This window comes from Acinetobacter sp. ANC 4973, assembly GCF_002135275.1.
Taxonomy (GTDB): Bacteria; Pseudomonadota; Gammaproteobacteria; order Pseudomonadales; family Moraxellaceae; genus Acinetobacter; species Acinetobacter kyonggiensis.
Map to the genome: position 1 here is coordinate 115,343 of NZ_NEGM01000001.1, position 57,671 is coordinate 173,013.

A 57,671-nucleotide genomic window follows, 5' to 3' on the forward strand; every position below is an offset into this window, starting at 1 on the left:
AATTAAAGCCTCATAAAAAAACTTGACTATTTTAGTCAGGATTCTTAAAATCGACACATCTAGTCTTAATATGTGTATCGAATCATGCGTCTTACTACTCGCGGTCGCTACGCAGTGACTGCTCTACTTGATTTAGCTTTGCAGCCAACCGAACAAACGATCACGCTTGCTGAAATAGCAGCCCGTCAAACTATTTCTGTGGCTTATCTTGAGCAGTTATTTGCGAAATTAAAGCGTCACGGCTTAGTTTCTAGTGTTCGTGGTGCCAACGGTGGTTACCATCTCGCTCGTAGCGCTGAAGAAATCACTGTGTTAGAAATTATTGAAGCTGTAAACGAAACCGTTGACGCAACACGTTGTGACCATAAAGGTAACTGCCAAAATGGTGCAATGTGCTTAACTCATGATTTATGGCAAGAACTCTCCCACCACATCGCCGATTATTTAGCAAAAATCACGCTGGCAGACCTTGTAGCAAGAGACAACGTGCAAACCGTTGCAATTCGCCAAAATACACCATCATTTGATTCAGCCCTTTTATCGGTTACAGGTATTTGACATGAAACGTCCGATTTATCTTGATTATGCAGCAACAACTCCTGTAGACCCTCAAGTCGCAGAACGTATGATGGAATGCCTAACTTTCGACGGTATTTTCGGTAATGCAGCATCTCGTTCCCATGCTTACGGTTGGCAGGCAGAAGAAAAAGTAGAATATGCACGTGAACAAGTCGCTAATTTAATTAAAGCTGACCCACGTGAAATCGTGTGGACTTCAGGTGCAACTGAATCCGACAACCTTGCATTAAAAGGTGTTGCTCAATTTTATGCCTCTAAAGGCAAACACATTATTACCAGTAAAATTGAACATAAAGCAATTTTAGACACGTGTCGTGAACTCGAAGCAGAAGGCTTTGAAATCACCTATCTTGAGCCAGAGCCAAAGACAGGTTTGATCACAGCTGAAATGGTGAAAGCAGCCATTCGTCCAGATACCGTGCTTGTTTCACTGATGATGGTCAACAACGAAATTGGTACTGTGACTGATGTAGCCGCAATTGGCGAAATCACACGTGCAAATAAAACTTATTTCCATGTCGATGCTGCTCAAGCTGCGGGTAAAGTTGAAATTGATCTTTCAAGCATGAAAGTTGATTTGATGAGTTTTTCAGCACATAAAATTTATGGCCCTAAAGGCATGGGCGCACTTTTTGTACGTCGTAGCCCACGTGTCCGTCTGAAAGCGCAAATGCACGGTGGTGGTCATGAGCGTGGTATGCGTTCAGGTACATTGGCAACGCATCAAATTGTCGGCATGGGTGAAGCATTTGAACTTGCAGGCAAAAACCTAGCGTCTGAACAAAAACGTATTCGTGTATTACGTGACAAACTTTGGAACGGCTTACAAGGTTTAGAACAAGTGTTCTTAAACGGTCATCCTGAATACAATGTTGCAAACTACTTAAACGTAAGTTTTAACTTTGTAGAAGGCGAATCATTGATGATGGCATTGAAAGATGCTGCTGTTTCATCTGGTTCTGCATGCACATCTGCAACACTTGAACCATCTTATGTACTTCGTGCATTAGGTTTGTCTGATGAACTTGCGCACAGTTCGATTCGTTTCAGCTTCGGTACATACACCACCGAAGAAGACATCGACCATGTCCTTGAAATCACCAAAGCAGCTGTAGACAAATTACGTGATCTTTCTCCTCTTTGGGATATGTACAAAGAAGGTATCGATCTCTCTACAGTAGAATGGGCTGAACACTAATTTATTCATGGCATCGCATGGAAATTCCATGCAGATGCCCTCATATTAAATCTTATTAGGCTGACCCCGAGTTTTGGAGACGCATCATGGCTTATAGTGAAAAAGTAATTGATCATTACGAAAACCCTCGTAATGTTGGCGTTTTAGACAAAAATGCTGAAAATGTTGGTACAGGTATGGTCGGTGCACCCGCTTGTGGTGATGTTATGCGCCTTCAAATCCAAGTGGATGATAATGGTGTCATTGAACAAGCACGTTTCAAAACCTATGGTTGTGGATCGGCTATTGCATCAAGTTCGCTTGTTACTGAATGGCTTAAAGGTAAAACTTTAGACCAAGCGCAAGCAATCAAAAACATTGATATTGCCACTGAACTTGCGCTTCCTCCAGTAAAAGTACACTGCTCTGTACTTGCTGAAGATGCAATTAAAGCTGCTGTTGAAGACTACCGCAGCAAAAAAGCTAAAGCTTAATTATTTTAAGTTTTGAATAAGGAATAATGGAGTTTTCATGATTCATTTAACTGAAAATGCTGCAACTCATATCAGCAATTACTTAGAAAATCGCGGTAAGGGTGAAGGCATTCGCGTTGGCGTGAAAACTTCAGGCTGTTCTGGTTTGGCCTATGTACTCGAATTCGTAGATGAAGTTGATACACATGATCAAGTTTTTGAACAGTTTGGTGTTAAGGTTTTCGTTGACCCTAAAAGCAGTGTCTATTTAGAAGGCTTAGAAATGGACTATGTAAAAAATGGTCTAAACGAAGGCTTCGAATTCAACAATCCCAATAAAAAAGGTGAATGTGGTTGTGGTGAATCTTTCACTGTTTAATCAACCTCTTATATTCTCTTTTTAAGCATTAAAACAGTGTACAATACACTGTTTTAATTGCATTTAATTTTCAATTATTTTATAGAACTTTCGCGGATCAAATCTCCCATGAATCATTTTGAGTTGTTCAATCTTCCAGTAGAACTCGATATTGATTTAGCAGTTTTAAAAAATGAATTTTTAAAATTGCAGCAACAATATCACCCCGATAAAGCCGAAGATAAAGATCAAGCGCTCATTAAATCTAGCGAGATCAATCAAGCTTTTAAAGCTCTATCTCAAGTTGATAGTCGTGCGGGATATCTGCTTTCGTTAAAAAAACAAGATCACCTCCTTGATCAATCCATCAGCGATTTTGAATTCTTACAATCTGCACTAGAAATTCGTGAACAACTTGATGAAGCTCGCTCTGCTGACGATTTAATTTCACTTAAAGAAGAAGTCCAACAATGGATTGACAGCTTAGTGCGTGAATTTAAAATTGACTATACTGAAGAAGATTGGGCTGAAGCGCGCGATACAGTGCGAAAATTACGCTTTTTTCAAAAAGTCATGGCTGATATTGACAAAGCTGAAGATCGTTTTTTAGATGATGACTCTTTCGATCTTGATGATGATTTTTAATTTATTTTTACTTTTAGACGTTCAAAGGATGTAACACAATGGCTCTCTTGCAAATTGCAGAACCTGGTCAATCAAGTGCGCCCCATGAACACCGTATTGCTATTGGTATCGACTTAGGTACTACGCACTCTTTAGTGGCTACGGTTCTATCAGGCAAAGCCAAAGTTCTTAACGATGAACAAGGTCGCGTGTTACTCCCATCGATTGTGCACTATGCGGATCAAGCAACTCAATATGGTGATGAAGCAAAAGCGTTCATGATCAGTGACCCACAAAACACCATCGTTTCTGTTAAGCGCTTTATGGGTCGCTCAAAAGCGGATATTAAATTCCAACACCCATATACACTGGTGGGTGAAGACCACCAGATGCCAGCTTTTGAAACCAATCACGGACGTAAAACACCTGTTGAAATTTCAGCTGAAATATTAAAACACTTAAAAGAACGTGCAGAATCAAGTCTACAAAATCCAATTAATGGTGCAGTGATTACTGTTCCTGCTTATTTTGATGAAGCCCAACGCCAAGCAACACGTGATGCGGCTCAATTGGCAGGTTTAAACGTTTTACGCTTACTCAATGAGCCTACTGCTGCTGCGGTCGCTTATGGTTTAGACCAAGAAAGTAACTTAGCTTCTGATCGTAACTATGTTATCTATGATTTAGGTGGTGGTACTTTTGACGTTTCCATCTTGCGTTTTACCCAAGGTGTGTTCGAAGTCCTCGCAACGGGTGGTCATACTGCACTGGGTGGCGATGATTTAGACCGTTTAATTGTTAAATGGGCTAAAAAACAACTCAATATTGAAACGCTAGATAATTCACAACATGTGCATCTTATCGTTGCTGCACGCAAGGCCAAAGAAGCATTAACTGATGCCGAGTCGGTAGAGCTTCATGCCTTAGATCAAGTTTTAACTTTAGATCGTGCAACATTTGAAGACATTATTAAAGTTGCTTTAGACAAAACCATTAGTGTCTGTAAACGTGTAATGCGTGATGCCAAACTTGAGCTAAATGACATTCAAAATGTGGTTTTAGTGGGCGGTTCTACTCGCTCTTATGCGGTACAAAAAGCAGTTCGTGACGTATTTAATCAAGAACCACTGTGCACAATCAATCCTGATGAAGTGGTCGCTATTGGCGCAGCCATTACCGCAGACCAACTGATTGGCAACAGCAAAGATGGTTCATTACTGCTTGACGTTACCCCGCTCTCTTTAGGTTTAGAGACCATGGGCGGCTTGGTTGAGCGCCTAATTTCACGCAACACCGCAATTCCAGTCGCACGTCGTCAAGAGTTTACGACCTATCAAGATGGTCAAACTGCGATGTTGATTCATGTGGTACAAGGTGAACGTGATCTGGTTGAGCACTGTCGTAGCTTAGGTCGCTTTGTCTTACATGGCATTCCACCGATGACTGCGGGTCAAGCACGCATTGAAGTTACCTTCCAAGTCGATGCCGATGGTTTACTGACCGTTTCTGCTAAAGAAACAACGTCGGGTGTGCATGCACAAATTGACATTAAACCGTCGTATGGTTTATCCGATTCTGATACTGAGCGCTTATTGATTGACGGTTTTAAATTTGCTGAAGAGGATAAAAATCTTCGTCACTTACAAGAAACCAAAGTTGAAGCACAGCGTGAATTGGAAGCACTTACACAAGCATTAAAAGTTGATGCAAACTTACTGAGTGCTGAACAATTGGTGGCTTTAGAGCAAACGAAAGTTGAACTCGAACAGCAATTATCAACAACCAACATCGAAGCTATTGAAGAAGCTGTGCAACAACTTAAAATACATAGTGATGCTTTTGCTGCTGCACGCATGAATCAACATATTGATTCTGCACTTAAAGGCACTCAACTCGATGACTGGTCAAACTCACACAAATAAATAGGTAAAAATCATGCCACGTATTAAAGTTCTTCCACATGCGCAAATTTGCCCTAATGGTGCTGAGTTTGAAGTTGAACAAAATGCTAATCTTTGCGAAAGCTTATTGAAAAATGGCATTAAAATTGAACACGCTTGCGATATGTCTGCTGCATGCACAACATGTCATGTTGTCGTTCGTAAAGGCTTTGACAGCTTAGATGAAATGAATGATGTTGAAGCAGACTTACTTGATCGTGCTTGGGGCTTAGAACCTGATTCTCGCCTATCTTGCCAAGTAAAACTGGTCGACGAAGACTTAGAAATTGAAATACCTAAATATACAATCAACCATGCTTCTGAAAATCATTAATTGATTGTATAGGCAATAAAAAACCACGCTATAGCGTGGTTTTTTATTGCCTATACAAGCTAAAACGAATGATTCTAGTGATATTGTTGATCTTTTTCTTCTATCACTTCGTCCTCTAAATTCAATTTTACAATCCCTTGAGCGTTGGTCATTTTTTGCTGTTTTTGTATGCGCTTAATCATTTTTTCTAAAACATTAAGCAGTTCTGGATATTCATAATTTTGAACTTCATCCAGATTCAACAATAAATGAAAACCCTTATACTCATAATCAAACCATCGCTGATAATCCGATTTACGTGAAGTATATTTTTCCATCACCTGCCAAGTATTTACTGGCCCTTGAATACCTTTGAGGGTAATTGGTGCTTTAGGCGCACACAGATAATCATTTTTAATTAAATTATAGGTTTCATCAGAAATTAAAATTTCATCCACCGCAGCAGCACTTTGTAAACGCGCAGCCAAATTTGCATCACGTCCAACAATGGTATATGCCATACGATGAGCTGCACCATAATTCCCGACGTGGCAATAACCTGTACTAATCCCCATACGAATATGTAAAGCGGGATAACCCATTTTAATCCATCGTTCTCTTAATAATTTCATTTGCTGACGCATATCAATTGCCATGTCTAAACAAGTTTTTGCATCTTGTTCAACACCTTGGGAAATAGGATCACCAAAGAAAATTAAAATGGCATCGCCCATAAACTTATCGACAGTTGCTTCATATTGCTTTGCAATTTCAGTCATATGGCTAAGATAGTCATTGAGTAAAAATGCCAAGTCATCTGGAATAAGCGTTTCAGAAAGCTCGGTAAACCCTTGAATATCTGAAAAGAAAATTGTCATTTTTTTTCGTTTATATTCAATTTTAGCTTCAGACTCACCCTTCATAATCGATTGCCACAATTGTACTGGTGCATAACGGCTAAGTTGGTTTGCAAATTCCATATAACGATTCATTTGCTCATAATAATAAGCTTTACGATCGGTAATATGCTGGATTTGACTACGTTGGTAAAAACTCCCCACGCCAAAATAAGTAATTAAGCAAATAAAACCAAGGACAGTTAACTCCCCAGTGGTTTGCTCAAAATACTCACCAAAACCAAAAATAAAAATATTGCACAGATAAAAAATGGCAATGCCAATTAAACTTGCCAGTGACACCATAAGGAATGAAATTTTATTACTGATTGCAGTATATAAAATTGCAAAAAATGAAAGAAAAGTCAGAACCAGATTTAAATGAATAGCCGACAAAAGAACTGAAATAATAACAATATCTATAATAAACAAGACACTGCGTTTTATTTTGGAATTATAACGGTATAGCAGCCAATTTGATAACTTGGGTGTAATCAGTAAAGTAAACAGTAAGAATAAAGGAACATAAATCTGATATTTGGTATCGGATGAAGTGTAGTGATAGACAATCATGAGCAAAGACAACATCACATACCCCATCAAGCGATGGAAATATTCAAATTGTCTAGGCTCTTTTCTAATCCAGTCGTCTAACGGCACTCAAGCACTCCTAGTCCGAGTATTCACACCATATATTCCTTTATGGTTTTAAATGGTTATGAATTAGTCCATACGCCAATCAAATGGCATATCACCTTGACCACGAAGTGCGAGCATTAAAGTTTGACGCATATGCGCAAGGACTTCATTGGTATAAGGAACTGCAGGTGTCCCCCAAACTGGTTTTGGCCAAGCGACATCATTTTGGTAACGCACGACATGATGAAAATGCAACTGTGGCACCATATTGCCTAAAGCTGCAACATTCATTTTATCTGCACGGAATACACGTGCCAGTTGGCTTGATAACCAACTAGATTCACGTAGGAATTGTTCTTGATCGGCCTGACTTAATTCATATAACTCAGTAATACCCGGTACACGCGGAATTAATATGAGCCACGGAAATTGCATATCATTCATTAAACGACATGTTGACAGTGGAAAGTCGCCTACAAAAAAAGTATCTTGAGCAAGTTGTGGATGCAAACTAAACATATCTTTATAAATTATGCAAAATTAGAATGATGGCTAATACTATCACATCCAATGAGACGTGAATATTCTATGCAATGTGTTTCATTACAAATAAACCACTATTTATATTGAGCACCTTAGCCCCTACGAATGTAGTAAATTTCTTTAAAAAATCAAGCATTTCTTGCGAGCTTTTTTGAAATTATGATCAATTTCAAATGTGAGTGCATAATATTTACGCACTCACATTCTCTTTAGTGAATTTCTTTTAATAAACTGACCAATAAATCAGAAATAAATTGAATTCTTTTTTGATAATCTTCCAACATCACCATCACTTTTAAACGTTGCCCACCATCCATACGGAAAAAAGTCGGATGTTTTTGCATCATTTGAATAATACTGATGGCTTGTACTGGAGTATCGGGGGAAAATTCAATATAACCGCCATGCGAACTGATATCGACTTTGGTCATTCCCAACTGCTCTGCTTTCAAACGAATCTGATGCACAGCAAATAATTGCTTCACTGGTTGTGGTGGCACACCAAAACGATCAATCAATTCCATGCGGATGTTATCAAGCTTGTCTTGGCTATCCGTATTACTAATACGTTTATAAAATAATAAGCGTTGGTGCACATCACCCAGATAATCATCTGGAATCAATGCTGGCATATGCAGATTAATTTCAGCCGTTAAAGAAAGTGGCGCATCAAAGTTTGGCGTTTTACCTTTTTGAATGGCTTTAGTCGCCTTCTCTAGCATTTCCATATACAAACTATAACCAATGGCCTGCATTGAACCACTTTGTTGTTCGCCCAACAGTTCACCTGCACCACGAATTTCCAAATCTTCCGTAGCAAGCATAAAGCCTGCACCTAAATTTGATGCACGCTGAATAGCGTCCAGACGTTTTTCTGCATCCCCTTTTAAGCCTTTAATCGAAGGCACAAGCAAGTAAGCATAGGCTTGATGATGTGAACGACCAACACGACCACGCAATTGATGCAATTGTGCTAGACCCAATTTATCCGCACGTTCAATTAAAATGGTATTGGCATTTGGAACATCAATCCCTGTTTCAATAATCGTTGAGCACACCAAAACATTATATTCTTTGTGATAAAACTGCTGCATGACCTGCTCTAACTCACGTTCACGCATTTGTCCATGTGCCACGGCTACACGTGCTTCCGGCACCAATTGACGAATGCTTTCTGCGGCACGCTCAATAGTATCGACTTCATTATGTAAAAAATAAACCTGACCGCCACGAAGTAATTCACGCAGAACGGCTTCCTTAATCGATTCACTGCTATGTTCTTGCACAAAGGTTTTTACTGCCAAACGACGTGCGGGTGGCGTGGCAATAATAGACAAATCACGCATCCCACTAAATGCCATATTTAAGGTACGCGGAATTGGCGTTGCAGTCAGTGTAAGCATATCGACATCTGCACGCATGGCTTTAATACGTTCTTTGTCACGCACACCAAAGCGATGTTCCTCATCGACAATCATTAAACCTAAGTTTTTAAATTGAATACTTTCCTGCAAAATTTTGTGTGTTCCAATCACAATATCAACTTTACCATCGGCTAAGTCTTCAATCGTTTTTACATGCGATTTGTTGGAACCAAAACGAGATAGCACTTCAATCCGAATTGGCCAATCCGCAAAACGGTCTTTAAACGATTCATAATGCTGCTGCGCAAGTAAAGTGGTCGGTACTAAAACTGCCACTTGTTTATTGTTTTGCACCGCTAAAAATGCAGCCCGCATGGCAACTTCAGTCTTACCAAAACCCACATCACCACAGACAAGGCGATCCATGGGTTTTGCCAGTTGCATATCGTGTAATGTTGCATCAATAGCATTGGCTTGATCTAAGGTTTCTTCATAAGCAAAACCACTGGCAAATTGCATATATGGACTTTGTTCAAGTTCAAAAGCAAAACCGGGTTTGGCTTGACGACGCGCTTGAATATGTAATAGTTCAGCCGCGACATCATGAATTTGTTCCAAGGCTTTACGCTTTGCTTTATTCCAAGTATCCGTACCTAATTTATGTAAAGGCGCTAAATCAGGATCACCGCCACTATAACGACTAATCAGATGTAAATTGGTAACAGGAACATATACTTTGGCTGCATCAGCGTAATCAAGCTGTAAAAACTCATGGTCTTGATCATCAATGCTTAAGGTGACCAAACCTGCATAACGCCCCACGCCATAATCAATATGCACCACAGGTGCACCAATACTCAGCTCCGTTAAACTACGGATTAAAAATTCTTCGGAGACTTCCTGCTGACGTTTACGACGGCGTTGTACCACACGATGTTCATACAGCTGATTTTCAGAAATTACCGTGAGGTAATTAGGAATTACTAAACCACGATCCAGTGGTGCACTGGTAATTGCAATGGCATGTAATGATTTTCTAAAGTCAGCAAAATTTTCCACATTGGGGATATCCCCAAGCGTTGGTCGTAACGCATCTTTTAAAGTTTCACGGCGGCCAGCACTTTCAGCAACCAAAAGAACGGGATGATTGGCAGCATCAATATACTTTTTAACCGCTGAAAAAGGTTTTTCTTGTTTTGGATCAACAGGCAAACGTGGAGGCAATTCAGTGTTCAGATTCAGAACACCTGTTTTTTCTACAAATTCTTCTGATGATGCAATCACTCTGGCAAAGTGGTTGAGTTGTTCTAAGACCTGATTGGGTTGTAAGAAAATTTCCTCTGGCGATAAAATAGGATGATCAACATTATGACGACGATCTTCATAACGTCGCATGACATCCTGCCAGAAGCTGCTTAATCCTTCATCCAAATACTTATCTGTAATGACAATGCCATTCTTTGGTAAGTACGCCATAAGCGTACTTTGTGCTGCCATGGCTTGTTTACTAAAGAATAAAGGAAAATAAAACTCAAGCCCGGGAGATGCAATACCCTCTAAAACATCTTGATAAACTGGATTTTTCTTTGGATTTGCAGTCGGAAAACTTTCTGCATAACGATCACGGAAAATCGCACGCCCTTCTTTAAGTGGGAATTCTTTGGCGGGTAATACTGAAAACTGGGTTAAGTTTTGCGTTGTTCTTTGTGTTTCAGGATCAAAGAACTTTAAACTCTCAATTTCATCATCAAATAAATCTATCCGAATAGGTGCACTTTGCCCAGATGCATAGATATCCATAATGCTGCCACGTACGGCAAATTCACCATGATCATAAACGGTATCAACCAAATGATAGCCCGCTTGCACCAAGCGAAGTTTTTGTTGTTCTAATTCAAATTTTTGACCGACTTTAATATCAAAATGTTCACCCAACACCCACGACGTTGGTGCGACCCGTTGCACTAAGGTCGATGCAGACAAAAGCAACACACCCGATTGTGGCATATTCGATAAAATCGACAACCGTTCTGACACAATATCTTGATGTGGAGATAAACGGTCATACGGTAAAATTTCCCAGTCTGGGAAAATAGTCGGTTTTATGCCATAAAACTCTAATTCACTTTCCAACTGCCCTAAGTGCTGATTATTTTTAGCAACAACAATAAATAATTGCTTACTTTGCGTCGCAATTTCTTTGAACAACAAAGATGCAGATGAGCCTTGTAAATTACCGACCCAGCGTTTCTCGCCTGCTTTTAATTGTTGCAGATTTAGTTGGGAAATTTCTTGTTGGAACATGTATATAGCTTTTGGTCTAAATCACATAAGTAATATATTAGCATGTGTAATTTTTCGGTTGAGTTATTTTTATATTCGACGCAATTTTTTACCCAAATCCTTTTAGATGTTTAAGATCTCATTGACTCAAATTCTATTTTTTATTATTTGTCGCGCAAAAAAATTCGATAATAGTCATTTAACTTTTTAATCATCTGCTTCAGCTGCAATAAATTTTCTTCAGTATTGCCTAAACGTGCTACAAAGCGTTGATTGGCAATTTCAAGATCAATTTTTTCATTGATAATCATCGCAGTGAAATACAGTTTTTTTAAATCGTCAAAATGACTTAATTTCCGATTTGAAAAATAAGCCAAGCGTTCTGAAAGTTCATTGACCACAATACCATCGACGATATAGCCCTGCACTTGATCAAACTGGATATGATGTTCTTTTAAAAACAGTTGTTCAGCAGATTCTTTTGAACTTTTAAACAGTCCAGCGAGTTTATTCAACATAAGCATTACAAATATTAAAAATCCAACCTATTTTAACCTGAGCTAAGGTCTATGCACGACTATTTTCCATCAAAAAGGGAGTAACTTAAGTCACTCCCCCTTTATCACCACTCAATCACGACTTCAGGATTAATTTTGCACCCAAAACTTAGCTTACCTGTGCTAAAGACTCTTGTACTGCTGTAACTTCTGAAACCAAATTACTAAATGAAAATATTTCATCTAACTGCTCTTGAGTCAGTAACGCTTGCTCTAAAACCACTTGTTGAATAGTTTTATTTTCAGCAATACATTGCTTACCAATTTCATCACATTTAGCATGACCTAAAATAGGATCCAATAAAGTGACAATACCCACACTCCGCATGACCGCGTCATAACAGACTTGTTCGTTGGCCTGAATGCCTTGAATACATTTATCATCTAAGCTTTTAACCGATTGTGTGAGTAATTCAATTGATTCATTAATTGCAATAGCAATGACGGGTTCCATGACATTTAACTGTAATTGTCCTGCTTCCGCAGCCAGTGTTACCGTTAAATCATTGCCAATCACTCGATATGCAATTTGGTTAACCACTTCAGGAATCACTGGATTAATTTTTGCAGGCATAATGGATGAGCCTGCTTGTAATTCAGGTAAACGTATTTCAGCTAAACCCGTACGTGGCCCAGAACTTAATAGCCGTAAATCATTACAGATTTTTGAAAGTTTAACTGCAAGGCGCTTCAGCGTACTGGATAAAATAATAAACACACCACAGTCACTGGTCGCTTCAACATAGTCTTCTGCGCCAATTAAATTCAAACCCGTAATTTTATTTAAAGCTTGAACGGCTTCATACGCATAACCCTTAGGTGTATTTATGCCTGTGCCAATGGCTGTCGCACCTAAATTCACTTCCAATAAAAACTCACGTGTATGCTGAATCAAACGTATATCTTCTTTTAATAAGGTCGCAAAAGCACGAAACTCTTGCCCCAGCGTCATTGGAACGGCATCTTGTAATTGAGTTCGCCCCATTTTTAAAACAAATTGAAATTCTGCAACCTTTATATGTAATGTATCAATCAATTTTTGGATCTGACTTAACAGATCATCCAAACTATAATAGGTCGCTAAACGCAAAGCCGTCGGATAGACATCATTGGTCGATTGCGATTTATTCACATGATCATTGGGATGAATATGTTCATATTGACCTTTCTGAAAACCTAAATGTTCTAAAGCAATATTCGCCAACACTTCATTGCTGTTCATATTAATTGATGTTCCTGCACCCCCTTGATAAACATCTAGGGGAAAAGCAGTACTCCATTTCTCTGGAAACTCAATTAATTCATTACACGCAAACTGTATGGCTTGGCTCACTTGTTCAGAAATTTTGGTAAATTTCAAATTGGTTTGTGCTGAAGCCTTTTTGACTTGCGCCAGAGCACGAATAAAATGAGGATGAGTTCCTACTTTTTGATTAGAGATTTGAAAATTCTCTAAAGCACGTAAAGTATGAATACCGTAATAGCATGCTGCTGGAACTTCTTTCGCTCCTAATAAATCACGCTCTATTCTTGTATGATCGAGTTGAACCGTAGACACTTTAAATATACTCACATTTTATGCACTAGAATTGTGCAATATAAGAAACTCTAAACCTTTGCTTTATTTTGAATACAGTAAAAAGATATCTATTAAGCAATACTCAATAATCAAGTACATTCATTTTGTAGCGACTGTAACAACTTGTAATATTGTTGGTTATATTCAATTTTTCTCATTAAAAATGAAACTCAGAAATCTTTTTAGACTGATTCTAAATTTACAGTAATTAAATATGCTCAAAAGAGGAATGGCATTTAGCATCATGTTTATAATCTTTTCATTTTATAATCTTTTCTCCAATTGTATCTGGAAATACATTTCGCTACATAAAATCACTATAATTACTCTAGAAATGTAACAGTAAGTAATTTTGATTTTATGATTGAATCAGCTCCTCGCTATTGCAGCTCAAAAAATCATCTCGGATTGATGATTTCAGGACAAAGGATGGGCATATGAGTCAAGTGAACCCCACATTAATCACCTTTATTTTTTACATTGTCGCAATGGTCGGTATTGGCTTATATGCCTACAAGGCTACAACGGATTTCTCAGATTACATTCTCGGTGGACGTAGTCTTGGAAGCGTAGTGACAGCACTTTCTGCAGGTGCTTCTGACATGAGCGGCTGGTTGCTTATGGGCTTACCAGGAGCAATTTATTTATCTGGTTTATCTGAGGCATGGATTGCCATTGGTCTAATTATTGGCGCATGGTTAAACTGGCTTTTGGTAGCTGGACGTTTACGTGTTCATACCGAAATTCAAAATAATGCACTAACACTACCAGATTATTTCACTGGTCGTTTTGGTGATAAGAAACGTGTGCTACGTATTATTTCTGCATTTGTTATTTTAATCTTCTTTGCCATTTATTGTGCTTCAGGCATGGTTGCTGGTGCACGTTTATTCGAAAGCCTTTTCGGATGGGATTACACAACTGCACTTTGGATTGGTGCAATCGCTACAATCTCTTATGTTTGTATCGGTGGCTTCCTTGCAATCAGTTGGACAGATACATTCCAAGCAGGCTTAATGATCTTTGCTTTGTTGCTGACACCAGTCATTACTTATTTAGCAATTGATGATCATAACCAACAATTTGGCTTATTGCTTGAGGCTGCTCGCCCACAAGCGATGAACATGCTTGAGGGTTTAAGTACTGTTGCAATTTTATCTTCAATGGCATGGGGTTTAGGCTATTTTGGTCAACCACATATCCTTGTGCGCTTTATGGCAGCAGACTCCGTTAAAACGATTCCTGCCGCACGTCGCATTGGTATGACATGGATGATCTTATGTCTTGGTGGCGCGGTTGCTGCAGGCTTCATTGGGATTGCATACTTCCAGCAACACCCTGAATTTGCATCAGCTATTTCTCAAAACCCTGAAACCATCTTCATAGAATTGACTAAACTTTTATTCAACCCATGGGTGGCAGGTATTATTCTTGCGGCAATTCTTGCAGCAGTGATGAGTACGTTAAGCTGTCAACTTCTCGTCTGTTCTAGTACTTTAACTGAAGACTTGTACAAAGGATTTATCCGTAAAAACGCGTCTCAAAAAGAATTAGTTTGGATCGGTCGTTTAATGGTTGCATGTATTGCCATCTTGGCAATTATGATTGCAAGCAATCCGAACAGTAAGGTTTTAGGCTTAGTCTCCTATGCATGGGCAGGTTTCGGTGCTGCATTTGGCCCACTCATCATCCTATCTTTGTTCTGGAAGCGTATGACTTTAAACGGCGCAATTGTCGGAATTCTTGTCGGCGCTGTAACCGTTATTTTGTGGAAAAACACTATGGCGAGTACTGGACTATATGAAATTATTCCAGGCTTTATCTTGTCATTCATCAGTATCGTTGTTGTGAGCCTCCTTGGCAAAGCACCTGAAAAAGATGTAGTTGAGCGTTTTGAACAAGCAGATGCTATTTACAAACGAGAAATGGCTTCCTTGAAGAGCAAATAATTTGGGCTTCACTGTCGTATAAATAAAGGGGCTTATCGCCCCTTTATTTTTTATCTTTGTTTTTTGATTTTAAGATTTAATTTAGAACTTTCTTTTATAACTTCCATGACTGGATAACTTCGGGTCTCTTTTACCCCAGGAAGTCGCCACAATACCTGTCCCGAAATTCTGCGGAATTCTTCCATATTGGCACAGCGAATTTTCACCACAAAATCAAAGCCGCCACTAATCATATGACATTCCACAATTTCTGGATATTGCATCACGGCATCAGAAAATTCCTCCAAAACATTCGGTGTGGTTTTATCCAATAAAATTTCCACAAAAACCACAAAACTGGCATTCAGCATTTCAGGATTTAGCTTTGCTTCATAACCCAAAACAAAGCCATCTTTCGTCAATTTTTGCACCCGTGCCAAAGCAGCAGTCGCTGACAAATTAACCGTTTCAGCCAGTTTTATATTTGAAATTCGACCATCATTTTGCAGAATATCTAAAATTTTGATATCCGTTCTGTCCAAAGTAAAAATCGGGCTTGTCATCTGAATTATTCTCTAAAATGAATAAAGATTATAGTGAGTTATTCGGTCTTATTTCTGTAATCATAAATTATGTAAGGTATTTTACTCAACAAAAATTTGCTCGGTACAGGACGTTGGCATGAATACAATAGAAACTTCTCCCCTTCATGATGAGGCAAAACCTCACTACGAATATATTACGCTTTTCAAAGAAAAAAGTGCTTATGAATCAGAGATAAACACTGCTTGGCGTCGCGCCGAATCCGAATGTGTTGAGAATCTACTTGAGCATAGCAAAATTCCAGATGAATTAAATACGCGTATTCAAGATTTAGCTTTTAACCTGGCACATACTTTACGTGAACGTAAAAGTTCTTCAGGTAAAGCAGGTATTGTACAAGGCTTATTGCAAGAGTTCTCTTTATCTTCGCAAGAAGGTATTGCACTGATGTGTTTGGCTGAAGCCTTGCTACGGATTCCAGATAGTGCAACACGTGATTTGCTCATTCGTGACAAAATTAATCAAGGCAACTGGAAAGAACACCTTGGTCAAAGTAACCTAATGTTTGTCAATGCCGCAGCTTGGGGCTTGATGTTAACAGGTATGCTGATGGAAACACCAAAGCAAACCAGCTTATCAAGCTTATTGACTGGCTTATTAGCACGTAGTGGTCGCGGTGTAATCCGTAAAGCTGTTGACGTGGCTATGCGTATGATGGGTGAACAGTTTGTTACTGGCGAAACCATCAAAGAAGCTCTAGGCAATGCAGAACGTCTAGAAGACAAAGGTTTCCGCTATTCATACGACATGCTGGGTGAAGCCGCACTGACTGAACATGATGCTGAACGTTATTATCAAGATTATAGCGATGCCATTCATGCCATTGGTAAAGCGTCAAAAGACAAAGACGTTTACAACGGCCCCGGTATCTCCATCAAACTTTCTGCTTTACACCCACGTTACCAACGTTCACAAGTAGAACGTGTTCACAACGAACTTTATGGCAAAGTACTTGAGTTAGCGCGCTTGGCTAAAGGCTACAACATTGGGCTAAACATTGATGCTGAAGAATCTGAGCGTTTAGAAATTTCTTTAGAACTTCTAGAGCGCCTATGTTTTGAACCGACACTTGCTGATTGGAAAGGCATTGGTTTTGTCATTCAGGCCTACCAAAAACGCTGTTTCTACGTGGTCGACTATGTAGTTGATTTAGCAAAACGTAGCCAAAAACGCCTGATGATTCGTCTAGTAAAAGGCGCATACTGGGACAGCGAAATCAAGAAAGCACAAATTGAAGGTATGAGTGACTACCCTGTATTTACACGTAAAGTGCATACAGACTTGTCATATATTGCATGTGCGAAAAAGCTGTTGGCTGCACCAGATCAAATTTACCCACAATTTGCGACACATAATGCTCAGACTGTTGCCACAATTTATCAATTGGCAAACCCTGAGAAATATTATGTAGGTCAATACGAATTCCAATGCTTACACGGTATGGGTGAGCCACTTTATGAACAAGTGGTCGGTCCCAAGTCTGAAAAAAAATTGGATATTCCTTGCCGTATTTACGCACCAGTAGGTACTCATGAAACTTTATTGGCTTACTTAGTCCGTCGTTTATTAGAAAATGGTGCCAATACATCATTCGTAAACCGTATTGCTGATAAAACCCTACAGATTCAAGATTTAATCGAAAATCCACGCGAAACGATTCTAACATCTGCGAAGCAAGAACAATCTGTTGGCTTAAAACACCCTGCGATTCCGTTACCACAGAATTTATATGGTGCATTACGTCCAAACTCATTAGGCGTAGATTTAGCAAATGATAGTGATCTAATTAATTTAGACACAACAGTACAAAATTTATTGCAACAGCAATGGACTGCTCAGCCAATGGGTCCAAACTTAGCTGACATTACTGCTGCTACGGAACTGACGGTAAACAATCCTGCTCAACACAACAATGTTGTAGGTACAGTAAAAGAAGCTTCAGCTGAACAGGTCAACCAAGCCTTGACCAATGCTACAAATGCACAAGCAGCTTGGATAAATACACCAAAAAATGAACGTGCTGCATGCCTAAATCGTGCTGCCGACCTTATGGAAAGCCGTATCCAAGAGCTTATGGTCTTGCTATGCCGTGAAAGTGGTAAAACCTATGCCAACGCGATTGCTGAAGTGCGTGAAGCAGTTGATTTCTTACGTTATTACGCTGCTCAGGGCATTAACTTACCAACAACTGCACAAATTGAGTCATTAGGTACAGTATTGTGTATTAGCCCATGGAACTTCCCACTGGCTATTTTTAGCGGTCAAATTTCAGCAGCATTGGTTGCGGGTAACACCGTTATTGCAAAACCTGCTGAGCAAACTCCGCTTATTGCTGCCCTTGCAATTCAAATGCTTTGGGAAGCGGGTGTTCCAGAAGCTGTGGTACAGTTAATTCCGGGTCGTGGTGAAACTGTGGGTGCACAATTAAGTGCCGACTCTCGTATCCAAGGCATTATGTTTACAGGTTCGACTGAAGTCGCAAAAATTCTTCAGAAAACAGTCGCTAAACGCCTAAGCACATCTGGTCAACCTATTCCGTTAATTGCGGAAACGGGTGGTCAAAATGCGATGATTGTCGACTCATCTGCATTAACCGAACAAGTGGTTTTAGATGTTGTCAGCTCGGCTTATGACAGTGCTGGTCAACGTTGTTCGGCCTTACGTATTCTTTGCGTACAAGAAGACAATGCCGAAAGCGTTATTCATATGCTAAAAGGTGCAATGCAACAGTTAAATGTAGGCAATCCTGCATTATTAAAAACTGACATTGGCCCTGTAATTGATCTAGAAGCAAAAACCAATATCCAAAACCACATTGAAAAAATGCGTGCCAAAGGATATGCCGTTCATCAATTCATGCATAACGACAATGCAGATATGAACCTGACTCAAGGTACATTCATTCCACCTACGTTGATTGAATTACCAAACTTAAATGATCTTGAACGTGAAGTCTTTGGTCCTGTATTACACGTAATCCGCTATCCTCAAGGTAATGTAAAAGCTGTAGTAGATCAAATCAACGCAAAAGGTTACGGCTTAACCATGGGTCTTCACACACGTATTGATGAAACAATTCAAACTGTGATTAGCCATTCTGAAGTGGGTAACTTGTATATCAACCGCAACATCGTTGGTGCTGTTGTAGGCGTTCAACCCTTTGGTGGTGAAGGTTTATCAGGTACTGGCCCTAAAGCGGGTGGTCCATTATACCTCTATCGCTTAATGCAAGAATGTAGTGCCAAACAATTAAGCACACCATTTGCGACAGGCAAAGTGTTACAGCAAGCGCCACAAAATGTGGTGTATGAGCAATTCAGTGCTTGGGTAAAACAACAGTTCACACAAGTTAAATTGCCTCAATTGCCTGCACTTGCTTCTGGTCAGGTCTATGAATTAAATGGCCCTACAGGAGAAAGCAACCAATATACGATTGTTGCACGTCACTGCGTATTGTCGCTTGCTGAACAAGAACAGGATCAATTGACTCAACTCAATGCAATTTTTGCCGTGGGTAGCAAAGCTGCGGTTTTAGCAGACAATATATTTGCTCTGAAATACATGTCTTCTATGCCAAAGGTAGTAGCACAACAATTCAAAATTATTCAAAGCATTGCAACAGGTAATTTTGATGCGGTACTCCATCACGGTACGACAGCACAATTGCTTGAGTTACAAAACACGATTGCACAGCGTCAAGGCGCAATTGTGGGAATCACACACTTGCAACCTGCTGAACAAGAGATTCCTGTTGAACGTCTAGTCATTGAGCGTGCCATTAGTATTAATACTGCGGCAGCAGGAGGAAATGCCAGCCTAATGACACTAACGTAAAGCTAAAAATAAACATTTAGCTCCCCTATAACAAAATAGCTTTTTCCTTTTCAGCCAAGTCAACGACTCCCTAATCCTGTTGACTTGGCTATTTTTTTATAAATTGACCCATCATTACTCAGCTGATTTTGATACACCTATTGCAAGAACACTTTTAACAGCAATAAATAAGATCAACAACAGATCCACACAAAAGACCTGTTCACCCTATATTTCTACTGCTTAATTGGGAATAAGTTTAGTCATCTTATTCAAACTTTGTTACCATCCCTGTTTTCAATGTGTTTGTGATTTTTACTGCATATGACTTCAGCTTATCAGTTACAACTTGATGCCAAGATTGCACGTATTTCTGCTCAATTTGCCGAATTTAATCCCCCTTCTTTAGAAGTGTTTCAGTCGCCTGAACAAAACTTCCGTATGCGTGCAGAATTTCGTATTTGGCATACTGAAGATGATATGTTTTATGCCATGTTTGAACGCAATGAAGACGACAATCAAAAAACCGTTATTCGTATAGATGAATTCCCAATTGCAGATCAAAGCATTAATGATTTAATGCCAAAATTATTGGCAGCGTTAAAAGCAAATCCTATTTTGGAAGCACGTTTATTTGAAGCACATTTTCTGGCCACGTTAAGTGGTGAAGTGCTTGTTTCACTCATTTACCACCGTAAACTTGAACAAGAGTGGGAAGTTGCTGCCAAAGCTTTAGCCGAACAACTCAACATTAAATTGATTGGTCGTAGTCGCGGTGTAAAATTTGTTTTGTCTGATGAGTATGTGGTTGAAGAACTCCAAGTTTTTGACCGTACTTATCAATACAAACAAATCGAAAGTAGCTTCACACAGCCCAATGCACAAGTGTGCCAAAAGATGCTGGAATGGGCATGTAATGCTGCTGAACAGTCAGAGAAGGACTTACTTGAGCTGTACTGTGGTAATGGTAATTTTACCCTACCGCTTGCAACCAAGTTCAAGCGTGTACTGGCGACAGAACTGGCTAAATCATCGGTTTATGCTGCACAGTGGAATATTGAACAAAATCAAATTGACAATATTCAAGTTGCACGTCTATCTGCGGAAGAGTTCACTCAAGCCTATAATGGTGAACGTGAATTCCGTCGTTTACAAGAAGCAAATATTGACATCTCAAGCTATGATTTCGACACTGTTTTTGTTGATCCGCCACGCGCAGGCATTGATGATGAAACCTTAAAGTTGATCCAACGCTTTGAACGCATCATTTATATTTCATGTAATCCTGATACGTTACAAGACAACTTAAAGACTTTAGCAACCACGCATAAGATTACTAAATTTGCGATGTTTGACCAATTCCCATATACCCATCATGTAGAATCAGGCGTACTGCTCGAAAAAATTTAAACAATTTATTTCGTTGTAAAAAACCTAATTTCTTACAGCCTAATGGAGCTCAATTGAGCTCCATTTTTTATTGAAATAAAAATCAATAACTTATAATAAAATACCATTTGTAAATGTCATAATATCGTTAAACTCTTCTGCTACTATCGGAAAATTTACTGTTCAATTGCTGCTTTTATCGCTTTAGTAGGCTTGTTTTATTTATTATATTGGCTATATTTCGAACTATATTAAGTTATGTATGAAGGCTCTATGAGTTTTTGGCAAAAGCTGTTTTCTGCTAATCAACAGCAAAACGAACAGAAGAATCAAATTTCTTGTGTCGAAAATGATTGCTCTTGTAAATCGAATGAACAACTGATTCAAGCTTTAGCAAAAGCGACAGATGAAGAAGTGATCATTGGAATTAAAAAGGTTTTAGCTTCGCGAGGTTATAGCCGTAAAGAGTTAAATGAACTACAGCATCTACCACTCCAATAGTAGAATCTGACTAAAAAGCATTTAGATCATCTAAATGCTTTTTTATTTGCTTATCCAATAGATAGATCCTTAAGCTTTATTGCCCCCTCATTTCTTTCTGAGTTACCCATTTTTACCTCAAATGAATTGAACTCATCTTGAGTCTTTTATTAAAAACATTACTCTAACCAACCACAAAGGCGATTGCTTTTTATACAAGCTATTGAAGAAGCAATATGGCGCTTATTTTTAATAAAAGCATAACAAACATATTAGCTGAATGAAATATTCGATTCTTTCATACAGAAACAGTAAACTACATCAACAATATACACTTGTAACTTTATGGGCTAAGCGTACGATGCGGCAGCATAAAACACGATTTCCTTTAGGGACACATCTGATCGTCAAGCATTGGGGATACTCTCACCATGGCATTTATGCAGGTCGTGGTCGAGTTATTCATTATTCAGGTTTTGCACATTTATTCAAAAAACGTCCGATTGAAATTACATCACTGGAAAAATTCAGTTTTGGCAAAACCATTATTGTTCAAAGCTATACCCAGCCAAAATTTATCGGGCGTAAAGTGGTTCGCCGTATGCGCTCACGCATGAATGAAAACAGCTATCATCTAATTATTAATAACTGTGAACATTTATGCACTTGGGCCATTACAGGGGTGGAAAGCAGCCCACAAGTGATCCGTATGATGAATCGGCTCACCACCATTGGCTATGTCAGTTCCATTATGAGTTATATGAACAGTATGCTATTGACGGTCACCACCACCTGTTTTGCATTGGTTTTGTATATCAAAAAGAAATTACGCGATAAAGCCAAGCATAAAAATATAGATTATTTATTTTTAAAAGATGATAAACATAAAAACCCGTAATTTAAGTTCTAGCAGAGATAAATTTTTAAATCAAATTCGCTTTATGAGCAACAATCACGGCCGGTAACTCTTCACCCAATGAACAGAGCATTTCCCGCTCTATGTTGCGTACCATAGAATCTAAAGCCAAATCATTTTCCTGAATGCCAAATGGTTCTTCCAGCTCTGCACTTAAGGCATCTAAACCTAAAAATAAGTAAGCGATCAGCGCGACAATGACAGGTGTCCAAACCCCTAAACTTGACTCAAGACTAAAGGGCAAAATAAAGCAAAATGAATATACCGCACGATGTAGCAGCACAGAATATGAAAATGGCAGCGGTGTCGATGAAATTCGGTCACAACCTGCATGAATATCACCAATCGCAACCGTATGCTTGGTTAAGGTACTATAAATAATATCTGTAATTTCAGCGCGTTTATAAATAGCCACTAAATCTTTTTGCGTAATTTCCAATACATATTGCGGTGGGTTCATATGACCACTCAGCAGCTGCCATTGCGGTTCTGTCAATTGTACATGTAGCTGATAATGTTCAAATGAATGCGTCTGTTTGCGGAGCCGATCACGTAACAAATGAGTAAACAGCATGATACGGTACATCAATACTTCACGCGGTTGATCATCTAACACATAGCTATCTCGTATCATATGTCGTGAATTGGCAATTAAAGCACCCCACAACTTCCGCCCTTCCCACCAACGCTCATAACACGCAGTATTTCTAAAGCTTAGAAAGATCGATAAGATCACACCAAAAACAGTAAAACCTATCGCAGGAACTTCTGGCACTAAAACATAATGATGCTTCGACAAATAAACCAAAGTCGTCGAGATCAGTACCACCACCATCAGTGCAGGAAAAACTTTAGGCAAAATTGTGCCGTGCCAAGCAAACAGTAGTGCAAAACTATTGGTTTTATCTCGAATAATCATGGCAAGTCCTTATTGATCTGCATAAAAAAGCCCAACCTAAGTTGAGCTTTTATGGCTTATTTCAGCATAGTGACATTCAGCTTGAATGCCAATCTTTTACTAAAAATATCGTGCTTTCGTTATTTGCTTGGTTTAAAACTATCTTTTAAATCCAAAATACGGTTAAACACAGGTTTGTCGCTTGTATGATCATATTGATCCGCAACGAAATAACCTTCACGTTCAAACTGGAAACGATCTTCAGGTTGCGCTTGTGCCAATGCAGGTTCAATCACGGCTTGAAGTACCGTTAAAGAATCTGGGTTTAAGTGCGCCAAGAAATCATCATCGACATCTGGTGCAGCTTCAGTAAATAAACGGTCGTAAACACGGACTTCCGCAGCAATACCTTGAGTTGCAGAAACCCAATGCACTACTCCTTTCACTTTACGCCCCTCAGGGTTTTTACCTAAAGTTTCAGGGTCAATTGAACATTTTAGCTCAATCACTTCACCGTTTGCATCCTTAATCACTTCATCGCACTTAATTACATAAGCATGACGTAAACGTACTTCACCTTCAGGAATTAAACGTTTAAAGCCTTTTGGTGGCACTTCTTCGAAATCTTTACGATCAATATAAATTTCTTTCGATAAAGGAATAATACGCTCGCCCATGTCGACATTTGGATGACGTGAATGGTTTAAATCCATATCTTCAGGAAGATTGGTTAAAGTCACTTTAAGCGGGTTTAATACTGCCATACCACGTGCAGCGGTATTTTCCAGTGATTGACGAATACAGAACTCAAGCATTGCCACATCGACAATACCATCTGTTTTAGACACGCCTACACGCTTACAGAAATCACGCAAACCTTCCGCAGTAAAACCACGACGGCGCATACCAACAACGGTTGGCATACGTGGATCATCCCAACCATTGACATGACCACCTTCTACCAACTTACGAAGCTTACGCTTAGAGGTAATGGTGTAATCAATATTTAAACGACTCGATTCGTACTGACGTGGAACAGCTTCAGATTTAACTTTCTCTACAACCCAATCATAGAATGGACGGTGATCTTGGAATTCAAGCGTACACAGTGAATGGGTAATGCCTTCAATCGCATCAGATAATGGATGAGCGTAGTCATACATTGGATACATTTTCCATGTATCACCTGTTTGATGATGCTCAGAATGCAATACACGATATAAAATCGGGTCACGCATATGCACGTTTGGAGAAGCCATGTCAATTTTGGCACGTAGCACCGCTTGACCTTCACCCAACTCGCCATTATTCATTTGAGTAAAACGTGCAAGATTTTCTTCCACACTTACATCACGATAAGGTGAGTTTTTCCCCAGTTCAACAAAATTACCGCGGTTTAAACGAATTTCTTCAGGCGATTGCAAATCGACATAAGCATCACCTTGATTGATCAATTGAATCGCCCACGTATGCAGTTGGTCAAAATAGCTTGATGCATAGCGTGGTTCGCCATTCCAATCAAAACCTAACCATTTTACATCGTTGGCAATCCCATCGACATATTCTTGTTCTTCTGCATCGGGATTGGTATCGTCAAAACGCAGGTTACATACGCCATCAAACTCTTGTGCAATACCAAAGTTCAAACAAATAGCTTTGACATGACCAATATGTAAATAGCCATTTGGTTCTGGTGGGAAACGCGTCACCACCTGCTTTGTACGACCCGCTGCTAGATCTTCGGTAATGACTTGGCGTACAAAGTCTAAGCCCGGCTGTTGTTCTTGCTGCGCAGCATCGACAGATTGAGTATTAGTTGTCGGGTTATTTGGCAGGGATGAAACAACATCATTCGGCTTCATAGTTGATAAATCACTTCTATAAGATAAAATAGGATAATTAAAACGCGATTCTCGTTTTTTAACAAAGAAAGTCGCGTTTTTGCTTGCCTTGTAGTTTACAGTTTGCTTATGCTTCTCTCAACCAAAAACCCATGGCTTTTTTGTCCATGATCAGGAGATTATAAAATGAGTTTTCCTCAAGTCGAATTAAACACCAATAAAGGACGTATTGTTCTTGAACTTAACTCAGAAAAAGCACCAAAAACTGTTGCTAACTTTTTAGAATACGTTCGTGATGGTTTTTATGATGGCGTAATTTTCCACCGTGTGATTGACGGTTTCATGGTCCAAGGTGGCGGCATGGATGAAAATTTCAAAGAAAAAGCGACTCGTGATTCTATTGAAAATGAAGCTGACAATGGCTTAAAAAATGACTTAGGCACCATTGCAATGGCGCGTACTCAAGCTCCACATTCTGCATCTGCTCAATTCTTCATTAACGTTGGTAACAACGCGTTTCTTAACCACTCTGGCAAAACTGCACAAGGTTGGGGTTATGCTGTATTTGGTAAAGTTACTGAAGGTCTAGACATCGTTAACGAAATTAAAGGTGTTCGCACTGGCAACCGTGGTTACCATGCTGACGTTCCTTTAGAAAATGTTGTGATCGAATCTGCTAAAATTATTGCTGAATAAAAATCCCTCCTAACCTCCCTTTAAAAAGGGAGGAACTTTCCTCCATAAAATAAAGGTTTATTCCTTTAATATAAAAGTTGGAAAGTCCCTCTTTCTCAAAGATGGGTGAGGAGCATTGCTCCGCAAGAGAGATTTAAAAGGAAAAATAAGTGACCTATCTGTTTATCGCTGATTTACATTTGTCACCTGAACACCCTCGACTCGTTCGGGGGTTTTTGGATTTATTGACACACTATCAAGACAAAAATACCCAACTCTATATTTTAGGTGATTGGTTTAATGCGTGGATTGGCGATGACTACACTGCCCCATGGTTAGATGACGTTACTCATGCTCTAAAACAGTTCAATCAAGCTGGCAATCAAGTTTATTTCCAAGTTGGCAATCGTGATTTTGCTTTAGGTAAGCGATTTCTAAAACAATTTAACGGCATTTTATTGCCCGATGTCGATACTTTAAAAATAGGTCACATTCAAATACGCCTCGAGCATGGCGATTTACTGTGTACCGATGATGTGTCCTATCAAAAATTTCGTAAGATTATTCGCAATCCACTGCTTTTGGGCTTTCTTAAAAGTATGCCACTCAGTTTCCGTCAGAAGTTGGCTAATGGCTTCCGTAAAAAAAGTGCAGAAACCAAACAAGTAAAATCCTATGCCATTATGGATGTAAATCAACATGCGGTTGAACAATCCCTTCAATCGGTGGATCTACTGATTCACGGACATACGCATCGCCCTGAAATTCATGCTGTGAATCACAAAAAACGGATTGTTTTAGGTGATTGGCGTGAGCACGAAGCACAAATTTTAGAAATTGATCCAAGCAATCTTGAGCAAAAACTAGAACTTAAAACTTGGGCTTATTAAATATAATTTTTTATAATGGTCATTTATGCCGTGACAGTACTATTGCTTACTTTAGCCAGAATCCCAATAACACCATGAACTTCTAAGATTTAAAGTACAACCAATAAGACTCAGTCACGCACAATACAAAGGCGCAGAGATAATGATTAAAAATTAATACCCAGCCTCAGACTTCACCACATCTACATCACTTTTATATTGCGCTAATAATTCACGCAAAGAGTTCATCAATACACTGGTATCTACCCCGACCGCGACAAATTCAGTCCCAAGTTCTAAATACATTTGAGTCGCTTCATGTTGAGTCGATAAAATACCTGCCGCTTTACCCGATTGGCGAATCCTTTTAATCGCATCCACCACTGCTTTTTGTACCTCTGGATGATTCGGATTGCCTTGATAGCCCATGGTGGCCGATAAATCGACTGCACCAATAAAGACACCATCAATACCTTCGACTTTTAATATGTCATCTAAATTGTCTAAACTAGTGACAGATTCAATTTGAATCAATAAGCAAATATTTTCATGTGCTGTCGTATAATAATTAGGAATACTGTTCCAACGGGTTGCACGTGCAAGTGCTGCACCCACACCACGAATCCCTTCTGGTGGATAACGTACCGCTTTCACCATCAATTCTGCCTGTTCAACCGTTTCTACCATTGGAATCAGTAATGTTTGTGCGCCTATATCTAACAATTGCTTAATCAATTGCACGCTACCAATCGGGGGGCGAACCACCGCTTGCGAAGGATAAGCAGCGATACTTTGTAACTGTGCCAAGGTTGTTCTTAAATCACTTGGCGCATGCTCACCATCTATCAATAACCAATCGTACCCTGCATTGGCGGCTATTTCCGTACCATATGCATCTGCCAACCCAACCCATAAACCAATTTGCTGATGGTTTTTTAGTTTTCTTTTAAAGTGATTGGTAAATTCCATATGCTTGCTCTCGGAATGCTTTATCTTGAATTTATGTGACCTAAGATCAATTAAACAATTTTAAAATAAAAATACCAATAGGAAAATTGAATGACTTAATCGCTTTTAATAATCAGTGGAAAATAGATTTATATTTGGTACTGATTTGTAAATATTAAGATTTTCACATTATAAATTTACTCAACTCGATTTTTATAAAATGAAAAATGCTGTTCAACCACATACAATTAATTTTTCTTTTTTTCATATAAAGAAAGACTAACTCCTAATCAAAAGCAATAACACGGCTTATATACTTTAAAACCATCAAATCATGATGAAAAATATATTTTATCTTTACTTATCAATAAACAAACCATAGAAAATTCTTTAGACTCACAAAATTCTTCGATTCAATTACTTGAAGCACAAAAAATATTATTAATACAGCTATCATTAATAGAGTAAAAAAAGTCTATCGAATTAAGCCGAAAATATATAAATTACTACGATTGAACCCAAATCTTTTATATTAATATTTCATGTAGAATATGAAATATACTTTACAAGTGGAGTAATGATTCATGGATCTTTTAAGCATTTCAAAAACGCGTTATACAACAAAAGCCTATGATCCTATTCGAAAAATTCCGCAAGAACAAATTACCCGTTTATTAGAAATTTTACGTTTAACGCCATCTTCTATCAACATTCAACCTTGGCATTTTTTTATTGCTGACAATCAAGCGGCTAAAGAGCGTATCGCAAAGGCATTGGTTGGGAAATATGCCTATAATGCACCTAAAGTTTTAGAGTCATCACACACTATTTTATTTTGTACTAAGGCAGATATCAGCGAACAACATTTAGATAACTTGTTAAATCAAGATGATATCAGTGGTCGCTTTAAGGACTCAACCGCCAAACAAGGACAAAAAGATAGCCGTGCAGGTTATGTCAATTACTATCGAAATGAAAAAGGTGATATTCAGCGTTGGGCTGAAAATCAAACCTTTATCGCGCTGGGTCAAATCTTGTTAGCAGCTGGGATTGAAGGCATTGATGCAACGCCAATTGGTGGTTTTGATGAACAAATCATTAATGATGAATTGCAGTTAACCGAAAAAGGTTTCATACCGTCTGTATTACTGACACTGGGTTATCGTAGCGAAAATGATTTTAATGCAAGATTGCCAAAATCTCGTTTAAGTAAAGAAGAAATCTTCACTCAGCTTTAATTAAAAATTAATTACAATAAAAGGGGATATATTCCTCTTTTATGTCATTTCAGGACTTATTTTTTAAACATTATTCAGGTATATTTGCACAAAAATTAAACGGTCGGACATCTTTATGCTAGTTGCCACTAAAATGCCAATAAAATTCGAATGTACAAACTGTAATAAAATTTATATGCATCCATATCGAATAGATGCTCTTGCTTTTTATCCTGACTGCCCTGAGTGCAAAAAGGCTGGTTTGCTTCTAGGCACCGCCGAGATCACAGATCTTATTAAATACCCAAGTACTTTCGCAAAAAATTTACTTAAACAGATATCGCATAAGCTAAACAAATAACACTGGCTAAGCCTAACGCTAAACCTAATGCAGTCATGGGTGTTAATTTTTCCTTAAAGATGATTAAACCACTCAATGCACCTAATACCACCACAAGAATATTCATACCTGCAAAGACAATTGCAGGTGTGTCTTTCAAGAGCATATGTGCTTTAACGTAAAGTGCAATATTGGCAAAATTTAACAGACCCAATCCCATTCCAGCCAGTATATTTTTTCTGTTACCAACAGTCTTGGTGGTCATGGCAATATAAGCCAATGACAAAATAAAGGCACAAATAAACATTAAATTCAGTGCAACGGCAAACTGAACCCCTAATCCAGTCGTATACTTCAACAAAACATCAATGAAAGCATAGCCAAACCAGACCAATGCAAGATACAGCATGGCTTGCTTTGTCGATGACTGCCCTGTCTTGTCTTGCTGATGGGAAAATAAAAGACTTAATACAGCTAAAACCCCTAAAACAATACCGATTATTTTTAGCGTATTGAACTGTTCCTGAAAAATAAAAAATGCAGCCAATAAAGACAAGACCACGGACAAACGCTGGGCAATTTCAGTTTTCACAATACCTGCATATTGCAAAGACTTCGCTAAACATAAAAAAACACTCGGCAGCAAAATACCCAAAGCAATAATTAGCCACCACGGTGTATTGATGATTGAAACATGCTGTAAATCTGGCTTAAACCAGAGAAAGCACAACACACTTGCAGAAGCGTAGTTCCATACAATCATTTGTAATGCATCAAAACCTTGCGCTTTAGCGAGCTTTAAAAGAATTGAGACAATGACGCTACAACATGCTGCTGCCAATATAAGTTCCATCTTTTGCCTTATTTTCCTTATTTATAATGGTTGAGGGTTAAATACAAAAAAGCCCACAATAGATGTGGGCTTTTGATTATAGATAATCTTTAGTGATTATTTATAACGATTGACCATTTTCTCTAAAGAAATTGGACGAATCTTGTCTGCATGACCTGCTGTACCAAATGCAGTATAACGATCTACACAAATTTGTTTCATTGCAACAACAGTTTCAGCAAAGAATTTACGTGGATCGAATTCGCTTGGTTTTTCAGCCATCATACGGCGCATTGCACCCGTAGAAGCCAAACGTAAGTCAGTGTCGATATTAATTTTACGCACACCGTGTTTGATTGCTTCAACCAATTGCTCTACAGGAACACCATAAGTTTCTTTGATGTCACCGCCAAATTCATTGATCACAGCCAACCATTCTTGTGGCACAGAGCTTGAACCGTGCATTACAAGATGTGTATTTGGCAATGCCGCATGAATTTCTTTAATACGGTCAATGGCTAAAATATCACCTGTAGGTGGACGGGTGAATTTGTACGCACCATGTGAAGTACCTACTGCAATTGCCAAAGCATCTACATTGGTATCTGCAACAAATTGAGTTGCTTCTTCAACTGAAGTTAATAGCTGTGAATGGTCAAGTACGCCTTCTGCGCCTACACCATCTTCTTCACCAGCCATACCAGTTTCAAGGCTACCCAAGCAGCCAATCTCACCTTCAACTGAAACGCCACATGCATGAGCCATCGCAACAGTGCGACGAGTTACATCTACGTTATATTCGTATGAAGTTGGTGTTTTACCATCTGCACCGAGTGAACCGTCCATCATCACTGATGAAAAGCCCAATTGGATAGAACGCTGACATACATCAGGATCTGTACCATGGTCTTGATGCATCACCACTGGAATATGCGGCCATTCTTCAATTGCAGCCAAAATTAAATGACGTAAGAACGGAGCGCCTGCATATTTACGAGCACCCGCAGATGCTTGAACAATAACAGGTGAATTCGTTTCATCTGCGGCTAACATAATTGCGCGCATTTGTTCTAAATTGTTTACGTTAAATGCTGGTACGCCGTAGTTGTGTTCACCGGCGTGATCCAAGAGCTGGCGCAATGAAATAAGAGCCATAATGTCCTCCCAGGTAATGCCCCATATTCTACATGCTGATTGCTTTCAATTCAGCAAGAAAAAACACTATTTCAAAAAAAGTCCCTGCAAATGCAGGGACTTTTAAATAAAAAATGACAAACTTAATGCGTTGTTGCGTTAGAAGCCGCTTCTTCAACCACAGGTGTCTCTGCATCTGCATCTACATTCGAGACTGCCGCTGGTATATCTGTATTTTTTTCATCCAAAACAGGTTGATCAATTGAATCAATCACTGCTTGCTGTTCTGGTGTGACTTTTTCTTCTACTGCTACAGTTTCAGCTGTCTCATTTTTAGGGGCTTCATCTTTCTTCACACAAGCAGTTAAAGCTAAAGGTGCAATCAGTAATGCTGCAAGTGTTAGTTTTAAGTTCATCCGATTTTCCTACTGCGGGAGATTTAATGAACATGATTTTATTGCAGTTATATTTCATTTTAATGACGAAAAAATGAATCAAAAACAAAAAAGGCTGATCATGAGATCAACCTTTTCATCAAACAGTCATCCTGACATTGCTGTCAATTATGCACGTTCAAGTAATACTGCAACGGCTGGAAGTGTTTTACCTTCTACAAATTCAAGGAAAGCACCACCACCTGTAGAGATATAACCAATTTTATCAGCTACTGCATATTTGTCGATTGCAGCTAAAGTATCACCACCACCCGCGATAGAAAAACCTGCTGAGTCAGCAATGGCTAAAGACAATGCTTTCGTCCCTTCACCGAATTGATCAACTTCAAATACGCCAACTGGACCATTCCAAAGAATTGTTTTTGACGTTTTGATCATTTCAGCAAATGCTTTTGCTGTTTCTGGACCAACGTCTAAAATCATATCGTTGTCAGTCACATCGGCAACATTCTTAACGACGGCGGTTGCGTTTGCCAATGAACCCAAGAAATCAGCAAAGTCAATTTCAGCTGCATCTGCAACCACAACATCAGTTGGTAACGGTACTGAAACTTTTGCCGCAATCGCTTTAGCTGTATCAATCAAATCTGTTTCACACAGTGATTTACCCACGTTGTAACCAGCCGCAGCAAGGAAGGTATTGGCAATACCACCACCAACAATAATTTGGTCACAAATCGTAGAAAGCGAAGTCAGTACATCAAGTTTAGTTGAAACTTTAGAACCGGCAACAATAGCAACCATTGGAGACTCAGGTGTTTTAAGCGCACGACCAAGTGCGTCTAATTCAGCAGCAAGTAAAGGCCCTGCTGCTGCAACTGGCGCTAAACGAGCCACACCTTCAGTCGAAGCTTCTGCACGATGTGCTGTACCAAAAGCGTCCATAACAAACACATCACAAAGTGCTGCATATTTTTGTGCCAATTCAGGGTTATTTTTCTTTTCACCATGATTGAAACGCACATTTTCAAGCAATACAACTTGACCCGCTGCAACGTCAACACCCGCTAAATAATCCGTCAATAATTGCACGTCCTGACCCAAAGCTTGAGTCAAATAAGCAGCAACTGGGGCTAAAGACTGTTCTGGTTTAGCTTCACCTTCAACGGGACGACCAAGGTGAGAACAAACCATTACCGCAGCGCCTTTTTCAATCGCTGCTTTAATGGTAGGAAGTGCAGCGCGTAGACGTGCATCACTTGTAATCTCACCATTTTTGACAGGCACGTTTAAATCTTCACGAATAAGAACGCGTTTACCTGTTAAATCGAGGTCAGTCATACGCTGAAAATTCATGTATAGCTCTCTTGATAGATATAAAAACCGCCCGATTTTAAATGATTATGCAGAAAAAGGTTAGCTTCTTTTGCATAAAAGCTGTCGAAAGACAAAGTTTTGATTATGATAGTCAAAAGTCACATAATGATTCGGAACGCATGTCTATTCACCCAGATCCAAATATCAATCGCTTAAATGTTTTAGGCGAACCATTGGCAAGTTGTTGCTACTCTCCTATTACGGGATATTTTCGTAACGGTTTTTGTCATACAGCGACAACAGATCTAGGTCAGCATACAATATGTGCACAAATGACCGCTGAGTTTCTTAATTTTTCGCAAAAAGTAGGTAATGACTTGATCACGCCGTTACCAGAAGTCGATTTTCCGGGTTTAGAACCGGGTGATTTTTGGTGTATTTGTGTGACTCGCTGGGTAGATGCTTACCAAGCTGGTATTGCTCCCCCTATTAAAATTCAAGCTTGCCATCAAGCTGTGCTCTCTTATGTTCCGCTTGATGTTCTTATGGAATATGCAGTGTAATGAATACATCTCAAATTATTTTGGCTTCCAGCAGTCAAACCCGTAAAGACTTAATGAATCGTCTTCGCATCGATTATCAAAGCATTGTGCCTGATATTGATGAATCTCCGCGCGGTGAAAATCATGCTGACCATTTAGCCAAACGGCTGGCTTTTGAGAAAGCCAAAGTGATTTCAGAACAGCATCCTGAAGCCATCGTCATTGGGTCAGATCAAGTGGCATGGCGTGAAGGTGCACCTGATATTTTTATTGGTAAACCTTTGACTGTTGAAAAGGCCGTCAAACAACTACAAGCCAACTCCGATAAAATCGTTTATTTCAGTACAGCATTAAGTGTACAACAACTGGCTACAGGCTTTGAGCAAACACTGGTTGAACACTATAAAGTTAAATTTCGTAAACTCGGACTGGCGGAAATTGAACGCTATATTGAAGTCGAACAACCGCTTATGTGTGCTGGCAGTTTCAAATGTGAAAGCTTAGGAATCAGCTTATTTGAGCAAATGAGTGGGCAAGACCAAACCACACTCATGGGCATGCCGATGATTCAGCTGTGCCATATCCTGCGTCAATTGAATATTTTAGTTCCTTAATTTTAGGCTGTATTTATGTCTCAACCTTTAGATATATTAGGCGGAATTACCGCTGAACAATTCCTTGCCGAATATTGGCAAAAAAAACCATTACTGGTACGTAATGCGCTTCCAGAAATTGCGAATCTGTTAGAACCGAATGATGTGATGGAACTTGCGCTGGATGAAAATATCACTGCACGTTTAATCAAGCAAAAAGATAAAGATCCAAACCAATGGTCAGTGAAATCATCGCCTTTAATAAAAGCCGATTTCCAAAAAATGCCTAAACTTTGGACACTACTGGTTCAAGCTGTTGATCATTACTCTTTTGATTTGGCTGAACTATGGAAAAAATTCCCTTTTATTCCACAATGGCGCCGTGATGACATTATGGTGTCCTATGCCCAAAAAGGTGGTTCAGTCGGTAAACATTTCGATTTTTACGATGTGTTTTTAGTGCAAGGTTACGGTCATCGTCGCTGGCAGTTGGGTCAAATGTGTGATGCAGAAAGCGAATTTGTTGCAGGTCAACCCTTAAAATTACTGCCAGAGATGGATGTCAATTTTGATGAAGTACTTGCACCAGGTGACTTACTGTATGTCCCGCCGGGTTTATCACACTATGGCGTTGCTGAAGATGAATGCCTGACCTACTCCTTTGGCTTCCGTATGCCAAATGTGGCTGAAATGATGGATCGCGTGAGTGATAAATTTGCTGTCGATCAATTACTTAAAAATCCACTGGCGGACATTATTCGCGACAAAATCAGCCCAATTGGTCAAATCAGTCCGGCTGAACTTGAGTATTTAAAAGCAGAACTTTTAGCACAATTGCAAAATCCAACCGTGCTTGAAGATGCGCTCATGAGCCTAATGTCAGAAGCGAAATATCCTGAAAACATTCCAGACGCTGAAGCAATTGGTACAGGTGATTTAGAGGAAGCACTTGATTTAGGCTATTCACTCATCCTTGAACCAGCATCGCGTCTACTCTATACCGAAGACGAAGATGGATTACTGTTCTGGGCCAATGGTGAAGGTATTTGTATTTCAGATGCATTTGCACCCGTTCTAAAACAAATTGCTGACGGCAATCCAATATTACTTGACGAAAAACTTGATGATCCAGATATGCTAGAAGACATCGTAAACTTGTTAAATGAGTCGATTCTGATGCTATTACCTGCGGCAGACCAAGAATAAACACAAAAATAAGGGGAAATTAGATTTCCCCTTTTTATACTCTAGAATAATTAAAGTTTATTTTTTAGAAAAATCAAAAGCAAAATAACTTACAAATTTTAATTTTTTACCAATTCTATAATGGGATGTTGCTAAATAAATACGGGAATCTATTTGCACCATTTCATCATGATAGCGTCTAACCCAATTTGGATTAGCAGATAAATCATGATTAATAATTAAAACATCCTGATCACTAAAAAGTGATTTTCCGATATGGGCATTAAATTGATACCTTTGAGTTTCTATTTTTCCAATTCCTAATCGATTAAGACCAGTTAACTCTCCCGTAGCTAAAATATTGAATACTTTACCTCGCCAAAGGTTTAAACGCTCAAACCAAGCGGGTTTAATCACAATACCTTTTGCACTACCATTTAAAGATTCAATCTTGGGACATCTGCCTGTTTTAAATAGCTGATTCAACTCTTTAATATTAAAACGTTTTAAATCATTAAGTTCCTGAATATTAGTATGTAATTTTATATTATTATTCATTATTTCCCTTCGCCCCCTAGCCAGCGTATTTACTTTTTAAAATCTAGAATTATATTTTTTCTTTTACATAAAGCACTGAATAGCCCATATTTTAAAAGCTATGAATATTTTATTTTTCCAATCATACCCCATATGTCACAGGGTTAATTTCAGCAACCTGAAATCATTTAAGCTGAACAATCGCTTGTATTATGGTACATCCAGTAACAGACGACAATTTAAGCCCAGCATTGATTCGCTCTAAACGCATTTTCATACTGCGCATACCAATACTTAACCCTTGTTGTTCCACACAATTAGTATCAAAACCAACGCCATCATCTTGCACAAGTAAACTTAATTCATTTTCTAAAATATAAACCATCGATACTGTTACATTTTTTGCCTGACTATGCTTAACAATATTGGTTAAACTTTCCTCTAACACACGAATCAAGGTTAAACATTGCAAGGCCGTGGGAACTGCTTGCCACTCACGAGGAAAAGTCCATTTAGATGAGATCTCTAGTTCATCCATCAGCTGACTAAAACGGTGTCTTACTGGAGCAACCCACATAATTGGACTGACTGGAATCTTATTATCTACAGATGATCCACTATCAATAATTTGCCTTAAATCATCTCTGAGTAATTTAAGCATCGATAAAAATTGCTTATTTGGAATATTGTGTGCGCTTTGATCGACTAAAATCATGGAACGAACCAATGAAGAACCTAATCCATCATGTAGATCATGTGATAAGCGTATTCTTTCTTGTAACCTTACATTTTCAATTTCCAACTGATGTTTTTCATTTAAGCTTGAACTTAAATCATCACTTACTTGCTTAACCTTAACTTCTAATTCTGCATTAAATGCTTCTACTTTTTTTATATTGCGAACCAACCTCAACCCCAATATCATCACCACAAAGAAAGTAATAATCGGGGCACTATACGGCAATAAAGATTGGGTGTTGGACATGGATTCCGATGATAATAATATAATATCCAGTACAGCAAAAATAACGATTCCTGTTAGGCTAATCGCTAAAAAAACATACTCCATTTTTCTCAATTTAACGGCTTGATAGCTTAAATACAAATAAGTGATAAAAAACAAACTGACATAACTTAAAAATATCAGTGGGAAAATAAAACGAACAGCGTGTGGTGGAGTCAGAAAGATACCGATGATGATAAACACAGTCATCAGAGCAATCGCTCTTTCCATTTTAACGAAATGTGTTTGGATAAATCTGAGTAAATAAATACAAAAACTCAAGATATACAAAATAAAAAAAACTAAATTGGCTTGGGTTGCTCTTAGACTGTTTGAGTAGGGCCATGTTTCTGTAATAAGCACATTAGAAATAAATAACACCCATAACAATGAACTTAATGCGAACCAGCCAAAGGTTGTTTCTTTGGGTCTTAACAACCAAATAACAAAACAGATAATGCCAAAAGTAATGGATAAAATAATATTAATTTCAAATAAAGTTCTAGAATTCCATATTTTTGTTTGATGCAGCTGATAATTTTTTTGCACATTATTAAAGGAAATTGCGCCCAACCCCGCAGATTGAAAAGCATGACCATTTACATAGATCAAAATTTCATTTTGATCAGACCTTAATCCTGATGCAGGTAAGATCCAATAACGTGGCATGTTCCAACTTTTTGATAACGGTTCTTGCAGGTTTTGGTCTTGCCAAAGTAAATCACCATTTAAAAAAATGGCCCCCGCAGAATTAATATAATCAACTGCAAACGCAATGGGTTCCGCAAGCCTTGTATTCTCTTGGCATAATAATTTCCACTGAATTTTATACCAAGCACTTCCGCTATAATCTTGCCAATGCTTCGCCCAATTATCTGGTAATTGTACCGACTGCCATCCATACTTAGGTAAAACCAACTGTGAAGGTGTTTTTACGGCAGAGATAGCGTTTATATGCACTGAGCATTGGCTATTAACACTTTGTTTTATTTCTGCATAACTGATTCTGCTGACTAAACATAGCAAAAAAAGAATAAAACAATGTAAAACAGAAGGCTTCATAAAATCCCTAAGGATCTCGCGGTACTCACAGCCTTCGTTCTTTTCGTGACCGATAATTTTCGATAAATATGTTTAATGTGACTTTCAACCGTATATTTAGAGACAAACAACTGTTCTGCTATTTCTTTATTGCTCATCCCTTGCGCCACCAAATCAAGGATTTCTGTCTCACGATTGGTTAAAAGTGCGACTTCAGAATCCGAAGACTTATCACCCTTTGATCTTGTAATGACAGAAGCTGAGATCTGCTTTAAAATTTCTTGTGCAATAAAAGGGTCTATAGGCGCGCCACCACGCAAAATACTTCGTATAGATAACAAAACCTCAGCATCATCACGTTCTTTCAAAACATAACCTGTTGCACCCGCCTTGATTGCTGAAAATAAACTTTCTTGGGTACTCCATGCTGAAATTACTAAAATAAGGGCGCTACTATCTTGCGCACGCAGCTTTTCGATCAATTCGATCCCATTTCCATCAGGCAGTCCTAAATCAACCAATGCCAAGGAAATATGCTGCTGTTCGATGTGTAAAAATGCTTCTTTCAGATTCTTAGCAAAAATGAGTCCATCATTGTCATAACCCAATTCTGCCAAGATCTTCCTTAATCGTTCTTGAATGAGATCTTCATCCTCAACAATTAAAACAGGTACAGGTAAAATCGTTTCTAATCCTGACACAAACTATCCCCTTTTATGACCACTCAATATAACGACAAATACAATGAAAAGCATATCCCTGAAAGCAAGGAGTTTTACTGACCATTAAAATTATATTGCAGTCTTTCTAAGCGTTATCATTTCAATTTAGCACGATAAAATAAAAAGTTTGAGGGGGTGAGTCCATGTATTCATAGACCAATCACGCTGTAAAGAAACAACGAAATACGCTGTTTCTTTATTTCAAACTGATCATTCAACCATATTGTTTTTCTAAATATTTCACAATTTTTGCAGACTCAAACATCTTCACATCTGTATTGGGATCGACCAAATACGGAACCTGAATATCACGCCCCATAATTTCGATCACCTTTTCACGTTTACCACCTTTTAACGGTTGATATTTTCCAGGTTTTAAACGTAATACTGCTGGCCCCATATCTTGCCAGCGCTCTTTGGGCACATTATGAAACTTAAAAGGTAATTCCAGTTCAGTTAATACACCACGTACAACTCGAGTAAATGGACTCGCTTCAAAACCCCATAATTCTAAAAGTTGCTCAGGTGCTTCCCGATCAATAATTTTTTGATTAATCCATACCCCACGTGCGCCATTGATCAAAGTACCCGCAAAGGCAACGACAGGATATTTAGGATAGTCTGAATATTTTTTTGGCGTCTTACCACTTTTGCCGTAATGCTTAAATAGGTAATCGATAATGTCTTTCGACTCATACATCTCGACCCCTGTGTTTTCATCAATTAAAAATGGAAAGCGTAATTTCCCACCTTTTTCTTTGACAATTTTACGATATTTCGCTCCACCTTTTGGACATGGATAAACCTCGTAATCTAAATTTAATAAGGTCAATACTTCCCGTACACGGCGACAAAATGGTGAACCTTCAAACTCATAAAGTTTAAGTGATTTTTCAGGCTGCTTGGGAAAAGCTGTGCCACTCACGCCACGTCCACCTGCGGTCAATGCTGAAGCTAAAGCTTGTACAACTTTAAGTTGATGATTCACCATTTTTATCCTTATTTAATAATTTTCGTTATAAATCGACTAGTTTTTCTTTTGCAATCACGATTCCATTGTTATCTGCATAAAGATAATCACCAGAATTGATGGTCACGCCACCAAAATACAAAGTTAAATCTACTTCGCCAATGCCTTTACGATTACTTTTTTGAGGAATGGCAGCCAATGCATGCACACCCAAATCTAATTCAGCAATCGCATCAACATCGCGTACACAGCCATAAATCACTACACCATTCCAGTGATTTTTAACGGCTGACTCTGCAATCATATCCCCCATTAAAGCACAGCGCATTGAAGCACCACCATCGACCACAAGCACTTTACCTGTACCATCCGTTGCCAATAGTTCTTTAACACGTGAATTGTCTTCAAAGCATTTTACCGTCACCACCTGACCGCCAAAACTTTTACGCGCCCCATAACTTTTAAAGCATTTACCATCCATCGATGGTGTGACCACTTGAAAGTCTTTCTCTGGATGATCATCCAATAAATCGCAAGTTACGAATGCTACATTAGACACTTTTATCTCCCTTATTTGCACGTTTGTATGCGTAAATTATCATAAATTTCAAACTTATCCGTTTGAGTTCGCGCTGCATCGACCATAGTATGAGCCACTTGTTCTGCTGTCACTGGCTTATATTTGAATGTATTAGGCACCAAATGCGAAAATTTTCGATATAACTTCTGAGTCATATCCTCCAAAGCGCGTTGTTCTTGACGTTCACCTAATAACAGTGAAGGACGTAAGATGGACACACATTTAAGATTTAAACTTTGGATATGATTTTCTAGTTCACCCTTCACCTTATTATAGAAAATTTTTGACTGCGCATTTGCACCCATCGCACTAATGAGTAAGTAATGAGTATCTGTCGTTTCAAATAAATCGGCAAAATGGGCATTCATTTCATAATCGACGTTATAAAAATTTTGCTTAGATCCTGCTTTTTTCAGCGTTGTTCCCAAACAACTAAATGCATGACTATAACCATTCGCATCTTCATCGTTCAACAATAGAAAATCATCTAAAATAAATTGTTGTACTTTTTTTAAAGATTTAAGCTCTATATCTTCATGTCGAACAATGGCTGTAATTTTCTCACAACTCTCAATCTGATTAAGTTGTTTTAGCAGTTCCCGCCCCACTAAACCTGTTGCTCCAATTACAATTACACTTTTAATTGATTTAGTCATTTTTTAAACAATCTCTAGAGGTTATTACTAATCTAACGGTTTCTTTGGAATTTTTATGCATCTAAAATGTTGTCAAAGCAAGTCAAGACTTGACTTAACGTCATAGTTTAATCACAATATGGCACTTGTTTACGGGCTGGTGATAATTCTTCTGATGAAGGTTTTCAGTTGCAATTTCAGCCCGCCCAGACCAATCTATTTCAAGGAGTGCACGAGTGGCAAACTCTGCTCAAGCTAAAAAACGTGCCCGTCAAAACGTTAAAGCACGCAAACACAACGCTAGCTTACGTTCAATGGTTCGTACTTATTTAAAACGTACAGTAGCTGCTATTGCTGCTGGTGACTATGCTGTTGCTTCAGAAGCATACAAAACTGCTGTACCAGTAATCGACCGTATGGCTGATAAAGGCATCATCCATAAAAACAAAGCTGCTCGTCATAAGAGCCGTTTAAATGCACAAATTAAAGCTTTAGCTAACTAATTTATGCATATGAAAGAAGCCCTATATAGGGCTTTTTTTGTGTCTATTCATTATTCATATCATAAAAATAAGCCCTATATAGGGCTTATTTTATTCACTCAACAATTTACAGTATGACTATTTTGCTAAAATTTTCGATACCAACGGTAAATTTTTACCATTCGACATCGCTAAAATTAGACTATGACTTTGTGGAACAATACTCCATTTCTGGTTATTACCACCCCCACAACCATACATGATAATTTCACCGCGCCCATCAGCACTTGGTGTATGACCACCACTCAAGTCTAAACAACTATTCCCTTGACGCAGTTGTTGTGTATCACCATTTACAGTGGCTTGCCACATTTGACCCTGTACATCATTACTACATGAAGACAGTGTTGTAGCGTTGGTTAAGCATAAGTTTGGATATTGTTGACTGTGAATTTTACCAATTGCATCATGCACCCATAACGTCGATGCTTCACCTGTACAACCATTTTTCCCACTCATATAAACATTCAATATTCCAGTATCAAGTTTCTCGACTTTAAGACAGCTATTGCCCATTTTTGGCATAACTAACATGCTTGCATTGGCAAGTGGAATATCATTCTTCAAACCAAGACTGTCAACAAATTTATGAAACTCGTCTAATGCTTCAGTATTACCATTACTGAGGTCGTTATAATAAACATTCACCCAACGATTCAAACGGTAAATTTTAATTTGTTGCTGGGTATAACGTACCATTTCAGTTTGAGCATCTGGAGAGAACTCATCTTTAAAGCGACGATAAGAATCATAAAATAGTCTAAATGTCGGCGATAAATTAACGATTTCCTTGCCCTTATTTTGCACAAATGCTTGATCCAGTTCTGGCATTTCAACACGTTTTAAAGCGGAATAACCATCTTCCTGACCAATACTCACATACGGTGACATAAGGTCTGCACTGACAGGAATCGCGATACTTGAAAGTTTAAGCGCTTGCTCATTGGCTTTTTGACAATATAAATCAACTACTTGAGGTTGCTCACTTTGTGCTAAATTAATATGGAATTTATTAACACTATTGCCTTGCATACGATTAGGTGCCAATGCAATATTTTGCACACCATTGGCAGATTGCACCTTTAACCAGCAACTCGCAGCTGTACCGACCGTATTGGCTTGCGGCAAATCAAACACATTCCCCCAGTTACCACGTGCCGCAGGATAAATTAAACCCGACTGATTGACGGGATCATATCCACCCACAATGGTATATACAGGTACACTAAATAAACGCGGCTTTAGATAATTTCCATCCGCACTGTTATACCAAACATTACTCGATTTCGTCGGTACTTTAGGCTGCGACACTTCCATCATTCGCGTTATTTTATTCCACTTTTTATAACCCGTCGCAGAGTCTTCGGCCCAAACATCACGATCAAATGCAGGCTGAATTTTTTGTTGCGTACTGTATCCAGTATAGTGGGTATAACGTGAAATCGAGCTGGCTGTCGCACCACCCGACATGGCATCCCAACCATATGCATATTTACCGAGGAAGTTTGGCACACCATTTGTACCATCACCTAAATTGGTGGTTCTCCAATTTAAATTTCCGCGCATTTTATTTCTAAAGGCAATATAACCCCAACCACTATCGGCATGATGTGCGGCCCAGAAATAATTTCCATCTTTTTCACCTGGATAGTGCCCTAAACCATAATGATGGCCAATCTCATGACTAAACTCATTCCCAACTGAATCATATAAAGTCAAAATACCATTACCACCACTTAGCCCATGACTTTGTACACCATTGCTATAATTACCACTCGCATGATGAATAACAACACTTTGGGTTACTTGTGGTTGTTCCTGACTCTGCATAGATGAGCTGGTTATGCCCCAGTTTGCAAGGTTAATGCCCGTACTAAAGGTAGATTTAGCGGTATTTTCACGCATGTCACCACTATACACATCACCCGTGGTTGCACTCGCTGAGTTATAAATAACACCACTTGCCACCATTACTTTGTCAAGCTTCATATCCTCATATTTACTGACAATCATGCGTGCTGCTGGAATGGTCTGGAAATAATCCGTGCCTGCTTTTTCAGGTTCTAGCAACATGTAATGACCAGCTGATTTCGGTGGCTCAGTTAACAAACCCAGTCGGATACTTTGAACCACCAACTCTCCCGGTGCTGCAAAATCAATGTCTTCTGAGCGTAAATCACCACTTTTTTCGTTTGCAGGATCAACAATGCGAATAGATAAACCCGGACGCACCTCAGTCCACTTTAATGCCGCTGACCACGCACGTTTTGAAAATTGTACTTGTGGTCGATCATCTGCATTAGACTGATCTGATAAAGAAATACGAGATGGCTCTTTAAGTCGAATCGTCCTAATCAACTGATTATTAAAATATATTTCAGCATTTAATTTTTCAGGATCACCCATTTCAACAGTGGGTGTCACCAGAAGCAAAGCATCTTTTTCAGTGGTTAATCGTGGTAAAAATTTCGATTCATTATTATTAGGATTAACCACATGACTTTGTGCAAATTGCACCATAGCCGAAAAACTACCATTTAAGTCATTTCTGATTTGGCGAACAAGTCCAAATTTATCAAAATCAAAAAAACCGATAATAGAATTATCCATGATATTTTTTTTAGGTTCTGGATATTTTGAAACAATTGGTGGCTGTGTATCCCCACCCTCTGGCGTTTCTGGTGTACCACCATCTGGGGTTTCTGGTGTACCACCGTCTGGTGTTTCTGGCGTACTACCGTCTGGGGTTTCTGGTGTACCACCTTCTGGGGTTTCTGGTGTACCACCGTCTGGGGTTTCTGGTGTACCACCTTCTGGGGTTTCTGGTGTGCCATCCCCTGGAAGTTCATTTGTTCCATCCCCTGGAACTTTATTTGAAACCTCTCCTTCAGAACTACCAGAACCCCCACCACATGCCATAAGCATTATAGATAAAGTACACACAGTTAAATATTTAAACCGTAGTTGCATCACATTCCCACCCCAATAGCACCATAACCTCTCCAAAAAGAAGAATTATGTGATCATATTAAAACTATATTAATCAATAACTTACAAAATAAATAATATATTAAAACAACAAGAGTAACCATTATAAAATATGTAAAATACCGCGCCAAATACCTGTATTTATTTGATTTATGTTTGATTTTTTTAATAAAACGAGAGCCTGTTAGAACATTTATTTATATGAAATATGTGAATTTATAAATGATTTAAAAAAGTTCGTGTATATAACACTCACTTCAATTTAGTTATTATTGCTACAGATCAAATATTTATAATTTATTAAAAACTTGCTTTATAATTTTTTAGGTCCATGAATTTTTTATGCATATCTATTTTATTTTTCTAAATTTTGAAACTCACGTATTGACAACTCATTCAATTCACCACGCCAAATCCATTTCAGTTTCGATTCCAAAAACTCATCGCCTTCAAACCAGACAAACAGACCTTCCATCATTCTAGGCCAGTCTTCCTGACTAACGGTATTACGCCCAGAAATCACTGCGATGATTGCTGCTAAAATCGTATCGTGACTCACTGCCAAACTTAAACCAAAATTATCTTGTGGATGCGTGTTATAAATCAGTTCCAATACATCAACCACGCCAGAAATTGGATGTTTCATGCCCGGCAACGCATTTTTCACAAAACTATTAATAAAACCCAATGCACCCTGTTTTCGAAAATAAGGTCCAGCCTGCTTAATATCCAGTACAAAACTTCCCGGTTCGACCAACAAGCCTTGCTCGACAATCTCAATACAATGGGTGTTTTGCGCAAGTGTACTGGAATCAGCACCTTGAATCATTAAAGCGGCGGTATCGACACAGCGTTGTATCGGACTTGAAATACAGTGCTGAATACTTCGGTCTGTATGATCAATTAAATAAGTTCCCCACGCCTGCGCCAAGTCACGACCTTGCGAGGTTAACTGTAAATCATAGCCAGCCAAACCCTGCCCAGCCACTACTTCACGAATAGAATGACGAGTAAATAAAGTGACAGGTGTTTTTGCATCAGGCAATAAATCAATTGCCTTCAACATACTTGCAGGGAGCAGCTCTAACGCCATGATCCAGCCAAAATAAACATGGTTCGGCACACTATAGCATGTTAAATCATCAGCTCAAGGTCTGTTTGCCATAAGTTCTAGGGCTTGAAATGCCAATTCTTTCATATCAATATTACGAAATGCAATAAAGCCACCATTTAACAAGCTATCCCGTTGATTATATAAAAAAGGACGGCCTTTTAAATCAACCACTCCACCACCTATACGCTCAACCAGACATTGACCCGCACTGGTATCCCATTCACTAGTAGGATGAAACCGTGGATAAATATCGACTTTGCCTTCAAGGATCATACAAAATTTATAAGCACTGCCTGCTTTAAACTCCGCAATGCTTACTCTTTGTTTTAATATTTCTAAGTATTCAGCATATTTAGGTTTATCTTGACTACTCTGACTTAAACCAATTCGAATCTCTGTCGATGGCTGATCTTCCACATATTCCTGCCATAGACCCGTTTGAATCTCAAATTTTAAAGGCAAACCTTGTTTTGGGCAGATATAAATCGCTTGCTCACCGGGAATGGCCAATATAGCAAAAGTGGTATGCGCACCCTCCACCAAACTTAAGTTAATTGTAAATTCAGGTCTCTTATGCAGAAATTCTTTCGTACCATCTAAAGGATCAAGCAACCAAAAGCTTGGCCACTGCTTACGTTCTGTATTATCCCCTTCTTCTGACAATACTGGGATATCTGAGAAATTTTCCTGCAATGCTGTCGTGATAAATTCATTCACCCGATAATCCGCTTGGGTTACAGGTGAATTATCACTTTTTCTCTCAACATCAAAGGCGACACCTGCACAATATGCTTGATATTCTGCTCGCAAAATTTCACATGCCTGTGTCACAATGGGAACCAACTGTAAAATCAAAGCATCTTGTGGTGCTGTTGTTGTTTTAAACATAGATTACCTTTATATGTCGAATTACTCAGAAAAACCGACCATCATCTTCGATATGGACGGTACGCTCCTTGATCTTGCTTATGATGATTTCATTTGGAATCATCAACTTCCACTTCGATATGCTGCCACACATGGTTGCACATTGGAACAAAGCACCCAAGCCCTATTTCAGTTTTATCAAGAACATAATCATACCCTAAATTGGTATTCGACCCGTTTTTGGAGCTCAAAAGTAGCTGTCGACACCCTTGCATTGCAACAAGAATTTAAACACAACGTTGCTTTACGTGCAGGCTGTTTGGAATTACTCGATTATTTAAAATCAAATGGTTATTCCTGCTGGATTGCAACCAATGCCGATTGTGAGGGTTTAAAGTTTAAACTTGAACAAACCCAAATAGCCCATTATTTTGATGTGATTATCAGCAGCGAAAGTATCGGCTATGCCAAAGAATATCCCGAATTTTGGCAACAGCTACACGCACTACATCCCTTCCAAATCAATCAAGCCTATTTTATTGATGACACAGAAAAAGTTCTTAATGGAGCAGAAAAATTTGGTCTTCAGCATTTGATTACCATTGCGCAGCCCTCATCTAAAGGACAGATAAGATCTGAAAGCCCTTATCCGATTTTAAATCATTTAACTGACTTCATTGCAATATTGGAACAAGCTGAGGATCTGAAAAAATATGCCTAATCTCTCTCAACAAAACAACGTTGAAAGTATGCGTGTTGATAAATGGCTTTGGGTTGCACGTTTTTTTAAAACACGCTCAATCTCGAAGGCTGCCATTGAAGGTGGTAAGGTTCACCATAATAGTGAACGTGTTAAAGTATCGAAAGAAGTTCGTGTTGGCATGGAACTGACCATTCAACAAGGTTTCGACCGAAAAACCATTATGATCAAAGCATTGTCAGCTATACGCGGTGCAGCACCAATTGCACAACAACTTTATGCAGAAACAGAAGTCAGTATTGCGCGACGAGAGTTGCTTGCAACACAAAGAAAGTTGCATAATCTAGCCCGACCTGAACATCGACCGAGTAAAAAAGATCGACGACAAATCAGTAAATTTAAACAAGACAATAATCAGCAGTCTGACCAAAGCTGGTCTTATAATGATGATTAATTTAAGCGTCATATTCTGTCGCACTAGACAGAATTGATATAGAACATAAAGAATAGATCTGTCACTATACTTGAGTGGAACACGTTTAAAAGTAACTCATCCACTTAAGTTAATATTTTTGTGACATCGTTTTGAGGTTGTGAGATGGATGATAATAAAAGTAAGGCGCTTAATGCTGCCCTAAGCCAGATTGAAAAACAATTTGGTAAAAATACCGTAATGCGTCTAGGTGATAATACCGTATTGGCCGTTGAAGCGGTCTCTACAGGCTCTTTAACACTAGACATTGCGCTCGGTATTGGTGGCTTACCGAAAGGTCGTATCGTCGAAATTTACGGTCCTGAATCTTCTGGTAAAACCACAATGACATTGCAAGCCATTGCACAATGTCAAAAAGCGGGTGGTACTTGTGCTTTCATCGATGCAGAACATGCACTCGATCCTCAGTATGCGCGTAAGCTGGGTGTCGACCTTGACAACCTATTGGTTTCTCAACCGGACCACGGTGAGCAAGCCCTTGAAATTGCAGATATGTTAGTCCGCTCTGGTGCTGTTGACATGATCGTTGTCGATTCCGTGGCTGCACTGACACCTCGCGCTGAAATTGAAGGTGAAATGGGCGACTCACACATGGGCTTACAAGCACGTTTGATGAGTCAGGCATTACGTAAAATTACTGGTAATGCAAAACGCTCAAATTGCATGGTCATCTTCATTAACCAAATCCGTATGAAGATTGGTGTAATGTTTGGTAGCCCTGAAACCACAACTGGCGGTAATGCACTCAAATTCTACGCTTCTGTACGTTTGGATATCCGTCGTATTGGTCAAGTGAAAGAAGGCGATGAAATTGTCGGTTCAGAAACCCGCGTTAAAGTCGTGAAAAATAAAATGGCACCTCCTTTTAAGGAAGCATTGTTCCAAATTTTATATGGCAAGGGTGTGAATCAACTGGGTGAACTGGTTGATCTTGCTGTTGCACAAGAACTGGTACAAAAAGCGGGTGCTTGGTATTCATATCAAGGCAATAAAATCGGTCAAGGTAAAAATAATGTGATTCGCCATTTAGAGGAAAACCCTCAAATTGCACAAGAACTTGATCGTCTTATTCGTGAAAAATTGTTGACACCAACGACCACACCTATTGAAGAAAAAGATGAAGTAGAACCAGACTTTCTAGATGCTTAAAACAGAAATTTGTTTTCAAGCTATATAAGTCTTAAACTGTAAAACGCCCTACGGGGCGTTTTTTATTTGATGTGATCGATACACTATGAGCAATTCAAAATTTCCGACAATGCTTGATTATGATGTACTCAAGCAGCAATTTGATGACTCAACAGAGTCGACCTCTCCTACCACTCCACCTGAATCATTAGAAGCGTTGAACTTTGACGATGAGCAACAGCCTAAAGCACAAGGGCTTACAGGCTCGCGTTTGCGCTCCTATGCCTTTGCTGTACTGACACGTCGGGAATACTCAAAAGCAGAACTGATTGAGAAACTGGCCTTATATGCGATGGATCGAGATGAAGTTTTAAAACTGGTTGATGAGCTAGCAACACAAAACTATCAGAGTGACCAACGTGTTGCCGAAATGATGCTGTCGAGTCAAAAACGCAAAGGTAAAGGACCTAATCGCATTAAGCTGGCTTTAAAATCAAAAAAAATTGATAGCAGTTTAATTCAAGAGGAATTAAAAGAAACCGATTGGAACGAACAAGCGTATCAACTGAAAGTAAAGAAGTTTGGTTTAACTGTAGAAAAAGAAGCAAAACTTAAAGCAAAACAAATTCGCTTTTTAATGTATCGAGGATTTGAAATGGAGACAATTATTAAAGCAATTACGAGACTAGAAAATGATATTTAACAGAAGGGATTAACGTTATTATTATATAAACTGGTGGCAACCCCACTAGCAAAACTTCGGCACATCATAGTTCTGTTACCGTTGCTACCTTCCGGTCCTGGCGGGGTTCACAGAGTACAATTGCGAAGCCACCAGCGGGGCTACCATTGCAAGAACAGAGTATAGAGATTTTTATTTAACTTGCAAGCGTTCAAGCAACTTTTATAAGCGTATTGCTTTCATTTGCTTATTAAAAAAACAATCTTGATTAAAAACAGTATTTTTGTATATTTTTTATCAATGTAATCACTTACTTTAAAACTACGACAAGATTGTAAATGTATATTGCATTTCATAGCATGGACGTTTTTAATGTCGTCAGGTCTTTTAAATAGGTACGCTCTAAAGTCAGGAATTTAGAATGTGCCCAAAAATACGAAATGGATATTTTTATGATGCTCAAACAGCATGCTTTATGCGCACTGGTCTTATTTAGCTCAGCCTCACTTTATGCCAATATTCCAATTGAATCCCGTGGATTAAGTCAGAATAACAACGAGACTAGCGCAAATAATGCTGCCATTAATTTAGGTGCAACTACAGCAAATGTGCCGACCAATCTGAATTGGCAAATCATGCAAAAAAATCAACAATTAGAAAATGATATTCGTACACTACGTGGCAAAATTGAAGAACAAGGCAATGAAATTGAACAGCTTAAACATGAATTAACCAATCGCTACACAGACTTAGATCAGCGACTAGAACTATTACAACAAAAAACTGATCCTGAAAGTGCGACTCCAGCGGAGGATAACCAACAGGATACTCCTCCCAGTACCTCCAACACACCAACCCCAATAGCAGCGACAACAAACACTCAAGCACCTGTTGTGAGCACACAACCTCCTTCTACTGCTGATTTAGATAAAGCCGCTTATACCGTGGCTTTAGATGCCTACAAACAAGGTGGTGCTAAAAAAGCAATTACTCCAATGCAAAACTTCATCAAAAACAATCCCAACAGTGTCTATATTAGCAATGCTTATTTTTGGCTCGCTGAATTTAATTTAGCCATTGAACCGACCAATTACACTGAAGCGAAAAAGAATTACAATATTGTCGTCAATCAATATCCTAATTCAGCAAAAGCGGCACGAGCACTCTATCAACTTCACAATATTGCCAAAGATGTAGATCGCAATACAACACTTGCCAACCAACTCAAAAGCAAGCTTGTTAAAAATTATCCAAAATCAGAAGAAGCAGGTTATTTTAAGAAATAAAATCAAAAAAAAAGACACCTCATTAGGTGTCTTTTTTATGCAACGCAAGATTGAATTAACGAACAATGCCACGCTTAGATTGCTCTAGAGAATCAATCAGTAACTGTACTTCAGGAACTTCAGGTAATATTTCCGTACGAATCTGCTGAATCGCTTGCTCAGTGGTTAAACCATCTTTATAAATCAATTTAAATGCTTGGCGTAATGCCTGAATAACGTTCTTAGACCAACCTTTACGACGCATACCTTCTACATTCATCGCGAAGGCATGTGCTGGGTTACCCGAGACCATCACATAAGCAGGCACATCTTTTAAAATTAACGAAGCACCACCAATCATACTGTAAGAATCAATTTTACAGAATTGGTGAATACCTGAATTTCCGCCAACCACTACATAATCACCAATATGTACATGACCAGCAATACCAGCATTATTGGCAAAAATATTATGATCGCCAATTACACAGTCATGGGCAATATGAGTATTTACCATCAATAAGTTATAACTACCGATTTTAGTCAAACTTTGATCTTGAACCGTACCACGATGCAAACTGCAATGTTCACGAATTGAATTGTGATCGCCAATTTCAAGCCAAGTTTCTTCGCCAGCATATTTTAAATCCTGACAAACTTCACCCACACTCGCAAATTGGAATATTTCATTATTTTTCCCAATCCGAGTAAAGCCACCTATAACGACATGTGAATGTAGTTTGGTGCCCTCAGCAATAGTGACCTGTGGCCCAATAATACAATAGGGACCAATTTGCACATCTGAAGCAATGACTGCTGATGAGTCAATAATAGCTGTTGGGTGAATTAAATCGTTATTACTCATGCCTGCTCTATTTTTTGATGCGAAACCATAATTTCCGCAGTAGTTGCTACAATACCATCGACTGTGGCGATACAATTATATTTGTAAATACCACGTTTGTGCATCACCAACTCAGATTTTAAAACCAGTTGATCACCCGCAACAACTTGTTTCTTAAAGCGGACCTTTTCTGCGCCAGCAAAAAGAAACAAAGAGCCTTCACTTGGTTTTTCATTATTCATAATAAAACCAAGTATACCAGAGACTTGAGCTAATGCCTCAACAATCAATACACCAGGCATAATTGGATAGCCTGGGAAATGTCCCTGTAAAAACTCTTCGTTGATTGAAACGTTCTTATAACCCACAATAGCATTATCAGTCACATCAACAACACGATCGACCAATAAAAATGGATAGCGGTGAGGTAAATATTCACGAATTTGTTGAATGTGCATTGGCAATTCAGGCTTCGTAAATGCAGGAGTATTCGACTCAGTCATCATATTCTATTTACGCTTAAAAGTTGATTCAAGGGACTCGATTTGAGTCTGTATATGATCAAGCCGTTTTAGCAATTGGGTCAATGGCACATCTGCTAATTGTTTAAAGCGTACAGCAGCGCGTTTCCAATGTAAACTTTCCAACATTGGCGTACCAGAAGAATAGCTACCAGATTCAGAAATACTTTTTGTGACCATTGACATAGCTGTAATTGTTACATTATCTGCAATATTAATATGACCAACCACACCTACCCCACCAGCAAGCACACAGTTTTTGCCAATTGTAGTACTACCTGCAACACCACATTTTGCAGCCAGAGCTGTATTTGCACCAATCTTCACATTATGCGCAATTTGCACAAGGTTATCAATAATGACACCATCTTCCAAAATTGTGTCGTCTAATGCACCACGATCAATACTACAATTTGATCCAATTCTGACATCATGACCAATTTTGACTGAACCTAATTGTGCAATCCGATGCCACTTACCTTGATAAGGTGCAAAGCCAAAACCTTCACTACCAATCACACTATTGGCATGAATACGGACGCGATTGCCTATTTTAGTTTCGCCTGTGACTGTTACGTGCGAATCGATAAAACATTGTTTACCAATTTCGACATCATCATCAATTTTGACATGTGATTGAACAACCGTTTCATCACCAATCACACAGTGTTCGCCAATTACTACATAATGCCCAATGTAGGCACTATCAGCAATTATGGCAGAGGGATGAATTTTGGCTGTGCTTTCAATACCCTGCTGTGTATGTTTTTTCTCAAACACATGGGTCAGAATAGCAAAAGCCAGATAAGGATTATCAACCACAATAAAGTTATTATGGCTATCTAGCTGCGCTTTTAAAGCTGACGTAACAATTAACGCACCTGCTTTTGAAGCACGTGCGTGATCTAAGTATTTATCTGCATTTACAAATGCAATATGTTTTGCTTGGGCAGCATCTAAGCTTGCCAGCCCTTCTAATATTAAATCAAATTGACCGATACACTCGCCTTGTACAAGGCGAGCCAGATCTTCTAAGCGCAATTGTCTAGGATTCATTGATTACTTAATAACATTGACCTTTTGAATCATTTTATCAGTTAAATCATATTTAGCGTCATAGGCAAGCGCTGAATTTTTATTTAAAACAACATCTAAGTTGTTTTCTTTACGCAATTGTTCAGCAACTTGTTTCACTCGACCATCCAAAGTCTTATTCATCACCTGAATTGAAGACTGAACCGTCGTCTGCAAGCCCTGTTGAATTGAATTAAACTCTTTCAGTTTTGTTTGGTACTGAGTCATCATCTTTTGCTTTTCAGCTTCAGATAAATTTGGGTTTTGTTGAGCGCGTTGTTGAATACCCTCCAACTCCTTACCCAATTGCTCAAGTTTTGTCGTTTGCGGATTCACAGTCTGCTGTAAAGAAGCATTTTGCTGCTTTAAATAAGTACTATTTTCAACCACTTTTTCTAAATCAACAACGCCATAAGCCGCTGCATGAACAACTGAAGTACTGGCCAATCCAGCAACAAGTAGACTCATTAATATTTTATTCATTTTAATATCCTTCTTAAACCTTTACAGGATCGTACTTAGAAAGTACGACCGATTTCAAACTGGATATTTTTAGTTTCATCACCCGGTTTATCATTCAATGGGTATGCATAACTGAGTGAAAGTGGACCAATCATGGTAATCCATGTAAAGCCAACACCTACGCTATAACGCATGTTTTCAGCATCAAAACCAAAGTTATCTTCACAATATTTTTTAGCACTCACACCCGGATCAGTTGGTGTACCAGCTAAATACAACGTTCCACTTGGAATATTACATTGCGTATCAAACACTTGTGCACCTTCAGCAAAAAGTACTGGTCGAACTTGACGTGTCCAATCCCCTTTAAATGGTAAAGGCAATGCGAGTTCCGCACCAAATTGTATTAATGCATTACCACCCACTTCTTCAGGATTATTATCCATTAGACGTGACTCATTATTCGTTACACCTGGATACTTTGGACCTAAAGTGCTGTTGTCGTAACCTCGAACCGAACCAAAGCCACCTGCATAGAAGTTTTTATAGAAGGGCAAATCATTACCATAACCCAACTTACCATAACCACGCAGTACAAACTCATAAGGTAAGGGTAAGAAGGCTTGGGCATCATATGTCAATTTCTGGTATTCAACATCACTACCTGGTAAAGCAATTTCCCCATTCACACGATGCGACATACCACTGGTTGGGAATACAGGACGGTTTAACGTGTTATATGACCAACCTAAATTAAGATTGTAAGTTAAAAAATCAGATTTGAATTCATTGTCAAAGTCAACTTGTTGTCCATTACATCTACTACCTGTAATCAAGGTCGGATTACTCGCATCTTCATATAGATATTCAATGTTACCAACACAAACATCAGTTGCCTTACCAGTTGCCTTACCACCATTTGCCAACAAGTAATCGCGTACATAGGTTGACACATATGGCCCTGTCGTAACATCGGTTTGGTCAATATTCAGACCCGCACTGATACTTTGGTTTTCATCAATTGGATAACCAAACGTAATACCACCACCAAAACTGTCCGTCACATAATTGTTAACGTTATAGTCATCATTTAACTTGGTTTTACGGTAGTACATATTATAACCACGACGTACACCATCAATGGTGAAGTATGGATCTGTCACACTTAAATTATAATAATCTTGAGTTTCTGAACGCGATAAATCAATCGCGACACTATTACCTGTACCCAAGAAATTGGTTTGACTTAAGCCCGCTTGGAACGTTACACCACCGCTTTGTGAGAAACCAACAGCAAGTGTACTTGTACCTGAGTGTTGTTCTTCAACATTGATATTTAAATCAACCTGATCTGACACATTCGGAATACGCGCTGGCTTAATATCAACCGTTTTAAAGAAACCTGTACGCTCTAAACGAACTTTAGACAAGTCAATTTTTTCATTGCTTGCCAATGCACCTTCCATTTGGCGCATTTCACGACGTAAAACTTCATCGGCTGTTTTCGTATTACCCATAAAATTAATACGACGCACAGTCACCTGTTGCCCCGGATTAATGTAATAGTTCAAATCAACCAGTTTTGTTTCTTTATTAATTTCAGGAACCATATTTACTTCAGCATAGTAATAACCTGCATTACCATACTTACGAAGTAAAAGTTGTTTGACTGCATTTACTTTTTCTTGAGAATAAGTCTCGCCATCTTTATAAATTTTTAGGGCTTTTAATTCTTCTGGCTTATAAAGTGCATCGCCTAAAAACTTAGTTTCACCAAACTTAAATTGCTCACCTTCTTCTACAGCAACTTCAACAAAAATATTCTTTTTATCTTCACTCAAGTTCAAATTTGAATTGGTAATATTAAAATTGATATAACCTTTATTTAAATATAATGCGCGTAAAGCTTCTAGGCTGGCTGCCATTTTTTCTCGTGCATAGCGGTCGTTACGCGTAACAATTGAACTCCAACCACTCTCTTTTACAGCAAAGGCCTGCTTAATTTCGCTTTCTTGAAAAACAGTATTACCAATAATATTAATATCAACAACTTTAGCAGCTTTACCTTCCACAAAATCAACGGTTAAATCGACACGATTATTCGGTCTAGCTGTGGTAACAACTTTAACATCAGCATCATAACGACCTTGCTGCATATACTGTTGTTCAAGTTCTGTCTCAATAGTTTGCAGGGCAGATTTTTTCAAAACCTCACCTTCTGCAATACCCATTTTTTTCAGCCCTTCTTCTAGCGCTTCTTTAGGTATGAGCTTATTACCTTTAAACTCAACTTTTGAAATGAGTGGGCGTTCAACCACTGTAAAAATGAGCGCATCCGCTTCTTGAGATGCTTTAATATCATCAAACAAGCCCGTGGCATATAAAGCACGAATCGCATTTGCAATGGTTGTATCATTGACACGATCACCAGCATTGACAGGCAACATCCCATAGACATTGGTTGGCGTTAAACGAACAAGCCCGTTAATTTTTATATCGCGGACAATGAATTCATCTGCTGCATATACTTGTTGTACTGCTGCCATTGCACTGATGAGTGCCAAAGGCATAAATAAATGTGTGTGCTGCATGCCTGTCTTTTCCGATGTTAATTTATTTCGTATCCACGTTCTTATAAACGCATGAAGTCATTGAATAATGCAAGGAGCATCATACTCCCAAGCAGTACCATACCAATTTTCAAACCAACCAATTGTATTTGTTCAGAAACAGGTTTACCACGGATCAGCTCAATAAAATAGTAAACTAAATGTCCACCATCAAGCATGGGTATAGGCAATAAATTTAAAATTCCTAAACTTACACTCATTAAAGCCATGAATGAGATAAAGGTCTGCCAACCCATTTCTGCACTCTGTCCTGCAACCTTAGCAATCGTAATAGGCCCAGATAAATTATCCAAACCAATTAAACCACGGACCATTTTGACAATCGAGTTCAAAATCATACCTGATATTTGACCCGTTTTATCAACCGCCATGACAAAAGCTTCAGCTGGACTATATTGAATCGTTTGTTTGTATTCTGCAGGTATAGTTATTTTTCCGGGTATACTTTGTACACCAAGCACACCAGAAACATTCCCCATATTATCACGCTTCGCTTGTGGCATGATTTGCAAATGTACCAATTGATTTTGACGCAACACATCAATTTTCAATAATTTTTCCGGTGCAGCCTGAACAGTTTGAACGACATCAAACCAATCATTCATTTTCACACCATCAATCGCAATAATTTTATCGCCTTCTTTCATCCCTTGACGAATGGCAGCACCATCTGCGCTCAGTTTAGTGGCAATAGCAGCAATAGGTGGACGATATGGCATAAAGCCAAGACTATCTAATGCAGACTGACTTTGATCCTTTAAAAAGTTTTGAATCGGCAATTTAAACGTTTGTATTTGACCATTACGATCAGCTTGAACTTCGATTGAACCTGTTTCACCGACCCGATCCACCAACGCAAAATTTAACTTTTCCCACGTTGTGACTGGCGTACCATCCACTGCCGTAATTTTATCACCAACATTCAGTTGAACTGTAGCAGCAGGTGTATTCGGTAACACTTTACCAACACGAGTATTGAGTTGCTCTTGAGAGGGTAAAAATAAAATCCAAAATAAAACCACGGCAAAAGCCAAATTAATCAGCGGCCCCGCAGCAACAATTGCGATTCTCTTCCAAGGATGTTGTCGATTAAATGCCTTCGGCAAATCTTCTTCGGCAACATTACCTTCGCGTTCATCCAACATTTTGACATAGCCACCAAATGGTAATGCCGAAAGCTGATATTGAATGCCAGACTTTTTAGATGTCCACTTCAATAAAGTTGGACCAAAACCAATCGAATAGACTAAAACTTTGACACCGAGTTTACGTGCAACAATATAATGTCCAAACTCATGAATCGCAATCAGCGGCCCGAGCAGAAAGATTGCAGCCACAATAATAAACAAGGCACTCATGTTTTAACTTCCATTATTGATGACAATTTGCTGTGCAACAGAACGAGCCACTCGATCTGCTTGCAAAATAAGCTCTATCGATTCCGCAGCACTATTTTCCACTTGATTCAAAGTCTGTTCGACCACTTGAGGGATTTCAGTAAAAGCAATCGCTTGATTTAAGAATGCTGCAACTGCAACTTCATTTGCTGCATTTAAAATGGCAGGAGCCAATCCACCACTTTGCATAGTCTGTCGTGCCAGTTTTAATGCAGGGAAACGCGTTGTATCAGGTT

General features: G+C 38.8%; 53 protein-coding genes and 1 other RNA gene (1 of these 54 cut by a window edge). 24 read left to right on the forward strand and 30 right to left on the reverse strand.

The annotated features are described in order from the left end of the window. Positions 1–84 precede the first annotated feature (84 nt). From B9T30_RS00615 to fdx, 7 genes are all read left to right on the forward strand, one after another. Entirely contained in the window at positions 85–558 is a 474-nt protein-coding gene (locus B9T30_RS00615; protein ID WP_004651787.1) for an Rrf2 family transcriptional regulator, read from the forward strand. Between the two features lies 1 nt (position 559). After that, on the forward strand, positions 560–1,777 hold the full coding sequence (locus tag B9T30_RS00620) for an IscS subfamily cysteine desulfurase (RefSeq protein WP_086183319.1): 1,218 nt from the start codon (positions 560–562) through the stop codon (positions 1,775–1,777). Positions 1,778–1,863: 86 nt separating this feature from the next. Next, a complete protein-coding gene (iscU, locus tag B9T30_RS00625; RefSeq protein ID WP_004651785.1) occupies positions 1,864–2,250 on the forward strand; it encodes a Fe-S cluster assembly scaffold IscU in 387 nt (128 codons plus the stop codon). 37 nt (positions 2,251–2,287) lie between these two features. Beyond that, positions 2,288–2,608 carry an iron-sulfur cluster assembly protein IscA gene (iscA, locus tag B9T30_RS00630; RefSeq protein ID WP_004651784.1) on the forward strand — a complete coding sequence of 107 codons (321 nt, stop codon included), beginning with the start codon at positions 2,288–2,290 and terminating at the stop codon, positions 2,606–2,608. Positions 2,609–2,716: 108 nt separating this feature from the next. Further along, positions 2,717–3,232 carry a Fe-S protein assembly co-chaperone HscB gene (hscB, locus tag B9T30_RS00635; protein ID WP_086183320.1) on the forward strand — a complete coding sequence of 172 codons (516 nt, stop codon included), beginning with the start codon at positions 2,717–2,719 and terminating at the stop codon, positions 3,230–3,232. A gap of 38 nt (positions 3,233–3,270) precedes the next feature. Then, a complete protein-coding gene (gene hscA, locus B9T30_RS00640) occupies positions 3,271–5,133 on the forward strand; it encodes a Fe-S protein assembly chaperone HscA (protein ID WP_086183321.1) in 1,863 nt (620 codons plus the stop codon). Positions 5,134–5,146: 13 nt separating this feature from the next. Beyond that, a complete protein-coding gene (fdx, locus tag B9T30_RS00645) occupies positions 5,147–5,485 on the forward strand; it encodes an ISC system 2Fe-2S type ferredoxin (RefSeq protein ID WP_074944718.1) in 339 nt (112 codons plus the stop codon). Between the two features lie 74 nt (positions 5,486–5,559). On the opposite strand, the gene B9T30_RS00650 is transcribed toward fdx, so the two are convergent. The 5 genes from B9T30_RS00650 to aspA all read right to left on the reverse strand — a co-directional run bounded on the left by B9T30_RS00650 (position 5,560) and on the right by aspA (position 13,304). Then, a complete protein-coding gene (locus B9T30_RS00650; RefSeq protein WP_086183322.1) occupies positions 5,560–7,020 on the reverse strand; it encodes an adenylate/guanylate cyclase domain-containing protein in 1,461 nt (486 codons plus the stop codon). A gap of 63 nt (positions 7,021–7,083) precedes the next feature. After that, positions 7,084–7,518, reverse strand: a complete 435-nt coding sequence (locus B9T30_RS00655) for an HIT domain-containing protein (RefSeq protein ID WP_086163996.1) — start codon at positions 7,516–7,518, stop codon at positions 7,084–7,086. Positions 7,519–7,751: 233 nt separating this feature from the next. Then, positions 7,752–11,210 carry a transcription-repair coupling factor gene (mfd, locus tag B9T30_RS00660; RefSeq protein WP_086183323.1) on the reverse strand — a complete coding sequence of 1,153 codons (3,459 nt, stop codon included), beginning with the start codon at positions 11,208–11,210 and terminating at the stop codon, positions 7,752–7,754. A 143-nt stretch (positions 11,211–11,353) separates the two neighbouring features. Then, positions 11,354–11,707 (reverse strand): hypothetical protein, encoded by a 354-nt coding sequence (locus B9T30_RS00665; RefSeq protein WP_086183699.1) that lies wholly within the window; start codon positions 11,705–11,707, stop codon positions 11,354–11,356. A gap of 148 nt (positions 11,708–11,855) precedes the next feature. Further along, positions 11,856–13,304 carry an aspartate ammonia-lyase gene (gene aspA / locus B9T30_RS00670; protein WP_086183324.1) on the reverse strand — a complete coding sequence of 483 codons (1,449 nt, stop codon included), beginning with the start codon at positions 13,302–13,304 and terminating at the stop codon, positions 11,856–11,858. Between the two features lie 458 nt (positions 13,305–13,762). Between aspA and putP the strand changes: the two genes are divergently transcribed. Continuing rightward, positions 13,763–15,274, forward strand: coding sequence for a sodium/proline symporter PutP (gene putP, locus B9T30_RS00675; RefSeq protein ID WP_086183325.1), 1,512 nt, complete (start codon positions 13,763–13,765; stop codon positions 15,272–15,274). A 50-nt stretch (positions 15,275–15,324) separates the two neighbouring features. On the opposite strand, the gene B9T30_RS00680 is transcribed toward putP, so the two are convergent. Further along, positions 15,325–15,816, reverse strand: a complete 492-nt coding sequence (locus tag B9T30_RS00680) for an Lrp/AsnC ligand binding domain-containing protein (protein ID WP_086183326.1) — start codon at positions 15,814–15,816, stop codon at positions 15,325–15,327. A 118-nt stretch (positions 15,817–15,934) separates the two neighbouring features. Here B9T30_RS00680 and putA point away from each other — a divergent pair, with 118 nt between their 5' ends. The 4 genes from putA (at position 15,935) to B9T30_RS00700 (ending at position 22,436) form a co-directional block, all read left to right on the forward strand. Continuing rightward, positions 15,935–19,690: a trifunctional transcriptional regulator/proline dehydrogenase/L-glutamate gamma-semialdehyde dehydrogenase gene (gene putA / locus B9T30_RS00685; RefSeq protein WP_086183327.1), complete on the forward strand. Its 3,756-nt coding sequence runs from the start codon at positions 15,935–15,937 to the stop codon at positions 19,688–19,690. 303 nt (positions 19,691–19,993) lie between these two features. Next, a complete protein-coding gene (gene trmA / locus B9T30_RS00690; protein WP_086183328.1) occupies positions 19,994–21,079 on the forward strand; it encodes a tRNA (uridine(54)-C5)-methyltransferase TrmA in 1,086 nt (361 codons plus the stop codon). A gap of 252 nt (positions 21,080–21,331) precedes the next feature. Then, positions 21,332–21,559, forward strand: coding sequence for a hypothetical protein (locus B9T30_RS00695; RefSeq protein WP_004651770.1), 228 nt, complete (start codon positions 21,332–21,334; stop codon positions 21,557–21,559). 340 nt (positions 21,560–21,899) lie between these two features. Then, the gene (locus B9T30_RS00700) at positions 21,900–22,436 is read left to right on the forward strand and encodes a lecithin retinol acyltransferase family protein (RefSeq protein WP_086183329.1); all 537 of its coding nucleotides are present in this window, start codon (positions 21,900–21,902) and stop codon (positions 22,434–22,436) included. A 25-nt stretch (positions 22,437–22,461) separates the two neighbouring features. On the opposite strand, the gene B9T30_RS00705 is transcribed toward B9T30_RS00700, so the two are convergent. Both B9T30_RS00705 and B9T30_RS00710 read right to left on the reverse strand, forming a co-directional pair. After that, on the reverse strand, positions 22,462–23,373 hold the full coding sequence (locus tag B9T30_RS00705) for a bestrophin family protein (RefSeq protein WP_086183330.1): 912 nt from the start codon (positions 23,371–23,373) through the stop codon (positions 22,462–22,464). Between the two features lie 119 nt (positions 23,374–23,492). Beyond that, positions 23,493–25,214, reverse strand: coding sequence for a glutamine--tRNA ligase/YqeY domain fusion protein (locus B9T30_RS00710; RefSeq protein ID WP_086183331.1), 1,722 nt, complete (start codon positions 25,212–25,214; stop codon positions 23,493–23,495). Between the two features lie 165 nt (positions 25,215–25,379). Here B9T30_RS00710 and B9T30_RS00715 point away from each other — a divergent pair, with 165 nt between their 5' ends. Together B9T30_RS00715 and B9T30_RS00720 are read left to right on the forward strand one after the other, a co-directional pair. Continuing rightward, entirely contained in the window at positions 25,380–25,889 is a 510-nt protein-coding gene (locus tag B9T30_RS00715; RefSeq protein ID WP_086183332.1) for a peptidylprolyl isomerase, read from the forward strand. Between the two features lie 149 nt (positions 25,890–26,038). Beyond that, on the forward strand, positions 26,039–26,758 hold the full coding sequence (locus tag B9T30_RS00720; RefSeq protein WP_086183333.1) for a UDP-2,3-diacylglucosamine diphosphatase: 720 nt from the start codon (positions 26,039–26,041) through the stop codon (positions 26,756–26,758). Positions 26,759–26,911: 153 nt separating this feature from the next. Here B9T30_RS00720 and hpaI read toward each other — a convergent pair whose 3' ends face one another. Then, positions 26,912–27,706, reverse strand: a complete 795-nt coding sequence (gene hpaI, locus B9T30_RS00725) for a 4-hydroxy-2-oxoheptanedioate aldolase (RefSeq protein ID WP_086183334.1) — start codon at positions 27,704–27,706, stop codon at positions 26,912–26,914. A gap of 563 nt (positions 27,707–28,269) precedes the next feature. Between hpaI and nfsB the strand changes: the two genes are divergently transcribed. Further along, positions 28,270–28,923 (forward strand): oxygen-insensitive NAD(P)H nitroreductase, encoded by a 654-nt coding sequence (gene nfsB / locus B9T30_RS00730; protein ID WP_086183335.1) that lies wholly within the window; start codon positions 28,270–28,272, stop codon positions 28,921–28,923. Positions 28,924–29,231: 308 nt separating this feature from the next. On the opposite strand, the gene B9T30_RS00740 is transcribed toward nfsB, so the two are convergent. From B9T30_RS00740 to B9T30_RS00755, 4 genes are all read right to left on the reverse strand, one after another. Then, positions 29,232–30,095, reverse strand: a complete 864-nt coding sequence (locus tag B9T30_RS00740; RefSeq protein ID WP_086183337.1) for a DMT family transporter — start codon at positions 30,093–30,095, stop codon at positions 29,232–29,234. Positions 30,096–30,191: 96 nt separating this feature from the next. After that, positions 30,192–31,229: a class II fructose-bisphosphate aldolase gene (gene fba / locus B9T30_RS00745; RefSeq protein ID WP_086183338.1), complete on the reverse strand. Its 1,038-nt coding sequence runs from the start codon at positions 31,227–31,229 to the stop codon at positions 30,192–30,194. Positions 31,230–31,351: 122 nt separating this feature from the next. Continuing rightward, entirely contained in the window at positions 31,352–31,624 is a 273-nt protein-coding gene (locus B9T30_RS00750; RefSeq protein ID WP_086183339.1) for a hypothetical protein, read from the reverse strand. A 147-nt stretch (positions 31,625–31,771) separates the two neighbouring features. Further along, a complete protein-coding gene (locus tag B9T30_RS00755) occupies positions 31,772–32,959 on the reverse strand; it encodes a phosphoglycerate kinase (RefSeq protein ID WP_086183340.1) in 1,188 nt (395 codons plus the stop codon). 140 nt (positions 32,960–33,099) lie between these two features. On the opposite strand from B9T30_RS00755, the gene B9T30_RS00760 reads away from it, so the two are divergent. The 3 genes from B9T30_RS00760 to B9T30_RS00770 are packed head-to-tail and all read left to right on the forward strand — an operon-like array spanning position 33,100 to position 35,261. Next, positions 33,100–33,483, forward strand: a complete 384-nt coding sequence (locus B9T30_RS00760) for a DUF2237 family protein (RefSeq protein WP_086164017.1) — start codon at positions 33,100–33,102, stop codon at positions 33,481–33,483. Beyond that, the gene (locus tag B9T30_RS00765; RefSeq protein ID WP_074944664.1) at positions 33,483–34,076 is read left to right on the forward strand and encodes a Maf family protein; all 594 of its coding nucleotides are present in this window, start codon (positions 33,483–33,485) and stop codon (positions 34,074–34,076) included. The genes B9T30_RS00760 and B9T30_RS00765 overlap by 1 nt, the downstream gene beginning before the upstream one ends. Before the next feature lie 15 nt (positions 34,077–34,091). Further along, a complete protein-coding gene (locus B9T30_RS00770; RefSeq protein ID WP_086183341.1) occupies positions 34,092–35,261 on the forward strand; it encodes a cupin domain-containing protein in 1,170 nt (389 codons plus the stop codon). 57 nt (positions 35,262–35,318) lie between these two features. Here the strand turns inward: B9T30_RS00770 and B9T30_RS00775 are convergent, their stop codons facing one another. From B9T30_RS00775 to B9T30_RS00800, 6 genes are all read right to left on the reverse strand, one after another. Continuing rightward, complete coding sequence (locus B9T30_RS00775; RefSeq protein WP_086183342.1) at positions 35,319–35,798, reverse strand: hypothetical protein; 480 nt, start codon at positions 35,796–35,798, stop codon at positions 35,319–35,321. Between the two features lie 163 nt (positions 35,799–35,961). Further along, the gene (locus B9T30_RS00780; protein WP_086183343.1) at positions 35,962–37,842 is read right to left on the reverse strand and encodes an ATP-binding protein; all 1,881 of its coding nucleotides are present in this window, start codon (positions 37,840–37,842) and stop codon (positions 35,962–35,964) included. Further along, positions 37,839–38,522 (reverse strand): response regulator, encoded by a 684-nt coding sequence (locus B9T30_RS00785; RefSeq protein ID WP_086183344.1) that lies wholly within the window; start codon positions 38,520–38,522, stop codon positions 37,839–37,841. The genes B9T30_RS00780 and B9T30_RS00785 overlap by 4 nt, the downstream gene beginning before the upstream one ends. A 235-nt stretch (positions 38,523–38,757) precedes the next feature. Then, positions 38,758–39,534 (reverse strand): glutathione S-transferase N-terminal domain-containing protein, encoded by a 777-nt coding sequence (locus tag B9T30_RS00790; RefSeq protein ID WP_086183345.1) that lies wholly within the window; start codon positions 39,532–39,534, stop codon positions 38,758–38,760. A gap of 25 nt (positions 39,535–39,559) precedes the next feature. After that, complete coding sequence (gene rraA / locus B9T30_RS00795; protein ID WP_086164022.1) at positions 39,560–40,072, reverse strand: ribonuclease E activity regulator RraA; 513 nt, start codon at positions 40,070–40,072, stop codon at positions 39,560–39,562. A gap of 11 nt (positions 40,073–40,083) precedes the next feature. Continuing rightward, positions 40,084–40,749 (reverse strand): nucleoside-diphosphate sugar epimerase, encoded by a 666-nt coding sequence (locus tag B9T30_RS00800; RefSeq protein ID WP_086183346.1) that lies wholly within the window; start codon positions 40,747–40,749, stop codon positions 40,084–40,086. Between the two features lie 215 nt (positions 40,750–40,964). Here B9T30_RS00800 and rpsT point away from each other — a divergent pair, with 215 nt between their 5' ends. Continuing rightward, the gene (gene rpsT / locus B9T30_RS00805; RefSeq protein ID WP_053580135.1) at positions 40,965–41,231 is read left to right on the forward strand and encodes a 30S ribosomal protein S20; all 267 of its coding nucleotides are present in this window, start codon (positions 40,965–40,967) and stop codon (positions 41,229–41,231) included. 117 nt (positions 41,232–41,348) lie between these two features. Here the strand turns inward: rpsT and B9T30_RS00810 are convergent, their stop codons facing one another. The 3 genes from B9T30_RS00810 to B9T30_RS00820 form a co-directional block, all read right to left on the reverse strand. Then, on the reverse strand, positions 41,349–44,240 hold the full coding sequence (locus B9T30_RS00810) for a M66 family metalloprotease (protein WP_086183347.1): 2,892 nt from the start codon (positions 44,238–44,240) through the stop codon (positions 41,349–41,351). A 373-nt stretch (positions 44,241–44,613) separates the two neighbouring features. Next, positions 44,614–45,351 carry a histidine phosphatase family protein gene (locus B9T30_RS00815; protein ID WP_086183348.1) on the reverse strand — a complete coding sequence of 246 codons (738 nt, stop codon included), beginning with the start codon at positions 45,349–45,351 and terminating at the stop codon, positions 44,614–44,616. Positions 45,352–45,405: 54 nt separating this feature from the next. Continuing rightward, the gene (locus B9T30_RS00820; RefSeq protein ID WP_086183349.1) at positions 45,406–46,260 is read right to left on the reverse strand and encodes a 3'(2'),5'-bisphosphate nucleotidase CysQ; all 855 of its coding nucleotides are present in this window, start codon (positions 46,258–46,260) and stop codon (positions 45,406–45,408) included. A 13-nt stretch (positions 46,261–46,273) separates the two neighbouring features. Between B9T30_RS00820 and B9T30_RS00825 the strand changes: the two genes are divergently transcribed. From B9T30_RS00825 to B9T30_RS00840, 4 genes are all read left to right on the forward strand, one after another. Continuing rightward, positions 46,274–46,960 (forward strand): HAD-IA family hydrolase, encoded by a 687-nt coding sequence (locus B9T30_RS00825; RefSeq protein ID WP_086183350.1) that lies wholly within the window; start codon positions 46,274–46,276, stop codon positions 46,958–46,960. Next, positions 46,953–47,393 carry an RNA-binding S4 domain-containing protein gene (locus B9T30_RS00830; protein WP_086183351.1) on the forward strand — a complete coding sequence of 147 codons (441 nt, stop codon included), beginning with the start codon at positions 46,953–46,955 and terminating at the stop codon, positions 47,391–47,393. Before B9T30_RS00825 ends, B9T30_RS00830 begins: the two co-directional genes overlap by 8 nt. Positions 47,394–47,537: 144 nt before the next feature. Next, entirely contained in the window at positions 47,538–48,581 is a 1,044-nt protein-coding gene (gene recA, locus B9T30_RS00835) for a recombinase RecA (RefSeq protein ID WP_086183352.1), read from the forward strand. A gap of 85 nt (positions 48,582–48,666) precedes the next feature. Then, entirely contained in the window at positions 48,667–49,263 is a 597-nt protein-coding gene (locus B9T30_RS00840) for a regulatory protein RecX (RefSeq protein WP_086183353.1), read from the forward strand. 40 nt (positions 49,264–49,303) lie between these two features. On the opposite strand, the gene ffs is transcribed toward B9T30_RS00840, so the two are convergent. Further along, an RNA gene (gene ffs / locus B9T30_RS00845) (signal recognition particle sRNA small type) lies at positions 49,304–49,400 on the reverse strand. 294 nt (positions 49,401–49,694) lie between these two features. Between ffs and B9T30_RS00850 the strand changes: the two genes are divergently transcribed. Continuing rightward, positions 49,695–50,528: a YbgF trimerization domain-containing protein gene (locus tag B9T30_RS00850; protein ID WP_086183354.1), complete on the forward strand. Its 834-nt coding sequence runs from the start codon at positions 49,695–49,697 to the stop codon at positions 50,526–50,528. Positions 50,529–50,583: 55 nt separating this feature from the next. Here the strand turns inward: B9T30_RS00850 and lpxA are convergent, their stop codons facing one another. The 7 genes in view from lpxA to ispC are tightly spaced (at most 41 nt apart) and all read right to left on the reverse strand, a layout consistent with a single transcriptional unit that may run on beyond the window. Then, the gene (gene lpxA / locus B9T30_RS00855; RefSeq protein WP_004651735.1) at positions 50,584–51,372 is read right to left on the reverse strand and encodes an acyl-ACP--UDP-N-acetylglucosamine O-acyltransferase; all 789 of its coding nucleotides are present in this window, start codon (positions 51,370–51,372) and stop codon (positions 50,584–50,586) included. Continuing rightward, positions 51,369–51,854 (reverse strand): 3-hydroxyacyl-ACP dehydratase FabZ, encoded by a 486-nt coding sequence (gene fabZ, locus B9T30_RS00860; RefSeq protein WP_086183700.1) that lies wholly within the window; start codon positions 51,852–51,854, stop codon positions 51,369–51,371. Before fabZ ends, lpxA begins: the two co-directional genes overlap by 4 nt. Before the next feature lie 6 nt (positions 51,855–51,860). Next, positions 51,861–52,928 carry a UDP-3-O-(3-hydroxymyristoyl)glucosamine N-acyltransferase gene (gene lpxD, locus B9T30_RS00865; protein WP_086183355.1) on the reverse strand — a complete coding sequence of 356 codons (1,068 nt, stop codon included), beginning with the start codon at positions 52,926–52,928 and terminating at the stop codon, positions 51,861–51,863. 3 nt (positions 52,929–52,931) lie between these two features. Then, positions 52,932–53,429, reverse strand: a complete 498-nt coding sequence (locus B9T30_RS00870) for an OmpH family outer membrane protein (RefSeq protein WP_086183356.1) — start codon at positions 53,427–53,429, stop codon at positions 52,932–52,934. A 35-nt stretch (positions 53,430–53,464) separates the two neighbouring features. Then, on the reverse strand, positions 53,465–55,999 hold the full coding sequence (gene bamA / locus B9T30_RS00875; RefSeq protein WP_086183357.1) for an outer membrane protein assembly factor BamA: 2,535 nt from the start codon (positions 55,997–55,999) through the stop codon (positions 53,465–53,467). A 41-nt stretch (positions 56,000–56,040) separates the two neighbouring features. Then, positions 56,041–57,396: an RIP metalloprotease RseP gene (rseP, locus tag B9T30_RS00880; RefSeq protein ID WP_086183358.1), complete on the reverse strand. Its 1,356-nt coding sequence runs from the start codon at positions 57,394–57,396 to the stop codon at positions 56,041–56,043. A gap of 3 nt (positions 57,397–57,399) precedes the next feature. Then, positions 57,400–57,671 carry the 3' end of a 1-deoxy-D-xylulose-5-phosphate reductoisomerase gene (gene ispC / locus B9T30_RS00885; protein ID WP_086183359.1) on the reverse strand. Its footprint extends 925 nt past the window's final position, so only the last 272 of its 1,197 coding nucleotides appear in the window; the start codon falls outside the window, past its right edge — the gene reads right to left on this strand; the stop codon is at positions 57,400–57,402.

Coding starts and splice junctions, on each gene's coding strand:
- B9T30_RS00615 (WP_004651787.1), top strand. CDS start 85: ATGCGTCTTACTACTCGCGGTCGCTACGCAGTGACTGCTCTACTTGAT.
- B9T30_RS00620 (WP_086183319.1), top strand. CDS start 560: ATGAAACGTCCGATTTATCTTGATTATGCAGCAACAACTCCTGTAGAC.
- iscU (WP_004651785.1), top strand. CDS start 1,864: ATGGCTTATAGTGAAAAAGTAATTGATCATTACGAAAACCCTCGTAAT.
- iscA (WP_004651784.1), top strand. CDS start 2,288: ATGATTCATTTAACTGAAAATGCTGCAACTCATATCAGCAATTACTTA.
- hscB (WP_086183320.1), top strand. CDS start 2,717: ATGAATCATTTTGAGTTGTTCAATCTTCCAGTAGAACTCGATATTGAT.
- hscA (WP_086183321.1), top strand. CDS start 3,271: ATGGCTCTCTTGCAAATTGCAGAACCTGGTCAATCAAGTGCGCCCCAT.
- fdx (WP_074944718.1), top strand. CDS start 5,147: ATGCCACGTATTAAAGTTCTTCCACATGCGCAAATTTGCCCTAATGGT.
- B9T30_RS00655 (WP_086163996.1), bottom strand. CDS start 7,518: ATGTTTAGTTTGCATCCACAACTTGCTCAAGATACTTTTTTTGTAGGC.
- mfd (WP_086183323.1), bottom strand. CDS start 11,210: ATGTTCCAACAAGAAATTTCCCAACTAAATCTGCAACAATTAAAAGCA.
- B9T30_RS00665 (WP_086183699.1), bottom strand. CDS start 11,707: ATGTTGAATAAACTCGCTGGACTGTTTAAAAGTTCAAAAGAATCTGCT.
- putP (WP_086183325.1), top strand. CDS start 13,763: ATGAGTCAAGTGAACCCCACATTAATCACCTTTATTTTTTACATTGTC.
- B9T30_RS00680 (WP_086183326.1), bottom strand. CDS start 15,816: ATGACAAGCCCGATTTTTACTTTGGACAGAACGGATATCAAAATTTTA.
- putA (WP_086183327.1), top strand. CDS start 15,935: ATGAATACAATAGAAACTTCTCCCCTTCATGATGAGGCAAAACCTCAC.
- trmA (WP_086183328.1), top strand. CDS start 19,994: ATGACTTCAGCTTATCAGTTACAACTTGATGCCAAGATTGCACGTATT.
- B9T30_RS00695 (WP_004651770.1), top strand. CDS start 21,332: ATGAGTTTTTGGCAAAAGCTGTTTTCTGCTAATCAACAGCAAAACGAA.
- B9T30_RS00700 (WP_086183329.1), top strand. CDS start 21,900: ATGCGGCAGCATAAAACACGATTTCCTTTAGGGACACATCTGATCGTC.
- B9T30_RS00705 (WP_086183330.1), bottom strand. CDS start 23,373: ATGATTATTCGAGATAAAACCAATAGTTTTGCACTACTGTTTGCTTGG.
- B9T30_RS00710 (WP_086183331.1), bottom strand. CDS start 25,214: ATGAAGCCGAATGATGTTGTTTCATCCCTGCCAAATAACCCGACAACT.
- B9T30_RS00715 (WP_086183332.1), top strand. CDS start 25,380: ATGAGTTTTCCTCAAGTCGAATTAAACACCAATAAAGGACGTATTGTT.
- hpaI (WP_086183334.1), bottom strand. CDS start 27,706: ATGGAATTTACCAATCACTTTAAAAGAAAACTAAAAAACCATCAGCAA.
- nfsB (WP_086183335.1), top strand. CDS start 28,270: ATGGATCTTTTAAGCATTTCAAAAACGCGTTATACAACAAAAGCCTAT.
- B9T30_RS00740 (WP_086183337.1), bottom strand. CDS start 30,095: ATGGAACTTATATTGGCAGCAGCATGTTGTAGCGTCATTGTCTCAATT.
- fba (WP_086183338.1), bottom strand. CDS start 31,229: ATGGCTCTTATTTCATTGCGCCAGCTCTTGGATCACGCCGGTGAACAC.
- B9T30_RS00750 (WP_086183339.1), bottom strand. CDS start 31,624: ATGAACTTAAAACTAACACTTGCAGCATTACTGATTGCACCTTTAGCT.
- B9T30_RS00755 (WP_086183340.1), bottom strand. CDS start 32,959: ATGAATTTTCAGCGTATGACTGACCTCGATTTAACAGGTAAACGCGTT.
- B9T30_RS00760 (WP_086164017.1), top strand. CDS start 33,100: ATGTCTATTCACCCAGATCCAAATATCAATCGCTTAAATGTTTTAGGC.
- B9T30_RS00765 (WP_074944664.1), top strand. CDS start 33,483: ATGAATACATCTCAAATTATTTTGGCTTCCAGCAGTCAAACCCGTAAA.
- B9T30_RS00770 (WP_086183341.1), top strand. CDS start 34,092: ATGTCTCAACCTTTAGATATATTAGGCGGAATTACCGCTGAACAATTC.
- B9T30_RS00775 (WP_086183342.1), bottom strand. CDS start 35,798: ATGAATAATAATATAAAATTACATACTAATATTCAGGAACTTAATGAT.
- B9T30_RS00780 (WP_086183343.1), bottom strand. CDS start 37,842: ATGAAGCCTTCTGTTTTACATTGTTTTATTCTTTTTTTGCTATGTTTA.
- B9T30_RS00790 (WP_086183345.1), bottom strand. CDS start 39,534: ATGGTGAATCATCAACTTAAAGTTGTACAAGCTTTAGCTTCAGCATTG.
- B9T30_RS00800 (WP_086183346.1), bottom strand. CDS start 40,749: ATGACTAAATCAATTAAAAGTGTAATTGTAATTGGAGCAACAGGTTTA.
- B9T30_RS00810 (WP_086183347.1), bottom strand. CDS start 44,240: ATGCAACTACGGTTTAAATATTTAACTGTGTGTACTTTATCTATAATG.
- B9T30_RS00815 (WP_086183348.1), bottom strand. CDS start 45,351: ATGGCGTTAGAGCTGCTCCCTGCAAGTATGTTGAAGGCAATTGATTTA.
- B9T30_RS00820 (WP_086183349.1), bottom strand. CDS start 46,260: ATGTTTAAAACAACAACAGCACCACAAGATGCTTTGATTTTACAGTTG.
- B9T30_RS00825 (WP_086183350.1), top strand. CDS start 46,274: ATGTCGAATTACTCAGAAAAACCGACCATCATCTTCGATATGGACGGT.
- B9T30_RS00830 (WP_086183351.1), top strand. CDS start 46,953: ATGCCTAATCTCTCTCAACAAAACAACGTTGAAAGTATGCGTGTTGAT.
- recA (WP_086183352.1), top strand. CDS start 47,538: ATGGATGATAATAAAAGTAAGGCGCTTAATGCTGCCCTAAGCCAGATT.
- B9T30_RS00840 (WP_086183353.1), top strand. CDS start 48,667: ATGAGCAATTCAAAATTTCCGACAATGCTTGATTATGATGTACTCAAG.
- B9T30_RS00850 (WP_086183354.1), top strand. CDS start 49,695: ATGATGCTCAAACAGCATGCTTTATGCGCACTGGTCTTATTTAGCTCA.
- lpxA (WP_004651735.1), bottom strand. CDS start 51,372: ATGAGTAATAACGATTTAATTCACCCAACAGCTATTATTGACTCATCA.
- fabZ (WP_086183700.1), bottom strand. CDS start 51,854: ATGACTGAGTCGAATACTCCTGCATTTACGAAGCCTGAATTGCCAATG.
- lpxD (WP_086183355.1), bottom strand. CDS start 52,928: ATGAATCCTAGACAATTGCGCTTAGAAGATCTGGCTCGCCTTGTACAA.
- B9T30_RS00870 (WP_086183356.1), bottom strand. CDS start 53,429: ATGAATAAAATATTAATGAGTCTACTTGTTGCTGGATTGGCCAGTACT.
- bamA (WP_086183357.1), bottom strand. CDS start 55,999: ATGCAGCACACACATTTATTTATGCCTTTGGCACTCATCAGTGCAATG.
- rseP (WP_086183358.1), bottom strand. CDS start 57,396: ATGAGTGCCTTGTTTATTATTGTGGCTGCAATCTTTCTGCTCGGGCCG.